General features: G+C 48.7%; 44 protein-coding genes (2 of these 44 running past the window's edge). 16 read left to right on the forward strand and 28 right to left on the reverse strand.

The window, feature by feature from the left end:
• From TBC1_RS05740 to clpP, 8 genes are all read right to left on the reverse strand, one after another.
• On the reverse strand, positions 1-759 hold the 5' portion of the coding sequence (locus TBC1_RS05740; protein WP_062039674.1) for a flavin reductase family protein. It extends 138 nt beyond the left edge of the window; the window shows 759 of its 897 coding nt (coding positions 1-759); its start codon is at positions 757-759; its stop codon lies off the left edge, out of view.
• A 56-nt stretch (positions 760-815) separates the two neighbouring features.
• Positions 816-2078: a fumarylacetoacetase gene (gene fahA / locus TBC1_RS05745; protein ID WP_062042818.1), complete on the reverse strand. Its 1263-nt coding sequence runs from the start codon at positions 2076-2078 to the stop codon at positions 816-818.
• A gap of 105 nt (positions 2079-2183) precedes the next feature.
• Positions 2184-3302 carry a 4-hydroxyphenylpyruvate dioxygenase gene (hppD, locus tag TBC1_RS05750; RefSeq protein ID WP_201781633.1) on the reverse strand — a complete coding sequence of 373 codons (1119 nt, stop codon included), beginning with the start codon at positions 3300-3302 and terminating at the stop codon, positions 2184-2186.
• A 29-nt stretch (positions 3303-3331) separates the two neighbouring features.
• Positions 3332-4489 (reverse strand): homogentisate 1,2-dioxygenase, encoded by a 1158-nt coding sequence (locus tag TBC1_RS05755; RefSeq protein WP_062039678.1) that lies wholly within the window; start codon positions 4487-4489, stop codon positions 3332-3334.
• A gap of 243 nt (positions 4490-4732) precedes the next feature.
• The gene (locus tag TBC1_RS05760) at positions 4733-8647 is read right to left on the reverse strand and encodes an InlB B-repeat-containing protein (protein WP_062039680.1); all 3915 of its coding nucleotides are present in this window, start codon (positions 8645-8647) and stop codon (positions 4733-4735) included.
• 186 nt (positions 8648-8833) lie between these two features.
• Positions 8834-9415, reverse strand: coding sequence for a DUF4294 domain-containing protein (locus tag TBC1_RS05765; protein ID WP_062039682.1), 582 nt, complete (start codon positions 9413-9415; stop codon positions 8834-8836).
• 171 nt (positions 9416-9586) lie between these two features.
• Complete coding sequence (gene clpX, locus TBC1_RS05770; RefSeq protein WP_062039684.1) at positions 9587-10816, reverse strand: ATP-dependent Clp protease ATP-binding subunit ClpX; 1230 nt, start codon at positions 10814-10816, stop codon at positions 9587-9589.
• Between the two features lie 240 nt (positions 10817-11056).
• Positions 11057-11728: an ATP-dependent Clp endopeptidase proteolytic subunit ClpP gene (gene clpP, locus TBC1_RS05775; RefSeq protein WP_062039686.1), complete on the reverse strand. Its 672-nt coding sequence runs from the start codon at positions 11726-11728 to the stop codon at positions 11057-11059.
• A 436-nt stretch (positions 11729-12164) separates the two neighbouring features.
• Between clpP and TBC1_RS17945 the strand changes: the two genes are divergently transcribed.
• A complete protein-coding gene (locus tag TBC1_RS17945) occupies positions 12165-12335 on the forward strand; it encodes a hypothetical protein (protein ID WP_154669513.1) in 171 nt (56 codons plus the stop codon).
• Between the two features lie 199 nt (positions 12336-12534).
• On the opposite strand, the gene tig is transcribed toward TBC1_RS17945, so the two are convergent.
• Both tig and TBC1_RS05785 read right to left on the reverse strand, forming a co-directional pair.
• Complete coding sequence (gene tig, locus TBC1_RS05780) at positions 12535-13878, reverse strand: trigger factor (RefSeq protein WP_062039688.1); 1344 nt, start codon at positions 13876-13878, stop codon at positions 12535-12537.
• Positions 13879-14145: 267 nt separating this feature from the next.
• A complete protein-coding gene (locus tag TBC1_RS05785; RefSeq protein WP_062039690.1) occupies positions 14146-14385 on the reverse strand; it encodes a DUF4342 domain-containing protein in 240 nt (79 codons plus the stop codon).
• Between the two features lie 300 nt (positions 14386-14685).
• On the opposite strand from TBC1_RS05785, the gene TBC1_RS05790 reads away from it, so the two are divergent.
• On the forward strand, positions 14686-17769 hold the full coding sequence (locus TBC1_RS05790) for a thiol protease/hemagglutinin PrtT (protein ID WP_082189497.1): 3084 nt from the start codon (positions 14686-14688) through the stop codon (positions 17767-17769).
• A gap of 176 nt (positions 17770-17945) precedes the next feature.
• Here the strand turns inward: TBC1_RS05790 and TBC1_RS05795 are convergent, their stop codons facing one another.
• From TBC1_RS05795 to TBC1_RS05825, 7 genes are all read right to left on the reverse strand, one after another.
• A complete protein-coding gene (locus TBC1_RS05795; RefSeq protein ID WP_062039695.1) occupies positions 17946-18392 on the reverse strand; it encodes an ATP synthase subunit K in 447 nt (148 codons plus the stop codon).
• Positions 18393-18420: 28 nt separating this feature from the next.
• A complete protein-coding gene (locus tag TBC1_RS05800; RefSeq protein WP_172668840.1) occupies positions 18421-20220 on the reverse strand; it encodes a V-type ATP synthase subunit I in 1800 nt (599 codons plus the stop codon).
• Positions 20221-20228: 8 nt separating this feature from the next.
• Entirely contained in the window at positions 20229-20831 is a 603-nt protein-coding gene (locus tag TBC1_RS05805) for a V-type ATP synthase subunit D (protein WP_062039699.1), read from the reverse strand.
• 97 nt (positions 20832-20928) lie between these two features.
• Complete coding sequence (locus TBC1_RS05810; protein WP_062039701.1) at positions 20929-22248, reverse strand: V-type ATP synthase subunit B; 1320 nt, start codon at positions 22246-22248, stop codon at positions 20929-20931.
• Entirely contained in the window at positions 22248-24017 is a 1770-nt protein-coding gene (locus TBC1_RS05815) for a V-type ATP synthase subunit A (RefSeq protein WP_062039704.1), read from the reverse strand. Before TBC1_RS05815 ends, TBC1_RS05810 begins: the two co-directional genes overlap by 1 nt.
• Positions 24004-24846 (reverse strand): DUF2764 family protein, encoded by an 843-nt coding sequence (locus tag TBC1_RS05820; protein ID WP_062039705.1) that lies wholly within the window; start codon positions 24844-24846, stop codon positions 24004-24006. The genes TBC1_RS05815 and TBC1_RS05820 overlap by 14 nt, the downstream gene beginning before the upstream one ends.
• A complete protein-coding gene (locus TBC1_RS05825) occupies positions 24846-25445 on the reverse strand; it encodes a hypothetical protein (protein WP_062039707.1) in 600 nt (199 codons plus the stop codon). Before TBC1_RS05825 ends, TBC1_RS05820 begins: the two co-directional genes overlap by 1 nt.
• Positions 25446-25803: 358 nt before the next feature.
• Here TBC1_RS05825 and TBC1_RS05830 point away from each other — a divergent pair, with 358 nt between their 5' ends.
• Genes TBC1_RS05830 through TBC1_RS05840 form a run of 3 tightly spaced genes read left to right on the forward strand, consistent with a single transcriptional unit; the run spans position 25804 to position 28287 of the window.
• On the forward strand, positions 25804-26691 hold the full coding sequence (locus TBC1_RS05830; protein WP_137305469.1) for a metal ABC transporter solute-binding protein, Zn/Mn family: 888 nt from the start codon (positions 25804-25806) through the stop codon (positions 26689-26691).
• Between the two features lie 5 nt (positions 26692-26696).
• Entirely contained in the window at positions 26697-27452 is a 756-nt protein-coding gene (locus TBC1_RS05835) for a metal ABC transporter ATP-binding protein (protein ID WP_062039712.1), read from the forward strand.
• Between the two features lie 7 nt (positions 27453-27459).
• Positions 27460-28287, forward strand: coding sequence for a metal ABC transporter permease (locus TBC1_RS05840; protein ID WP_062042821.1), 828 nt, complete (start codon positions 27460-27462; stop codon positions 28285-28287).
• A gap of 24 nt (positions 28288-28311) precedes the next feature.
• Here the strand turns inward: TBC1_RS05840 and TBC1_RS05845 are convergent, their stop codons facing one another.
• The 3 genes from TBC1_RS05845 to TBC1_RS05855 form a co-directional block, all read right to left on the reverse strand.
• On the reverse strand, positions 28312-30375 hold the full coding sequence (locus TBC1_RS05845; protein ID WP_062039714.1) for a LysM peptidoglycan-binding domain-containing protein: 2064 nt from the start codon (positions 30373-30375) through the stop codon (positions 28312-28314).
• Between the two features lie 25 nt (positions 30376-30400).
• Positions 30401-31930: a glutamine-hydrolyzing GMP synthase gene (gene guaA, locus TBC1_RS05850; RefSeq protein WP_062039716.1), complete on the reverse strand. Its 1530-nt coding sequence runs from the start codon at positions 31928-31930 to the stop codon at positions 30401-30403.
• A gap of 141 nt (positions 31931-32071) precedes the next feature.
• A complete protein-coding gene (locus TBC1_RS05855; protein WP_062042824.1) occupies positions 32072-33232 on the reverse strand; it encodes a galactokinase in 1161 nt (386 codons plus the stop codon).
• 212 nt (positions 33233-33444) lie between these two features.
• Here TBC1_RS05855 and TBC1_RS05860 point away from each other — a divergent pair, with 212 nt between their 5' ends.
• Positions 33445-34500: an aldose epimerase family protein gene (locus tag TBC1_RS05860; RefSeq protein ID WP_062039718.1), complete on the forward strand. Its 1056-nt coding sequence runs from the start codon at positions 33445-33447 to the stop codon at positions 34498-34500.
• Between the two features lie 16 nt (positions 34501-34516).
• Here TBC1_RS05860 and TBC1_RS05865 read toward each other — a convergent pair whose 3' ends face one another.
• The 3 genes from TBC1_RS05865 to TBC1_RS05875 all read right to left on the reverse strand — a co-directional run bounded on the left by TBC1_RS05865 (position 34517) and on the right by TBC1_RS05875 (position 40021).
• The gene (locus tag TBC1_RS05865; RefSeq protein ID WP_062039720.1) at positions 34517-36556 is read right to left on the reverse strand and encodes a transketolase family protein; all 2040 of its coding nucleotides are present in this window, start codon (positions 36554-36556) and stop codon (positions 34517-34519) included.
• Positions 36557-36718: 162 nt separating this feature from the next.
• Positions 36719-38689 (reverse strand): glycoside hydrolase family 97 protein, encoded by a 1971-nt coding sequence (locus TBC1_RS05870; protein ID WP_062039721.1) that lies wholly within the window; start codon positions 38687-38689, stop codon positions 36719-36721.
• 195 nt (positions 38690-38884) lie between these two features.
• Positions 38885-40021 carry a TolB-like translocation protein gene (locus TBC1_RS05875; protein WP_201781634.1) on the reverse strand — a complete coding sequence of 379 codons (1137 nt, stop codon included), beginning with the start codon at positions 40019-40021 and terminating at the stop codon, positions 38885-38887.
• Between the two features lie 220 nt (positions 40022-40241).
• On the opposite strand from TBC1_RS05875, the gene TBC1_RS05880 reads away from it, so the two are divergent.
• From TBC1_RS05880 to TBC1_RS05900, 5 genes are all read left to right on the forward strand, one after another.
• The gene (locus TBC1_RS05880; RefSeq protein ID WP_062039723.1) at positions 40242-40835 is read left to right on the forward strand and encodes a YdeI/OmpD-associated family protein; all 594 of its coding nucleotides are present in this window, start codon (positions 40242-40244) and stop codon (positions 40833-40835) included.
• Between the two features lie 13 nt (positions 40836-40848).
• A complete protein-coding gene (locus TBC1_RS05885) occupies positions 40849-42420 on the forward strand; it encodes a T9SS type A sorting domain-containing protein (protein ID WP_062039725.1) in 1572 nt (523 codons plus the stop codon).
• A 43-nt stretch (positions 42421-42463) separates the two neighbouring features.
• Positions 42464-43174, forward strand: a complete 711-nt coding sequence (locus TBC1_RS05890; RefSeq protein ID WP_062039727.1) for an MBL fold metallo-hydrolase — start codon at positions 42464-42466, stop codon at positions 43172-43174.
• 230 nt (positions 43175-43404) lie between these two features.
• Positions 43405-44277, forward strand: coding sequence for a Cbp1 family collagen-binding glycoprotein adhesin (locus TBC1_RS05895; RefSeq protein WP_062039729.1), 873 nt, complete (start codon positions 43405-43407; stop codon positions 44275-44277).
• Positions 44278-44655: 378 nt separating this feature from the next.
• Positions 44656-47208: an ATP-binding protein gene (locus tag TBC1_RS05900; protein WP_062039731.1), complete on the forward strand. Its 2553-nt coding sequence runs from the start codon at positions 44656-44658 to the stop codon at positions 47206-47208.
• Here the strand turns inward: TBC1_RS05900 and TBC1_RS05905 are convergent.
• Positions 47202-48587, reverse strand: a complete 1386-nt coding sequence (locus tag TBC1_RS05905; protein WP_062039733.1) for a sigma-54-dependent transcriptional regulator — start codon at positions 48585-48587, stop codon at positions 47202-47204. The genes TBC1_RS05900 and TBC1_RS05905 overlap by 7 nt on opposite strands.
• A gap of 98 nt (positions 48588-48685) precedes the next feature.
• On the opposite strand from TBC1_RS05905, the gene TBC1_RS05910 reads away from it, so the two are divergent.
• Positions 48686-49912: a BaiN/RdsA family NAD(P)/FAD-dependent oxidoreductase gene (locus tag TBC1_RS05910; protein WP_062039735.1), complete on the forward strand. Its 1227-nt coding sequence runs from the start codon at positions 48686-48688 to the stop codon at positions 49910-49912.
• Positions 49913-50044: 132 nt separating this feature from the next.
• On the opposite strand, the gene TBC1_RS05915 is transcribed toward TBC1_RS05910, so the two are convergent.
• Both TBC1_RS05915 and TBC1_RS05920 read right to left on the reverse strand, forming a co-directional pair.
• Positions 50045-51031: a dihydroorotate dehydrogenase-like protein gene (locus TBC1_RS05915; protein WP_062039736.1), complete on the reverse strand. Its 987-nt coding sequence runs from the start codon at positions 51029-51031 to the stop codon at positions 50045-50047.
• Between the two features lie 172 nt (positions 51032-51203).
• Positions 51204-52823: a S41 family peptidase gene (locus tag TBC1_RS05920; protein ID WP_062039738.1), complete on the reverse strand. Its 1620-nt coding sequence runs from the start codon at positions 52821-52823 to the stop codon at positions 51204-51206.
• 182 nt (positions 52824-53005) lie between these two features.
• On the opposite strand from TBC1_RS05920, the gene TBC1_RS05925 reads away from it, so the two are divergent.
• The 4 genes from TBC1_RS05925 to TBC1_RS05940 are packed head-to-tail and all read left to right on the forward strand — an operon-like array spanning position 53006 to position 55814.
• Complete coding sequence (locus tag TBC1_RS05925; protein ID WP_062039740.1) at positions 53006-53719, forward strand: c-type cytochrome domain-containing protein; 714 nt, start codon at positions 53006-53008, stop codon at positions 53717-53719.
• A complete protein-coding gene (locus TBC1_RS05930) occupies positions 53700-54104 on the forward strand; it encodes a c-type cytochrome (protein ID WP_062039742.1) in 405 nt (134 codons plus the stop codon). Before TBC1_RS05925 ends, TBC1_RS05930 begins: the two co-directional genes overlap by 20 nt.
• Positions 54105-54122: 18 nt before the next feature.
• Positions 54123-55025 carry a DUF5777 family beta-barrel protein gene (locus tag TBC1_RS05935; RefSeq protein WP_062039744.1) on the forward strand — a complete coding sequence of 301 codons (903 nt, stop codon included), beginning with the start codon at positions 54123-54125 and terminating at the stop codon, positions 55023-55025.
• A 48-nt stretch (positions 55026-55073) separates the two neighbouring features.
• The gene (locus TBC1_RS05940; RefSeq protein ID WP_062039746.1) at positions 55074-55814 is read left to right on the forward strand and encodes a rhomboid family intramembrane serine protease; all 741 of its coding nucleotides are present in this window, start codon (positions 55074-55076) and stop codon (positions 55812-55814) included.
• Between the two features lie 106 nt (positions 55815-55920).
• On the opposite strand, the gene TBC1_RS05945 is transcribed toward TBC1_RS05940, so the two are convergent.
• Both TBC1_RS05945 and TBC1_RS05950 read right to left on the reverse strand, forming a co-directional pair.
• Positions 55921-57303 carry a tetratricopeptide repeat protein gene (locus TBC1_RS05945; RefSeq protein ID WP_062039748.1) on the reverse strand — a complete coding sequence of 461 codons (1383 nt, stop codon included), beginning with the start codon at positions 57301-57303 and terminating at the stop codon, positions 55921-55923.
• Between the two features lie 5 nt (positions 57304-57308).
• Positions 57309-57671: the 3' portion of a ComEA family DNA-binding protein gene (locus TBC1_RS05950; protein ID WP_062039750.1), read on the reverse strand. It continues 561 nt past the right edge of the window; the window shows 363 of its 924 coding nt (coding positions 562-924); its start codon lies off the right edge, out of view — the gene reads right to left on this strand; it ends in the stop codon at positions 57309-57311.

Here is a 57671-nt window from a genome sequence, read left to right on the forward strand (position 1 = left end):
CAGGTTCGCGGCGGCGCTGATCTCTTCTTCTGTGGGCGCATGTTCCACCGATCCCAGGCGGCCCAGCTCATTGCCGGTCAGCAGGGGACTGTTGCGGAGGGTAAAAGGCAGGCTGTCGATGCCGATGGCGGGTTTTGTCAGCGGCTTTTCCACTTCGAACAGGGCCTCTCCGTGTGCCCTCACGTAAAAATCGCCTCCCATACGGCCCACCAGATCGATGGCCCTGGTATTGATCAATCCGTTTGGCAGCAGCAAACCCTCGTTCACATGCACCAGCAGCACATCGCAGATCACCAGGTTGGCTGCTCCGCCTCCCTTGCCGGTTTCAATGATATTGCGCACCCGGCATTCCCACTGTACGGGAGATTCCGCCACCCGGAAAGGCTTCACTTTTTCGGAAGGCAGCGGGGTAAATCCCGCCTTTTCAAATTCATTGACCCCTTTCGGGAATTCGGTACTCGCCAGGCTTACCTGCTCCACCATGCTGTAAGTCACGGCATTGATCACCACTTCGGGCACCTCCTTCAGGTTGTTGAAGGTATCTTTGGTGGTGTTGTCGCGTCCCCTGCGCGAAGGGCTGAACACCAGAGTTGCCGGGTTCACCCCGAAGGCATTGAAGAAACTGAAGGGGGCGAGGTTGGGGACACCGGCGGCATCCACGGTGCTGGCAAAAGCAATGGGCCGGGGAGCGATGGCCCCCAGCATCAGCCGGTGCAGTTCCGGAGGCGCTGTTTCTGCCGGATTGATGGTCTTATACATAGTTTATGCTTAAAATGTCCCGGACTGCCGAACCGGCAGCCACTGAATAACAAATATCAGGTCAGCGCAGGGAGTATTTTCGTCGTACACTCGCCAAAGCCGATCCTGAGGCCGTCTCTTTCGGCATAGCCACGCATGATCACCGTATCGTGATCGTTCACAAATTTCCTTTCCGTGCCGTCGCTGAGCCGGATGGGATGAGTCCCCCTCCAGGTAAGTTCGAGCATGGAGCCGTAAGAACCCGGGTCGGGACCGCTGATGGTGCCCGAAGCATACAGGTCGCCGGTGTTGATGTTGCAGCCGTTCACCGTATGGTGGGCCAACTGCTGACAGATGTTCCAGTACATATGCCTGAAATTCGAGCGGCAGATGACATTTTCATCACCATTTTCCGGCCTGATCAGTACTTCCAGGTTGATGTCGAAGTTGCGTAAACCTTCCGTTTTCAGGTAAGGCAGCACGCCGGGCTCCTGCTCCGGGCCCTTTACGCGGAAAGGTTCAAGCGCCTCCAGGGTAACAATCCAGGGAGAAACGACAGAGCCGAAGTTCTTTGAAAGGAAGGGACCCAAAGGAACATACTCCCACGATTGAATATCCCTGGCCGAAAGGTCGTTGAACAGCAGAAAGCCAAAAATATAATCTTCGGCACCGGCTGCAGCGACCGGTTCGCCCAGGCTGGTGCTTTTACCGACCACGAAGGCCATTTCGAGTTCGAAATCAAGCATTTTGCTGGGTCCGAAAACCGGAGCGTCAGCGCCGGCCGGCATGGTCTGCCCCTGCGGGCGGCGGATATCCGTTCCCGAAATCACTATGGAAGATGCCCTGCCATGATAGCCGACCGGCAGGTGGCGCCAGTTGGGAAGCAGAGCATTGGCAGGATCGCGGAACATTTTCCCTACATTGGTGGCATGTTCGATGCTGGAGTAGAAGTCGGTATAATCGGTAACTTTCACAGGCATCAGCATCTCAACCGAAGCGGCCGGGAACAGTACCTTTTCTGTCAAGGATTTTATCAGCGTGGCATCCGGCTTATTGCCGGCGGCGAAAAACGCCTGAAGGGCTTTTCTGAGCGCGCGGTGTGCCGCTTTGCCCATCGCGATAAAATCGTTGAGCACAGGCTGGCGGAAAGCGGCGGAATAGTCAAAAGCCATTCCTGTAAAAACAGCTGACGCGTCCAATGCCGCCAGGTTAACGGCGGTATCGCCGATGCGGGTATAGGCAGCAATCTCACCTTCCCTGCTTCGTCCTATGCCAAAAGGCAGATTTTCAAGCGGAAAGTCACTGCCTGCAGGTATTTCAATCCAGGATTTTAAATTCATCAGTAAGTCTTGTAAGATCATTGTACCGGAAAAAAATCTTCATTGTCGTCGCCTTCAGGGCAGCAGGATCCGGTTTTTTGCAAACCCCGGCCGTTCAGATTTTATCTAAAGTGTGCCTCTTCTCCCCTGCTCAAGCTCAATGGCCTCAAACAATGCTTTGAAGTTGCCTTTACCAAAGGATTTCGCCCCTTTGCGCTGAATGATCTCATAAAACACGGTGGGCCTGTCTTCAACGGGTTTGGTAAAAATCTGGAGCAGGTACCCTTCGTCGTCGCGGTCGACCAGGATGCCCAGCTCTTTCAGGGCCAGTATTTCCTCGTCAATCTTTCCCACGCGGTTCAGCACGGTGTCATAATAAGACCCCGGAACAGTGAGGAACTCAATTCCCCTGTTGCGCAGCTCTCTGACTGTGTGTAATATATTGTCGGTAGCCATGGCTACATGCTGCACCCCGCTGGTTCCGTAGAAATCGAGGTATTCCTCCACCTGCGACCGCTTTTTACCTTCGGCCGGCTCATTGATGGGAAATTTGATGCGGCCGTTGCCGTTGCTCATCACCTTGCTCATCAGGGCGGTGTATTCGGTGGAAATATCCTTATCGTCGAACGACACCAGCTGGCTGAAACCCATTACGCGGGCGTAAAAGTCCACCCACTGGTTCATCTGGCCCCAGCCGACATTTCCCACCATATGGTCCACGTAACGCAGCCCCACATCTGTGGAGCGGTATTCAGGATTCCAGGCAACAAATCCGGGCAAAAAAGGCCCTTTGTAGTTTTTACGCTCCACAAAGATGTGCACGGTTTCGCCATAGGTGTGTATGCCTGAAAGCACAACTTCACCGTTATTATCTTTTTCAACCCTGGGCTCAAAGTATGAAACAGCACCCCGGGCAGTGGTTTCCTCCCAAGATTTGCGGGCATCATCCACCCAAAGGGCCACCACTTTCACCCCGTCGCCGTGTTTCATGGCATGCACGCCGATTTCACTGTCAGGCACCAGGGAACTGGTAAACACAAAACGGATTTTATCCTGCACCAGCACATAGGAAGTGCGGTCTTTCAGCCCTGTTTCCAGTCCGGCGTAAGCCAGCGGCTGAAAACCGAAAGCCGTCTGATAGTAAAAGGCTGCCTGTTTGGCATTGCCTACATAAAATTCCACATAATCGGTACCGTTGATCGGCAGAAAGTCCTGAGGTGTATTCATGGTATTTTGTTTTTCCATTGTTATCGGTTTCATGAGGGCTGCATGGATTATTCTATCCATGATTTATGATAATCCGGGTCTTCTATTTCCATGGCTTGCCTGGTGAGCCACAACGGCCTAAAGGTATCCACCATCACGGCCAGTTCGCGGGTCTCCTTCGCACCCAGGCTTTTCTCCACCGTGCCCGGATGGGGTCCGTGCGGAATGCCGATGGGATGCAGGGTGATCTGCCCGCGATCCACATGTTTGCGGCTCATAAAGTCACCGTCGACATAATAAAGCACCTCATCGGAATCCACATTGCTGTGGTTGTAAGGTACAGGTATGGACAGCGGGTGGTAATCATAAAGCCGCGGCACAAAGGCGCACATCACGTAATTGTGGGCTTCGAAGGTCTGATGCACGGGAGGCGGCTGATGAATGCGGCCGGTAATCGGCTCAAAATCATGGATGGAAAGGGCATACGGATAATGATAACCGTCCCAGCCGACCACATCAAAAGGATGACTGGCATAATGATACGGAAAAAGCTGGTGATCCTTTTTGATCATCACCGGAAAATCCCCTTTCCTGTCATGGGTTATCAGCCGTGACGGTTTGCGGATGTCCCTTTCACAAAAAGGGGCATGCTCTTCCAGCTGACCGAGCTTATTGACATATTTTTTCGGGAAACGGATGGGGCTGTATGATTCCACAATAAACAAACGGTTGTCAGGCGTATCGAAATGCATCTGGTAGATGATTCCGCGGGGGATAATCAGATGGTCGCCATATCCGAAGGGAAGTTCCCCATACATGGTTTTCAGCGTGCCGGAACCTTCATGTACAAAGATCATCTCCGAAGCCTGGGAATTCTTGAAGAAATAGTCTTCCATCGATTTGCGCGGGGCCGACAGGATGATGCTCAGGTCGTTGTTGGTCATCACCGTAACCCTGCTTTTCAGGTAATCATCGGCGGGTTTTACCCTGAAACCCTGAAAACTGCGGTGCTGCATATTGTTCTGAACGGCAATCTCGGGTTTCACGTCAATGGGCTGATCCACCCTGAGCACCATGGTAGGCGGGTAAACATGATAGGTCAGTGAATAGGCGTCAGAGAACCCTTCGGTTGACACCAGCTGCTCCGAATAGAGCGACCCGTCGGGTTTGCGGAACTGGGTATGGCGTTTGGGCGGTATCTGCCCCAGCGAATGGTAATGCGGCATGTTAAAAGTGATTTATGTATAACAGGGATGTATATTTCATTGAAATAACCCTACAAATAACACTTTTAGCCCGCCATTGTTCAATTTCAGACGTACAAAACCTAAACAATCGAATAGTCGGATCCTGCGTAAGTTCTTATTGCGCAGACTGAAACAGTGAAGTGCCATTTATGTAATAAATCACATGGCCAAAAAAAGCAGGATGATTCACCCTGCTTTCTGAAAATTTATTGCATCAAAAATTTATCTCCTGATGATAATCCTGGCACTGCAGGGCGGCTGGTTGACCATGATCAGCTTGAGGATATAAACGCCTTCGGGTAGTCCGGAGAGGTCGAGCTTCAGGTAACTGACCAGGCCACTCTCCTGCCCTTTCAGCAGCTCCCGGCCTGTCAGGCTGTATACCGCGTACGATCCGATCTGGCCATCTGCGGTAACATCTACCGGTCCCGACGACGGATTCGGATACAGCCGGAATGATCCGGTTTTTTGGTTACTTACATCGACACTCAGTTGAAAATTGGCTATCAGGTTATGGTTCGCATTTACCTGGAAAGCAAATTCAGGTTCGCTGGAAACCACATTGCCTCCTTCACTCCAGTTTACAAAATGATAACCGGAATTAGGAATGGCCATCAGCACAGCCATGGAATTTTCAAGATACAGCCCACTACCATCGGTTTGCCCGCCTTCAGCCGGAAATGCAGTAGCCGAGATCATAAACTGCCTGACAAAAACCGCTTCAAGACTGAGGTCCGATGAGACGGTAAATGTGTACAACGGGTCAGTGGATAAAAGAGCACCGTCGAGCGCCCAGTATTCAAAAGCAAACCCATCGGCCGGAAATGCCTGCACGGTAATACTTGTTCCGGCCGTATATGTACCGGCTCCTTCAACCGTCCCGCCCTCAGCCGGAACAGCCACCAGACTGATCGTATAAGTAAGCGGAAATTCCGCGAATGAAGCCGTCAGCATGCGATCCGAGGAAGCAACGAATGTATAAACCGCAGATTGTGAAACCATTACTCCGTTTTCCATCCAGGCCACAAATTCCCATCCGTCAGCAGGGATGGCTGATACCGTTGCCTGACTGCCCTGGCTGTACTGACCATCACCTGTGGTGGTTCCGCCTTCGGAGGGATCCGCTTCAGTAACAACTGTAAACATAACAACCTGCGGAAAAAAATTGGCCACAAACGTCCTGTTTTGGGTTATGGTAAACGTATATGATGGATCGGGGGATACAACATTCCCGTTTTCGGTCCAGTTTACAAAAGTCCACCCCGCTGCAGCCGTTGCCGAAACGGTCACTCCGGTGCCATGGGTATAAGTGCCGCTGCCACTTACCGTTCCGCCTTCTGCCGGCATCGATGAGAGCATCACCTGGTACTCCGTAGGTGAAAAAACAGCCTGAAGCGCCCTGTTGTCCGAAACATTGAATGAATAGGACGCTTCCGTTGAAACAATATTACCGTTTTCCATCCAGTGATCAAAGTCATATCCTGTATTCGGCGAAGCAGTTACAGTGGCTGCAGCACCATAGGGATAACTGCCTGCACCGGTGCAGGACCCGCCCTCAGTTGGAACGGACGCCGTCGAAATGGTGTACTGTATCAGGCTGAAATTCGCCTGAAGGTCCCGGTCGCCGGTTACGGTGAAGCTGTAAGTTGCATCGGTAGATACCACAGTCCCGTTTTCGGTCCAGTTGGTGAAAGTATAACCCGTGTTTGGCACCGCCGAGAGCACAGCCTGTGAAGCATAGTTATAAGTGCCGGCCCCGCTCACAGTCCCTCCGGCCTCCGGTACTGCGGAAGCGGAAATATTATAACTCAGATAACCGGATATACTTACATCGACATCATCAATAAACCAGTAGTCATACTGATAGAGATTTCCGTCAACGGTAAAGGCTATGTAAGTAGTGGCGCTGTTTAGATTATTCAGTATGGTGGTATTGATCACTGCCGGGCCAATCACATTGTTGCCGGCGGTTGCCAGCGACCAGGACTCATTGGTCCAGTTTATCCCGTCGCTGCTCGACTGCACCCGCATTACCGCACCAGGCCCGTAATCGTCGAGCAGATGCCGGAACGAAAGGCTGAGTGCCGCAGCACCGGTTGTATTGACAGGCGGCATCACCAACCGGCTTACCCCGGGATTCCGGTTCTGATAGGTTGACTGCATTTCGTTGGCTGAACCGCCTGCGTAAAATGTTGAGGAGACCTCCCAGCTGTTTGCCACATTTGTCCCCTCCACCTGCTGGCTCCAGCAGGCCGGGAAATTCAGGTCATCGAAAGCAGCAGCATAGGGAAGTGCGGTTTGACCACATAATGTCGAAGCACTGGCTGCCAACCCGCCCGAATATTGCAGGGCAGCATCGGCTGACCAGACTCTGTAATAATAAACGGCGCCGGCTGTCAAACCGGTATGATTAAACACCTGCGCGTTTCCTGAGTAAAGCACTGTTCCTCCTCCTTCTATAGCAGAGCCTGCAGTATAGGCAGTACTGTTTACCGGTGTCCCAAACGACGGGCTGGTGTTCCAGGCAAGCAAAACATTATCGCCTGAAGTATTCAGGAGCCATGAAAGATCAATCTGTGTTTCACTCACTCCCGAAGCGGTAAACGAGGAGGGATTGGCTACTCCGCTCATCCCGACCGTAAATGAGATGGTGCTTCCGGATGCTGTTACATTGTAGATATTCAGACCTCCGGCACTGCCATTCTGCAAAAAGGGAGAAGGATTGGTGCCGTCATTGATGGCGGTCCTTCCCGACTGCTGCGAAAAGTATGCGCTGTTAGGGCTGCCGTTGGTGGTGGTTGTTCCGTTGGGGCGGTAAATATAGACCTCATCCGGCGGCCCGTCGGCATTGCCGTTCAGCGCCGGGTCGATGCGGTAAACAAGCAGCCCGCTGCCGGGAAGATTGCCTTCAAAAGTCCCGGTTGCCTGCCGGTACTCCACCACATAATACTCTGAGGTGGAATTCGGTGATGCAATTTTGTAGCAGTTGTTTGTTGAAGAAGCCAGGGGATTCAGGGTATATGTGCCTGAGGTGGTAATTTCCGGAATGGCGTTGATCCATACATTCTCCGAGTACTTCCATTTCATATACGCGCCCATATGCCCGCCCCCCGATTCCATCAGGTCCCAGTTACCGGCCGGATCAATATTGAGTCCGCCGTCGTCGTAATGATAGAGGTCCGGTGCACCGAGTGCATGAAAAAGTTCATGACACAAAGTTCTCACATTTACCTGCGTTTCCGGCTGGAATGTATAATCCCACACCTGTTTCCCGTTGATGAACACATTGTAGGAATAGAGCACCCAGCGGTGGGCCCAGAGGAGGCTGGCCCAGGCGCCGTTCCCGCCCCTCACCACAAAACACACATTGTCAACCAGACCGTCATTATCACCGTCAATATTCAAAGAGCCCGGAACCGGCGAATTGGCATTGATCCAATTAACCGCATCCCGCAGCAGGGCATGCTCTCTGAGCCTTCGCTGGGTCTCCCCGTTGTATCCGTTAGGATTTGTCGTGGCATTGTAGGGTTCAAAATAGCTGCGTTGATGGGTATCAGTGTATGACAGATTGGTGGTCATCGCGCAGTCAGGGTAATGCGACGAACTGATGGTCAGCTGGTTATAGGATACTTCCGTATAGTAGGATTTTACAGAATTACCGGTTGGCAGGTTAAAAAGATCGTCATAAGTCTGTCGCACAGTCGTAAACTCCGTGTCATCAGAAAATTTAATATAGATTACCAGATTGTTCATGGTCCCTTGATGCGGTGCCCGCGATGAACGACTGTTGCCAACCTCCATCGCTTCCTTCCGCTGCAGGTATTCTTCCCGGCTGATCTTCGCCCACTTCTCCAGACCAAGGCTTGCAGGATCTGCCTGACCCGCCTTGTATGGCGAAGGCCGGAGAACACCTTTATCAGAAATTGCATAGTAATAATAACCATCCGGAGCCTGCACAATGGTATAACCTTCGGGGTCGTGCAGCCAGTTGAAAAATTCATCACCGGAAACAAAGCAGTTGATGACAGCACCATCCGGCTGGTTTACCTGGTATGGCTGGTTTTTTACATGATCGGCCTGGACCCGGAGCCCTGAGAAAAGGGCAATGGTCAGAAGTAACAGTAACGATTTTCTCATGCGTCTGTATAGGTTTGGAAAGTTAAATATTCAGGAACACATTGATTAATCTATACAAACACGAAAAGTAACAGGAAATTGACAGAAAAATAATTCAGATTAGAATAAACATAATACACTTACTATCTGTCCCTTACAAATGAGGAGAGCGAAATGAAAATTAATCGCAGGATCAGGGAAGAAAGATCAGATCAGGCCGTTTTCGATCATGTTTACAATGGTCTCAATGTCGCGGTCCTTGCCCTCGGGGTCATACTTTTCCTTCAGGTTATAACCAAAGAGCCTGCTGAGGTTCTGCCAGAAAAAGGCGACAAAGCTGCCGCGCAGTTCCTTGACGATATGGTAGGTGGGATTGCCGGTTTCGCGGTCGACAAGTTTAAGTAAAATTTTGCCCTGGGTAAAATTCAGCGCCTTCAACTCATCTCCGAATTCTGCCTTTAATTCATCCTCAGCCCTTTTGAGGAGTTTTCGCTGTTCCTTTCCCGTAAGTCCGGCCATCATGGCTTCGTATTCATTCAGCTTGATGCCGGCAAGTTTTGCGTATGGATAAACCTTCTTCACGTTCCGCACCAGCCTGTCGAATCTGCGCTGATCGGCGGGGCTTCTGAAAATAATGTAACCGCGGATATTGACTTCGGGCAGATAGATCTGCGGAAGGGTGTCTCCATTGACCACCCTGGCTTTAAGCACAATCACGTCGACGCTTTGCGCATGCAATGCGCCGGAAAACAGGGCAAACAGGATTGCGATTAAAAACAGGCGTTTCATGCCCGGAAAGATTTAAGTTGTTTTTGCCGGCTTTTTTAACAGCAAATTAAATGCCGTACAATCGTCAAACGGACAATGGATAAAATTATTTCACTATCCGCTTGATCAACAATGTATTAAAATAAGTAAAAAAGGACAAACATTACTCATCATCTCCTGATAAGCACAAACTCAGGCAACCTTCAGTCTTGAAACATTGGCCTTGCCAAGTTTCTCTTCGGCATAGGCACGTGTTATTTTAAGCTCCTTAACGGCCTGATCGGAAGGCATTTCGAACATTGCATCCATCAGTATCGCTTCCATGATCGACCTTAACCCGCGGGCGCCGAGTTTGAATTCAATGGCTTTATCCACGATAAAGTCAAATACCTGCTCATTAAAAACCAGTTTGATGCCATCCATTTCGAACAGCTTGGTGAACTGTTTCACCAGGGAGTTTTTAGGTTCGGTAAGGATCAGCCGCAACACATCACGGTCAAGGGGACTAAGGTAGGTAACCACAGGAAGCCGTCCGACCAGTTCGGGGATCAGTCCGAAACTCTTGAGGTCCTGAGGGGCGATATATTGCAACAGGTTATTGCGGTCAATTACCTCCTGCTCCTTACCTGCAGCATAGCCGATCATATTGGTCTGCATACGGGAGGCAATTTTCTTCTCTATGCCATCAAAAGCGCCACCGGCTACAAAAAGGATATTCTGGGTATTGATCTGTATCATCCTTTGTTCCGGATGCTTGCGCCCGCCCTGCGGCGGCACATTGACCACCGTACCTTCGAGCAGCTTCAGCATGGCCTGCTGCACGCCTTCGCCGGAAACATCACGGGTAATGGAAGGGTTGTCGCTTTTACGGGCAATCTTATCAATCTCGTCAATAAATACAATACCCTTTTCTGCTGCGGCAACATCATAATCAGCAGCCTGCAGCAAGCGCGAAAGGATACTCTCCACATCTTCACCCACATAACCGGCCTCGGTGAGCACTGTGGCATCGGCAATACAGAAAGGCACATGCAACAGCCTGGCAATGGTGCGGGCCAGCAGCGTTTTTCCTGTCCCTGTTTCACCCACCAGGATGATATTTGATTTTTCAATCTCCACTTCATCCTTCGATACCGGTTGTCCGATTCGCTTGTAATGATTATACACTGCGACGGCAAGCACACGCTTGGCATCATCCTGACCGATCACATACTGATCAAGGTACTGTTTGATTTCAGAAGGTTTGTGGAGTTTGACCTTAGAGAAATCGCGCGTCTTTGACGAACTCAGTTCTTCGCGCAGAATATCCTGGGCCTGCTCAACGCAATAGTCACAAATGTGCGCGTCAAGCCCGGCAATCAGCATATTGGTTTCGCTGCGCGGACGACCGCAAAACGAACACCTTTCTTCTTTTTTAGGCATATTGAGTTTGAATCGGTTTATGATTGATTGCCATTACGGGTAAAAAGTCAGTCGTATAGTGAAAAATTAGCCTGAAATTGTAATGATTGTTCAGGCAGCAAGACCAATCTTCTTCCAGTTGCAAAATTACAAAAAAACCATGCACCATATCCACAGAAAGCTGTTCACAAGGAAGGTCCTCAAAAAATGACAGGGGCAGCAATAACCTGCGCCCCTGTTAAAAATATTCTGATTCGGATACTATTTATTTCCCCTGACCAGCACCTCGTCGATCATACCGTATTCTTTGGCCTCATCAGCGGTCATCCAGTAGTCGCGGTCTGAGTCTTTCTCTATCTTCTTGAACGGCTGATTGGAATGCTGGGCGATAATCTCGTACAGTTCCTTTTTCAGCTTCAGAATTTCACGCGTGGTGATTTCAATATCCGATGCCTGCCCCTGGGCTCCACCCATAGGCTGGTGGATAAGTATACGGGAGTGCTTGAGCGCCGTACGCTTGCCGGCAGCCCCTGCACAAAGCAGCACGGCACCCATGGACGCTGCCATACCAGTACAGATCGTGGCCACATCCGGGGCAATGTACTGCATGGTATCATAAATTCCCAATCCCGCGTAAACCGAACCGCCCGGCGTATTCAGGTAGATCTGAATGTCTTTTTTCGGATCAACCGATTCAAGAAACAGCAACTGCGCCTGGATAATGTTGGCAACATAATCATCAATGGGCACGCCCAGGAATATGATCCTGTCCATCATCAGACGGGAGAACACGTCCATGGTGGCAATGTTCAGCTGGCGCTCCTCAATAATGGTCGGGCTGATGTACCCGCTAACCTGTGAAGTGAAGCGATCGAGGGTGAGGCTGCTGATGCCGTGATGCTTCGTTGCGTATTTTCTGAATTCGTTTTGCATAGAATTATTTTTTAGTTACTGTCAAAATTACAGTTTTTCACCGAGAACAATTCAATAATTGACCGGATTTTCAATGTTCTTTCTTTGTCGAATATCATGCCAGCATGAATGAGCCGACCAAAAACATCGTCATAAAATTCAGCGTCAGTTAACAAGCAAGGTTTTTAAGAACCAGAATCTGGTTTATATTACATTGACAAACAATTTATTATAAACAAAGTCAACTTCCTTATTATTCATGCGTTGCAGAATTTCACAGGTTTTCCGCTTCCGGGGAATTCCTGACAGGGAAAGAATTTGTTCATTTTTTGTTAATCCGGGTGCAGAAAGCGCCATTCTCTGTCACAAGGGTGTAATCAACAATATCCGCAACTGCCGGGAACGGGCAGAAGTCATACCGCCACATCACTTATTGCACAAAATTAAAACCTGAATTATGCGTGCACATAATTTTTTTCTCCCGGTCATTATGGTATTGACATTTGCCATCCGCATCTCCCATGCCCAGGGGCTTATGATTTCCAATGATACAAATGCACCCGAGCCCGCAGCGCTTCTGCATGTTAACGGGCAGGAAAATGACGGTGGAGATAACGTCCTTTTTTAGAGGAGAGGGAGGGTAATTCAAATATTCTTAACTGCGGTATAACCTCCCTGCCAAATGTTAACAGATCCGGTTTGTTTAGTATCCTGCACTGGGCGAACTCCGGCAAGGCAGTCAACTGTAAACTGAAAGCACAAAAAGCCGAAATAATAAACGCCCGGATCGTTGCCGGGCGTTTATTATTAAAGATCAGGTTTAAGGCTTACTGCAATTTTGCAAAATCCTCATAAGAGATCGTTTGTTCCTTCGGCTGAATCTTCTCTTTCAGGAAAGCAAGAATTTTCTGCTCGAACAGCTGATCATTGATCCTGCGTACATCTTCCTTGTTTTTCATAAAGGAATCCACGATGCCGTCGATGCGCTTTTTCATATCCTCATCCATTTCGGCGCTGCCCGGACGCTGGAAATAACTTCTGAATACATCGCGGATTTCCTCTTCCGAAACCTGGATATTATGTTCCCTGATCATGCGGTTTTCAATCAGCTGCCAACGCATGGACCGGGCATAATCCTCGTAATTTTTTTCAACTTCTTCGGCGGTGAGTTTATCCTGGTTAACATCTACCAGCCAGCGTTTCAGAAACTCGTCGGGCAGCTCAATGGCGGAACTTTCAATAAGGTATTTGATGGCATCGTTGAAGAACTTCTTATCGCTTTCGCCGACAAATGAACCGGCGGCATCTTTTTTAATCTGCTCAAGCAAGGCTGCTTCATCCGCAATTTCAACTCCGGGATAGATCTTTTCGAAGAATTCAGCATTCATTTCGGCAGGAATCATCCGGCTGATCCCGGTAACCGTGTAATTAAACTCAGCATTCAGCGTTTCGGCCTGTTCCTTGCTGATTCCGAGCATGGCGGCAACATCGGTGGCATTGCCTGAAGCCTGCATAGGGTTGAATTTCACCACATCTCCGTTCTTCACACCGGTAAATAATGCCTGAATGGCTTCATCTTTAAAGAGTTCAGGATTCACGGAACCATTGCTTGTAATTCCCTCCGGTTTTACAGTTCCATCAGTATCCAGTTCGGCGAAATCACCCTTCAGCATGTCCCCCTTTTCAGAAACCTCAACATCTGTAAGGGTTCCGTTGCGGCGGCGCAGGTCGTCCATGTATTTGCGGGCAATCTCATCTGAAACTTCTATCCTGTGATATATCACACCGCTTTTGCCATCCAGCTTCAGTTCAAACTGCGGACTCAGGCCCAGGTCAAAATAGAAACTCATTTCAGCAGGCTCGGTGAAATCAATCTGCGGCGTTTTCTCAGTATTTGCAAGCGGATTGCCCAAAAGGTCGAGGTTCTGTTCCCTGATGAAACTATCCAGAGACTCGCCGAGCAGTTTGTTGATTTCATCGGCGGTTACAGCCTGACCGTACATTTTCTTTGTCAGTCCGAAAGGGACTTTACCGGGGCGGAAGCCGGGCATCTGGGCTTTACGCTGATAATCCTTCAGCACTTTAAGTACTTTTTCCTCATAGTCGGCTGGCGACAGGTCTATTTTAACCGTTGCTGTCAGTTCACCGGTCTTCTGTAATTCGATGTTCATTTCCTGGAATTATAATTTTGTTGTGGCTAATTCATTTTCAATCCGGTAACTTCCATGAACATGGCTCCGGAATGAGGCCGCAAAGGTAGAAGTTTTTTTCGGATTTCTGAAGAGCAGTGAACAAGAATAATCGGATAGCGCGATGCCCATTACCTGACTTAATGAGCATCACCTGCAGTCACATACATCACAGCCCCCGCTTTACAAGGGCCGGTCACGTTATTACCGGAAGGAGGCAGGAAAAAACAATCTTAAAGATCTTGTTTATCAGTCCTTTCGCACCACTTCGATGGTAAAATTGGCTGCCAGGGCTGCCAGGGCGCCCACCGCGGCCAGCACCGGCACCACCAGCGCACCGATTACGCCAACAGTTACAGGAATCTCAAGGTATATTTTTCCTTCCTCATTTTTAACAATGATGCGGGTTACATTCCCCTGATGGATGAGTTCCTTTATTTTGGAGAGCAGTTCTTCCCCTTTGACTTTAAATTCACTTTTAGTTTCCATAATATCTTGTTTTCTCAAGTGATTAAACGCAAAAAAACACTGCCGGTTACAATTTTTCGTTAATGCGGTCCAAAGAAACCTATTTCATCGAAGGATGTCTGACCGCAGAATATTCAACAAGAAACATCCAAAATGTTGTGTTCTCAATGACCCGTAAAAAGGCAAAGAGGAGCACTGAAGTCGGGTTTAAAATAGCCGCCGGCAGTTAAATTCCGGAACGACAGACCGATTATATTCATTAAACATCAGCAACTTATCAATTTTTTTATTATATTTAGCTGATTCCAACAAACAGGTAAAATGAGCACAATTAAAACGTTGATGCTCACGATACTCTTTTCGTGGGCCGTTATCCAGGTAACAGCAAAGCCGGTCTCACCTGAAACCGCCACTCAGGTAGCCGTGAATTTCCTGAAAGAAAAAATAAGTCAGGGCTCTTTCCCTGCCGGGACTCAGGCGAATTTCAGCATGATTATTCTATCGGGCAAACATCAGCAGGCATCCATGTATGTATTTAACCTCATGGATAATGCTGGTTTTATCATTGTTTCAGGCAATGATGCCACCTACCCTGTGCTGTGCTATGCAAACCATGGTTGTTTCTCAATGCAGGAAAAGGAAAGACCCGGAGGATTCAGCTATATGCTGGATGAATATTCGCGGCTGCTGGATGCTGTAGAGGAAGGGGGCATTCCCAGGGATGAAAAGACAAGCGCCGAATGGGCGCATTACCTCCATGCCCCTGCTGAGCCCTCACGGGCAATTTCCGGTGTCGGACCCTTACTTACTACCACCTGGGGGCAGGATTGCTGGTACAATGCATATTGTCCGCCCGATATATCCGGCGACTGCGGTCATGCGCTTACCGGATGCGTAGCGACAGCTATGGGACAGCTGATGCGCTATTACAGTTACCCGGAGACCGGAACAGGTTCCTGTACTTACACCCACCCTGTTTATGGTACACTTACGGCCGATTTTTCCGCCACGGATTACCGCTGGAACGAAATGGGAACTACAGCGACCGGAACCAGCCATGATGCCATTGCCGAACTCCTTTTTCACTGTGGTGTCGCTGCGCTTATGAACTACGGAACTTCAGGCTCAGGCGCCTTTGAGGTCAATATGCAGAATGCGCTTATTGAGCATTTCGGTTATTCTCCGGCGTCAAGCCTTGTATTCAGCGCAAACTACACCGCAGAACACTGGAATTCAATTCTGAAAAACGAGCTTGACTTAGCCAGGCCGGTTTTTATGACCGGCGTGGATACAACCGAAGATCAAGGCCATGCATTTATTTGCGATGGCTATTCAGACGACAATTATTACCATATTGACTGGGGATGGGAAAATCAATACAACGGCTATTTCATGATCAACAACCTGTGCCCCGGGAACAATAACTTCAATGCAATTCTCCGGGCCATCACCGGCCTGATTCCGGATACGCTCCGGTGCACCCCCCCGCGTAACCTCCATGCCACTGCCGACTGCAATGACGTTCTCCTCTCATGGTCACCACCTGACCCTGAGCCACAAAATGAATGGATCCATTATGACGGACCATATACTGGCGGCAATACAGGCTTCTCAAATGCTGTCAGTTTTCAGGTAGCCATCCGTTTCGATACGGCTCAGTTGTCAGCATACCATGGATTGATACTCGACAAGATTCGTTTCATTCTCGGAAATAAAAAAGCTGAATATCGTATTAACATCTGGAAGGGTTCAGACGCATCAGACATTATGGTTGATGAGCCACTTCCAGGCCAGATTCACATGTATTGGGATGATATATGCGGAAACCACGGACAATACTGGAATACGATTATCCTTCAGGAGCCACTGATCATAGATGCCACGGAAGAGTTATGGATCGGGTATACCTGCATCAATCTGCCCGGTGAAAATGCACGGGCCGGGCACGATAACAACCCTTCCGTTCCGGGTTACAGTGATTTACTCCGCATTAATAACGGCAATTGGGTTTCAACCCACGAAAACTATCCCAGCTGGGATTACAACTGGAGCATTCAGGCCTTTGTAACCGATATCAATGGGAACAACCATCCACTGGCGTCCGGAACATTCAACATACATCAAAAGGCACAACAGGCAAAGCCGGGTGAATTAAATCCATCCTGCAGGGAGGAAGTCCCCTCCATGATCGGATATAACCTTTTCAGAAACGGGTATCAGGTCAATACAGAACCTTTGACGGAACTCACTTATACTGATTATGACCTTCCGGCGGGCGATTACACTTATACCCTCTGTACCTTGTATGAGGAGGGCAGTTCCATCCCCTGCGGTCCTTCCACAGTCAGTGTAGATGAACTGGTACTCAATCCCCCCTATCAGCTCACTGCCACCACCTCCGGGAATGATGTACAACTTGCCTGGCACGAACCCCTTCCTCCCCCCATAGAGCAATGGCTGTATTATGACAACGGGGAAAACCATACTGCCGTTGGGATGACCAACGGCGGCACACACAGTGTGGCGATACGGTTTCTGCCCGATCAGTTATCAGGTTTTGACGGGATGTTCATTTCAGAAGTAAGCCTGTTTCCATGCGCCAATAACGCCGGCTATGAGTTATTTATTGCCCGCGGTCCGAATGCAAACGAACGGCTGCTCACCTTGCCATTGGACGGACTGACTATTGATGAATGGAATACCATCACCCTCAGCAATCCCGTTTCACTTGACATCACCAAAGAACTGTGGATCGGCTACAAGGTAATCAACCATCCTGCAAATGACAAGGGTGCCGGTGCTGACAGCGGGCCGGCCATTGCAGGATTCGGCGATATGATATGTATCGATGGCAGCAATTTCGTTTCACTGATATCATTGAATCCCGATCTGAGTTATAACTGGAATCTGCGGGCATTTATCACAAACCAGTTCGCTGTAAAACACATCCTGGCAACAAAAAGTCCGACGGACCTGCAATTACTCGGGTATGACGTCTTCAGAAATAATGAAAGAATCAATAATGAGCTGCTTTCTTCAACCAGTTTTTCCGATACAGAGCTACCGGCCGGTACATACCAGTACTTCGTAAAGTCGATATATAACCAGGGAGCCTCACTTCCATCCAATATCGCGGAAGTAACTATAACACTTTCTGTTGAAGAAGCCGGCACCCGGGAACCTGTTTCCATATATACAGATCCCGGCGGGGATTTTATCCTTATTGATGCAGGAACTCAAAACTTTGTGGCAGAGTTATATAATGCATGCGGCAGCAAGGTTTACCATTATAATATTTCCGTTCCCCGGCTAACAATTCCCACGCTTAATCTGAAGCCAGGAATTTACATATTAAGGCTTGGAATAAAAGAGTATGCTTTCAGTGTTAAGATACTGATCCGCTGAGAAACAAACAGCAAAAGTGATGGTAAAAAGAATCCCGGACGTGAATTTACTGAATCAGACTTACAACCATAAAACACTCAGTAACAGAAAAAAATCCTAACTGTTAAATCCCAAAAAGGCACTGCCGGTTACACACCGGCAATGCTTTTTTCAATTCTCAGGTTCCCGCAGTGCGGTTACAAACTGGCGCTGATCAGGAAGGTGGCGGCAAACGCGATGATGGCGTATAGCTCGGGAAATACCGCGAGGATCAGCGTGTTTCCAAACACATTGTGTCCGGCACCGATGGCAGCAATACCGTTGGCGCATACCTGACCCTGTTTGATGGCTGACAACAATGCCACAAAGCCAAGTGCAAGTCCGGCACCAAATACGGCGGCAGCCTGGGCCAGGCTGATCTCCGGGGTAAGGAAACCCTGAAGGATAAAGTATCCCATAAATCCATAGAGCCCCTGGGTTCCGGGCAATGCACTCAGTACAAGAAAGTTACCGAAGGCATCCGGAGTTTTCTTCAGCGCGCCGAGGGAGGCATTGCCCCCGATGGTTACACCAATTGCACTGCCGATGCCGGCCAGTCCAATCATCAGTCCAACGCCAATGTAAGCTAAAATAATCGGTTCCATAGTTAAATGATTAAGGTATTGATTTGACTTAGGTTAATTTTCTGAAAGGTTGATATTTACGGCCGCCACCCGAGAATCCCGCGTTCTTGTAAAACTCCACAAAGGTCAGACGCATGGGATGCACAAAGGAACCAAGCCCGGCCATAAAAATGTTGATGCTGTGACCAATCACCAGGATGATGACCATAAAAATTATTCCGATAATGCTGGTCCCTACGGACAATGCCAGACTGTTGAACACAAAGCCCAGGATGGCACTTGAAATACCCAGAGCGAACAAGCGGATATATGACAGCAGGTCTCCCAGCACGCCGGTTACCATATTGTAGCTGTTCCACAAACCGATTCCGAAATTCATCAACAGGTTCTTTCCGGGCGTATTCATAAACAATACAAGAATTCCGCCGGCGGCAAGCACCGCATACATCGCCGGTTTAAGGGTCTCCATAGGAATACCGGCATATTTACTGAGACCGAAAACGGCAGCCAGGCCCACCAGGAGAATGATCCAGCCGATGGTGCCCAGGGCATACCTGAATCCAAACTGAACTGTTTCATTGGCAGCCTTCAGCCCCATTCCGAAAACAATCTGAATCCCGCCCAGAATCAGTGAGAGGGTAAAGAGCAGACTGTTGATATCCGTTCCCTTTTCGGTAAAAAGATGCTGCAACTGCCGGTAGCCCGGCAGACTTGTTTCGTAAAGATTGATCCCGAAGGCCGTTCCGCTGATCAGACCGAAAACAATGGTCGAAATCCCAAGGTATGAGACCAGGGATGCTATAGGTTTCAATTGTTTACCAACCCTGGCCCTGGCAATCAGGGCGGCAATGGTAATCAGCACACCGTAACCGGCATCGCCCAGGCAGAATCCGAAGAAAATGGTATAAAAAGGTGCAAAAAACGGGGTAAGGTCAATCTCTTTGTAACCCGGTAGTGCATAAAGCTCACCCAACATCTCAAATTTGCTGGCAAAGCCTTTGTTTTTCAGCAGGATAGGAACTGAGTCTCCGGGCACCGGCGATTCACTCAGGTAGAAAACGCCTTCCTGATCAAGGAAGCGGTTGAGTACATCAGCGGTTTCAGCGGGGATCCAGCCTTCAAGAATCCGGAGCTTATCGCCTGCCTCCGAAGTAGTGGTTGAGAAAGCTTTTTCCAGCTCCGCATCCTGCATCAACTGTTGCCTGTAGGCTTTCAGCGCGTCAAGATTGCCGGTTGCAATTTCATCCAGGCGGGCGTTCAGCCCGGCCTCTTCCTCAACAATCTCCTGTTTCAGCTTATGAAGCTCCGTTAACGAATGCGCCGGCAGCCTCACCTCATCTGCATCAATGGCAGGAAAAGGCAGACCGGTATCCACCCAGGCAAAATAGATCATGCCTGCCGAGCGGCTGATTTCAAATATATCTGCATCATCGGTCAGTTCCGGATCCCATGATCTGATGGGAGCAATGAACAACCTGACCCTGATGGATTTAGCTCCCAGCTTATGGATGATATCAGTGGAAAAATCACCCCAGGGTTCCGTTTCGGCCATCTCCTTTCTCAATTGGGCCTGACGCTGTACCAAAGCGGACTGCTTATTCAGTATGCCGTTGATCTCATCATGTAAAACCGTAACATCTTCTACAGCAGTTGCTGGCCCGGCTATTACCCCACGGTTTTCGAGCGATCTGATCAGCTTGTCGAGTTGCTCCGCCTGTTGTAACTGCTCCCTGATTTCATCTGGCAGCGTGCCCTCTTTCTCAATGATGTGCACCATCCCCATATCGCGGAGTTTAAGCAGAAACTCCTCATACTCCCGGTGAAACACCAGGAAGGAATATTTTTTCATCGGGGCTATCATACTGCCTCCTCCATCTTTTGCTGACGGTCTTTCACAATCTTCTGGGCCGACTTGGAAAGGTTCTCCTCATCTTCCATAAACCGCTTTATCTTCAATATCGCGTCTTCATATCCCGGGATCTGTACCTTTTCGTAAAGATTCACCTTCTGTGTCGTTTTTCGCCGGGCATGATCAAGCAAGGCCATTTTGCGGTTAAAGAACTCACTTTCAATGCCAATGGAAGCCAGCTGCTTTACGATGGCAATGCCATCGGCAGTCCACGACGGGCTGTTGAACATGCTGTATTCACCCAGGCTGAACTTAACCGAATCAAGCACCGGAATGCGCACTCCGGCAATTTTCCGGATGCTGAGTTCCACATCGTCCACCTTTATAAGACTTACATCAAATTCTCCCCAAAGCCTTACCATACTCCGGTAGCCTTCCACCGCTTCATCCAGTTTCTGACTAAGCGCCTGCGCTTTGTCTTTGGCTTTTTTCACTTCCATCCGCAAGGCTGATTCCTTGTTCTTGATGGTCGGCAAAGCCCGCACGCGCACCTTCAGCTGCTTGTTAAGCTCCTGCAGTGAAGTTTTATTATATTGAAATTTTATCGCCATCTTTTCTGTAATCGGGTATTTTCAGATCACTCTATAGCTGAAAACTCAGCTTTACCTGAAATTCGACCGGATTCAGCCGGTTCTGATTCGCAATGTCCTATTTTGGCCAGTAGAGATCTACAAATTCCTGTCTGATGCTCACCTCTGCTTTGGTGAAATGCCTGCCAAACAACTCCCACGCTTTATCAAGCATAAAAGTGGTATCAACGTTCACATCTATAGCAAGTAGTTCGTTGGAATACTCTTTGGCAAAGCGCATGGTACGCTCATCGTAGTCGGTAAGATCGAAACCGTTTTCAAGCTTGGTCTTTGCGTTGGCGGCATCGGCATACAGGCGCACCGCGGCATTCATCACCTGAGGATGATCCTTGCGGGTTTGCTTGCCGATTACCAGCTGCTTCAGCCTCGAAAGCGAACGGAATGGATCCACGATCACTTTACCGATATCCGAATCGCGACGCAGGAAGAGCTGTCCTTCGGTAATGTAACCGGTATTATCGGGAATCGCGTGGGTAATATCACCACTCGAAAGTGTAGTTACCGCAATGATGGTAATGGAACCGCCTTCAGGAAACTGAACAGCCTTTTCATAAATTTTAGCAAGATCGCTGTATAGCGAACCGGGCATACTGTCCTTAGAAGGGATCTGATCCATACGGTTCGACACAATGCTCAGCGCATCGGCATATAGGGTCATATCGGTGAGCAGCACCAGCACGGTTTCCTTTTTATCGAAAGCAAAATACTCAGCCGCGGTGAGCGCCATATCGGGAACCAACAGCCGCTCAACCGGCGGATTCTCGGTGGTGTTCACAAAGCTGATGATGCGGTCGAGGGCACCGGCATTGTCGAAGACGTTTTTATAATAAAGATAATCGTCGTTGGTCAGTCCCATGCCCCCCAGAATAATCTTGTCGGCTTTTGCCCTGAGGGCCACCTGCGCCATTACCTGATTGTAAGGCTGGTCGGGATCGGCGAAGAAAGGAATCTTCTGTCCGGTAACCAGGGTATTGTTCAGGTCAATACCGGCAATACCGGTAGCAATCAGTTCTGAAGGCTGCTTGCGGCGAACCGGGTTCACCGAAGGACCGCCGATTTCGCGCTCCTCACCTTCCACGGCAGGTCCACCGTCAATAGGATCACCGTATGCATTAAAAAACCTTCCGGCAAGTTCATCACCTACTTTCAGGACTGGTGGTCTGCCCAGAAAAACCACTTCAGCATCCGTAGGAATGCCTTCGGTACCGGAAAACACCTGAAGGGTGACGTTATCGCCGTTGAGTTTCACCACCTGGGCCAACCGACCGTTTACCGTGGCCATTTCCTCATAACCGATTCCGGTAGCCTGCAGGGAGCAGGTCGCTTTGGTAATTTGCGTAATTTTGGTATATATCTTCTGAAATGCTTTTGTTTCCATCAGGCAGCTTTCCTTTCATTAATAATTTCTTCCAGCTCTGCTTCGTATTTTTTAAAGTCTTCACTCTCGAAAAGTGAATAGTTCATCTGTTTGAACACATTGATGATGCGTTTGAAGTAAGGATTGACCTCTTCAAAGCCTTCGAAACTGAAGCCAGTGTTACAAACTCCGAGCACCTTGCCAAGCATGTATTTCTGTCGTTTAATAGGAGTTGAAGCATCGGTTTTGTCAAAGGCATCCTGCTGAAGAATCACAAAGTCAATAACTTCTGATTTCCAGTAGCGAAGGTGGTAATCGATGGGTACCCCGTCGTCACCCAGGATGTTGATCTGCTCGTAGGCTTCCTTGCCCCTCAGCAGGATATTTTTAGCCTCCAGCACATTGCCGAGCCAGTCTTCAGAGATATTCTCCGCGAGGTATTCCTGGAGTTCGGGATATTCAAGGTATTTTGAGTAACTGTCGATGGGATCCACTGCCGGGTAGCGTTTGCTGTCGGCACGCTGCTGCGAAAGCGCAAAGAAACAGCGTGCAGCCTTTTTGGTAGATTCGGTAACCGGCTCTTTGAGGTTACCTCCTGCAGGGGACACGGTTCCGATAAAGGTGATGGAACCTGTACTTCCATTGTTCAGGTAAACATAACCTGCACGGGCATAAAAACTTGAAATAATCGCCGGGAGGTCCATAGGGAATGCGTCGGGGCCGGGGAGTTCTTCCATTCGGTTCGACATTTCGCGCAACGCCTGCGCCCATCGTGAAGTAGAATCGGCAAGCAGCAGCACTTTCAGCCCCATGGTACGGTAATATTCGCCCAGGGTCATGGCGGTGTAGACCGAAGCCTCGCGTGCGGCTACCGGCATGTTGGAAGTGTTGGCAATGATGGTGGTCCTTTCCATCAGCTTGCGGCCGGTACGGGGGTCGTCAAGTTCAGGAAATTCCGTAAAAATCTCAACTACCTCATTGGCGCGCTCACCACAGGCGGCCACAATGATAAGGTCGGCTTCTGCCTGTTTTGAAAGGGCATGCTGCAACACGGTCTTCCCTGATCCGAAAGGCCCGGGGATAAATCCTGTTCCCCCTTCCACAATCGGATTCATGGTATCGATGATGCGGACGCCGGTTTCCATCAGCCTGAAAGGCCTGGGCTTATCCGTGTAAGCTTTGACCGGAATTTTTACAGGCCATTTCTGTACCATGCTTACCTCGTAATCGCGGTCATCAGGACCGGTAAGCACGGCAATGGCAGATGAAGCCTTATAAGTACCCGCTGGCTGCACCTGCTTTACGGTGTACTTGCCTTCAAACTTAAAGGGTACCATGATTTTATGGGCAATCCAGTTCTCCTTTACTTCGCCCAGCCAGCTTCCGGCAACAACGGTATCACCAGGCTTTGCCAGCGGAATAAAGTCCCAGGCCTGATCCGTGTCGATGGGAGCTGTGTATTCGCCCCGGCGAAGGAAAGTACCTTCCATTTTATCAAGATCATTCTGCAGGCCGTCAAAATTGCGCGACAAAATACCGGGGCCAAGGGTTACTTCAAGCATATGCCCCATAAATTCCACGCTTTCGCCAATCTTCAGACCACGCGTGCTTTCGAACACCTGAACGTAAGCTTTATTTCCCAGCACCTTGATCACCTCGGCCATCAGACGGGTTCCGCGCAGATTGATATAACAGATCTCGTTCTGGGAAACCGGCCCGCTGATTTCCACAATTACCAGGTTGGCAATAATACCGGATACGATTCCGGTTGTCTTTTTATTTTCTTCCATCTTTTATATTAAACTCATTTGGAAATTCGTAACTGTTTTGAAGTGACCCGAGCAGATTTCTGAATAACTCTTCGCCGGTAGCCGGATCAAGCTGAAGCCACCTTTCAATGATGCCCAGTTTGATGTAGAATGCTACCAGCACTTCAACCGTGAAGTAGTTAAATGTATTCATCTCATCAAGGAAGGTCCACCGCAGTTGATCTATGGCTTTTTCGCGCGCCAGCAGATCCTGGATATCCACAATCTGCAACACCCTGTCGATCCATGGCCATTCCGAGGTCAGCCCCAGATCGCGGGCGCTGCTCCGGCGTATGGATTCAGCTAACACATTGGCAGCGATCACCTGGTTTTCATACGGCAGACCGTTTTTTTTGGCTGAAAGCACCAGCAATACATTCCGCAGGTTCAGCTCAAATCCGAACCACGACCGCATAAAGTCGTTCTTCACTTCCAGCATTTCTTTGTAATACAGAAGTGTCAGTTCATTCTGTAGTGAGAGGTTGGGATACAACCGGTTCTCGGCAGTGAAACTCCCGATAAACAACTGCATGTAATTCATCAGCGCTTTGGGCTCCCTGATTTCTGCAGCGAGCATTTCAGGCTGGTAAATACCCTTCGCGGAGAGCGGCCGGTCTTCTTTCAGCAGCAGGCTGAGCAGGTTGGAATTATCTTCTGAAAGAAACAGCATTTCAAACAGGCGAAAATCCGCGGGGCTGAGGCCATGCATCAATTCTTCGCGCAACTGCTCCGTACCGAACTGCAGCTTTCCCTGCTCCAGCGCGATTTCGGGCAGTCCGGCAACCAGGTAGTAATAATTATTCCTGATCATTATTCGCCCCCGAATAAGAGGTTAATGGTTCGCGGACGCATAAAAGACCTGAAAAAGGCCTGAAAATCCTCGTCGGTGAAACTGATAAGATAGCTGTTGTCCTTGGGTCCGATTTTAAAACCGCCTTTGATGCGGTCGTCAAACTTCACCTCAACGCCTCCGGACAACACCTGGTTAAGACGGGTTCCAAAATATTTCTCCAGCGACTGCTGATCTGCTGCCGGCAGGATCAGGGCTGCATCCTGGTTGAAGTGCTCCAGTGCTTTACGGATGATGTCGCCTATAAAGGATTTGTCGCTTATCACATCTTTCACCGGCGATTCTACCACTTTTGCGGTGATCAGCCCGGCTATCTGTTGCCTGATGGCACTAATGGCCTGTTTCGACGACATGCGGACCTCCGATTGCGCATTGCGCAGCATCTCATCAGCATTCGCCCTTGCCTGTTTCACAATTTCTTCTGCCTCAGTCCTGGCCTTTGCCGTTAATGCAGCGGCTTCCTTACGGGCATTGTCAAGAATAACTGCGGCTTCCTGCTCCGCCTTCTCCACGCCTTCGTTGTATATCTTCCGGGTGAGTTCCTGAAGTTTATTTTCCATAAACAACTATTTATCAATTTGTGGCAAAATTAGGGCTATTTTTTGAATTGAAAAACTAAAACCGGCTTCAAGGCAAACGGTTTTCAAAATTTAGGAATTTTTAAGAATCTATTTATTAATTACTTACCTAAGGCTGATATTGTTAGTAGAATAACAATCATTCATCGATCCCCGGTTTCGAAAAAATGATGAAGACTTAAAAATGATCAGGGTTCATATTCTGACACCAGCTGCAGGTTCAAACTTACCCGCCCCTACTTACAAACATTCGGCACAGGGGATTGTTTAGCTCTCCCGATTTGTTGTAGTTTTGTATCCGGAAATCAAACAACCGGAAAATATTTTGCAATTTCTCATCATGAAACGTTATTTTACCGCCGCTATTCTCTTTGCTGCCTTGATTTCAGGCTCATGCCGGAATCAATCAATAACATCCGAAGGTGAGAAAATCATCACTGTAAGTACATTACCACAAAAAACCATTATTACGAAAATTTCAGGGGATAAGTTTTCCGTTAATGTGCTGATACCTGAGGAAGGCAATCATGAGACTTATGAGCCCACCTCCAGACAGATGGCAGAGACAGGTAAATCAATGGCATATTTCAAACTTGGCCACCTGGATTTTGAAATCAACTGGCTGGGTAAGTTAGCACAGAATTACCCCGGAATGAAGATATATGATACTTCCAAAGATCTTGATCTGATCAGGGGCGCAGAAGTGCAACATGGCGACCATGTGCATCCCGGCGGCGTGGACCCGCATATCTGGCTTTCGGTTTCGGCCGTAAAAATCCAGGCTGGAAACATGCTGAAAGGACTTATTGAACTGGATCCCGGGAACGCAGCATACTTTACTGCCAATTACAACCGCTTTATGGTGGAGCTTGATTCCCTTGACGCGCAGATCAGGCAGACAATCCAGGCCTCCGGGGTCAGAGAATTCATGATTTATCATCCGTCACTGGGCTATTTTGCCCGGGATTACAACCTTGAGCAGATCGCCATTGAGCAGGAAGGCAAGGAGCCAAGCCCGCGATATATGAGTAAACTTATCACGATCGCCCGCGAAAAGCAGATCAGGGCAATATTTGTATCCAGCCAGTTCAGCAAGCAAAGCGCCCTTTCTCTGGCTTCTCAGTTGAATGCAAGGGTTGAAGAGTTCAACCCTGTTGACGCCGACTGGATGGAAAACATGCTGGATATTGCCGGCAAAATAGCAGCTTCGAACCGCCAGATGCCCTAACACCCATGCAGGAAATCGTTGAGATACGCAATGCAAGTGCAGGTTACAGCAATGAAGTGGTACTGCACAATGTCAGTCTGAGCATTCAGGAGAAAGATTATATCGGGGTGATCGGCCCCAACGGAGGTGGCAAAACCACCCTGGTGAAACTGATTCTCAGGCTGATTCCACCCATGCAGGGAGAAGTGATCTATTACGGTGCAGATCAGCGTAACCTGATCGGATACCTTCCTCAGGTCAGTAAGACCGACCGGAGTTTCCCGATTTCGGTAAATGAGGTTGTACTCTCCGGACTGATGTCGGCAAATTCGGGGCTGAGGCGGTTTACCCGCAGCGATAAATCCCGGGCACTGGAAATACTTGAGATGATGGGTATCGCGCACCTCCGGAAGAAAAGCATCGGAGAACTCTCCGGCGGACAGATGCAACGCGCTTTTCTGGGACGTGCCATCATTTCGGAACCCCGCCTGCTGATTCTTGATGAGCCTAACACCTTTGTGGACAATAAGTTTGAGCATGATCTCTATGAACTGCTGAGCCATCTGAATGAAAGAATGGCCATTATGATGGTGTCGCACGACGTGGGCACCATTACAACCTATGTGAAAACCATCGCCTGTGTAAACCGTAACCTTCATTACCACCGCTCAAACATCATCACCCAGAGTCAGCTTGCGGCCTACAACTGCCCGATACAACTGATCACTCACGGCGAGGTGCCCCACACCGTGCTTGGCAAACATCACCATAACCATGACTGAGAGTATGTTGCATCTCTTCGAATACGAGTTCTTCCGGAATGCAGTCTGGGCAGCATTGTTGGCCAGCGTAACCTGCGGAATTGTAGGCAGTTACATCGTTGCCCGGCGTATGGTTTTTATCAGCGGAGGCATCACCCATGCTTCATTCGGCGGCATCGGCATTGCTTATTATCTGGGATTAAATCCCGTAACCGGAGCAGCGGTTTTCAGTGTTCTCTCCGCTTTGGGTATTGAATATGTTTCGGGTAAAACCAACGTGCGTGAGGATTCTGCCATCGGGATTCTATGGTCGCTGGGAATGGCGCTGGGGATTATATTTGTGTTTATGACCCCGGGATATGCGCCCAACCTGATGTCGTACCTTTTCGGAAGCATCCTGACAGTCGGAAAAACCGACCTCAGGCTGATGCTTGGGCTGAGCGCGATCATCGCACTCTTTTTTATCCGGTTTTATCACATCATCCTTTTTATTGCTTTCGATGAGGAATATGCCCGTGCCCACCGGGTATCCGTCAGCCTTTTCAAATATATCCTGATCAGCCTGGTAGCGCTGACCATCGTGATGAATATCCGGATTGTCGGGATTATCCTGGTTATTTCATTCCTGACCATTCCCCAGTCGACTGCAAACCTGTTTACCAAAAACCTCAGACTAATGATGATCTACTCAGTAATAATAGGGATTATTGGTTCATTGTCAGGCATTTATACATCTTATTACCTGGATATTCCGTCAGGAGCTACCATTATTTTCGCTTTCATAATCATATTTGGGATAGCAAAAGCCATTCAGGCTGCAAGAACCAGTGCCGGTATCAGGCGGCAGATCGGTTAACTTTACAAATTAAGGACTTAATCCCTATTTAACGGTTTCTTTCCGGAAGTCAGTAAGGCGGTATACCGTTATGCTGGTATTCTCATATCCGCCGCCATCCTGTTGCTGAAACCTGAAATTACTGCTCAGGCCTTTTTTAGTAAAATCAGGAATGCATTTTAAAAAACCGGGACCAAAGGAATAGAGCGCATCCAGGAAATAGGCTGTAAGATCGTAACCCAGGTATGCGTAGCGGAACAATTCCGGTTCCCCGATATAGCGTTCCCTGAAACTGCTGATAAAACGGATCACGTCGGGATCGGAATAATCGACAAACCAGGGGGTAAAGAAATGGGCATTCAGCTGATGCAGGTAATTGATGTCCATTTCCATCTCTTCCCATTCAGGCAGGCCTACCACCACGATCTGATACTTGTCGCGCAGATCATTCAGCCGCCTGAGCAGTGCAGGGATCAGCGCCTTATCAGCTGTGAGCATCAATACAACATTGGTTTTGCCCGGAACCATACTTTGTATCAATCCGGCATCGTGGCCCTTGCTGTAAATAACTTCCTTAACCCCGGCGGGATCATCGATAAGCTTCCGGAGTGTACCCGTAAAAACCCCTGCCATCGAGGCATTTTCGGTATCATTGAGGCGCATTACCACAAAGTTGGCATCACCGAACCGCCCGGCAAGCACCTGAGCTGTGCCATTATATCTGCTCCAACCCGAAGGCTGTGATTTTACTACATAGGAATTACCGGCAATTATCTCGCTCCTTTGTGAGAGTGGATTGATCACTGGAATTTCATGCTTTGCGGCAAAGGAAGCCACCAACTCAAAACTTCGGGCAAACAGGGGCCCGATGATCAGATCCATATTTTCCATTTCAGGATTGCTAAGTATCCTTCTGGTTTTTATTATACCCTCTCCGGCATCGGCATCGTAAACATGCAGCCTGACATCCATTCCATGGGCAGCCAGGTCATCAACCGCAATCAGTGCACCTTCGTAAAACTGTATAAAATCGAGAGAACGGTATTCCGAAGGCAGTTTCAGCGACATGGGATCACCGGTGTAAACACTGTCAGCATGTTCGAGGGCAAAGGGAACCATGAGCGCCAGGTTGAAAGTCCTTTTTACCGGATGAGAGGGAGTGCAGTTCATCGCCGGCAATTCAGGCAGCGCTTCGGCATGCACTGCCCTGCCCAGAACCACAGAATCCTGCTTTACTTTCACGTTTCCCGCGGGTGCAGAACCGGGCAATGGGATAAGTAATACTTCATTTTTCTTCAGCGATCCGCCAAGACCGGGATTAGCATTGATAATGGCCGACATCTCCACGCCATAGCGTCTAGAAATACTATAGAGTGTCTCCTTTCGTTCAACCCTGTGTTCCAGGTATCCATCCTTCCTGCTCCGGGATTGTTCTGCCGGCCTCTGCACCACCGGTTGCCTGTCAGGGACATATATCACCTGCCCGGTCTGCAGTCCGTTGCTCAAAACCGGATTAAGACCCACCAGTTCATCCACTGTGATTCCGAATGCCCTTGAAATTCCGTAAAGGGTTTCCTGTGCACTCACTGTATAGAGTTTCAGACCCGGGCGCGCTTCAGGTTGCGCCGGTTCAGGGATAATTACCTTCATGCCTATCCGCAGGGTATCTATCCCGGGATTGGCGGCAATGACATCCTTAACGGCAAGGTTATATTGCCTTGCCAAAGCATACCAGGTTTCTTTGGGTGCAACGATGTGGGATCTCTGCCCATCAACAATGTCGCGGACCGGCAAATCTGCGGGAGTTTCAGTTTTACTGACAGGTTCGGGCGCTGCCTGAAGTTCTTTAACTGGTATCATCAGCATCTGATCATCTCGGAGCACTTCAGTGAGATCGGGATTTGCCTTTCTGATATCGTCTACCGTTATCTGATAAGCCTGTGAAATGGCATGAAGGGTCTGCCCCTGTTCAACAAAATGAATATAGTACTGCTTTCCCCTGTAGGTTTCCACAACCTGTGACCGGCGAACGCCTGTTTCCTGGGCACTGAGACCGGAGATAAAACAAAAAAGGAATAAAAGCCGGATGAAGGTTCTTTTCAAGACCATAGTTCACTGTGTTTACGAACGGGGATCATTCCCATTCAATGGTAGCCGGGGGCTTTGAACTGATGTCATATACCACCCGGTTGACCCCTTTTACTTTATTGATGATGTCGTTTGACACTTTTGCCAGAAAATCATACGGAAGGTGCGACCAGTCGGCGGTCATGCCATCGGTGCTGCCAACGGCCCTGAGCGCCACCACATATTCATAGGTACGTTCATCTCCCATCACACCGACTGATTTCACAGGCAACAATATAACGGCCGCCTGCCACACTTCCTTGTATAGTCCTGAAGATTTCAGGCCGTCAATGAAAATGGCGTCGGCCTCCTGCAGAATACGGATTTTTTCGCGGGTAATTTCCCCGAGGATGCGTATGCCTAAACCCGGCCCCGGAAATGGATGACGGTTCAGAATATCGGGATCAATGCCCAGGGTGGTACCCACGCGCCTTACCTCATCTTTAAAAAGGCTTTTCAACGGCTCAACCACCTTAAGTTTCATATAATCGGGCAGCCCGCCCACATTGTGGTGCGATTTGATGGTGGCCGAAGGTCCATTAACCGAAACGGATTCGATGACATCCGGATAAATCGTGCCCTGTGCCAGCCATTTTACATCACTGATCAGGTGGGCTTCATGGTCAAATACATCAATAAAGGTTTTTCCGATGGCCTTTCTTTTCTGCTCGGGTTCGCTGATACCATGCAGCGCTTCGAGGAAGCGTTCCGCAGCATCCACGCCCTTCACGTTGAGCCCCATGTGCTGATAGGAATCCAGCACCCTGGCAAACTCATCTTTGCGCAACAACCCGTTATCCACAAATATACAATGCAGGTTACGGCCAATAGCTTTGTGCAGCAATACGGCAGCCACCGAGGAGTCAACACCGCCCGAAAGCCCGAGCAGCACCTGGTCGTTGCCCAGCTGAGCCTTCAATTCTGCAACCGTTGATTCTATAAAAGAAGCCGGAGTCCAGTCCTGATGACAACCACAGATGCCCACAATAAAATTCTTCAGCAACACTGCGCCTTCGGTTGAGTGATAGACTTCTGGATGGAACTGAATGCCCCAGGTAGGCTCGCCCTCAACCTGAAAGCCTGCAATATCCACATCAGCGGTACTGGCGATTACCTTAAAATGATCAGGTTTGTGCAAAATGGTATCGCCGTGTGACATCCACACCTGACTACCCTGGCTTAAGCCCTTCATCAGCAGATTGGTGATGTCGATAAAGCCAAGGTTAGCCCGGCCGTATTCCCTGATTTTTGAAGGCATAACTTCGCCCCCCGACGTCTGGGCCAGGTATTGAGCGCCATAGCACACGGCAAGCAAGGGTACTTTGGACCGGATCTGTGAAAGATCAGGATAAGGTGCATTCTTATCGCGCACCGAAAAAGGGCTGCCCGAAAGGATTACTCCCTTGATCCACGGAGTAATCTCAGGGATTTTATTGAAGGGATGAATTTCACAATATACATTTAACTCCCTGACCCTGCGTGCGATGAGCTGAGTGTACTGGGAGCCGAAATCGAGAATAAGAATGGTTTCCTGCATGCCGCAAAGATAGAAAAAAGCACTCAGACAATCCTTCGGACATCAGGTTGAATATTCTCTGCTGACGGGCGCCGCCTTAACTGATTATTCCTTATGTCTTTCAGACCGGTATAAGTCAACCCGGTCAAACTGCACAACCAATCAGCAGATGCGTTTACCGCCATCGCTGGTTTCAGCCACATAAAACGCGGGGGTCAGACCGGTTTTTTCCTTGTATCCGGCACCTGCACGGCTGATAAATTCTTCTATTGCCTCATCTTTCACCAGGCTTACCGTGCACCCTCCAAAACCGCCGCCGGTCATGCGTGAGCCAAGCACTCCTTCAATGCCAAGAGATGATTCCACCATGGCATCAAGCTCCGGTCCGGTAACCTCGTAATCATCGCGCAGGGAATCATGAGAAGCAATCATCAGTTTCCCAAAAGCCTGAATATTTCCGGCTTTCAGAAATTCAACAGCCGCGCGGGTACGCTCAATTTCAGAAACCACGTGCCGTGCACGCCGCATCACGGTGGAATCCTGAATATGAACACTCAATCCTGAAAATTCTTCAACACTGATATCGGCGAGCTGGCGGATCGCTTTGTAAGGCTGAAGCGCGGCAACTGCAGCGCGGCATTCTCCGACCCGTTCATTATACTTTCCCGAATCCAGCTTATGCGGGCTGTTGGTATTGGCAATCACGATCTTCACGCCTTCCAGCGTTAAGGGCACCAACTCATATTCAAGGGTATCGCAATTCAGATAAACCGCATGCCCTTCCTTTCCCATGGCGGAGGCAAACTGATCCATGATACCACACATGACCCCGGCAAATTCATGCTCGGCTTTTTGCGCCATCTTTACCAGATCGATTTCTGAATAACCGGTTCCGTAAACATTGTTTATGGCCACAGCAGTAACCACTTCGATGGCAGCCGAGGAGGATAGGCCAGCCCCTGCCGGTACATCTCCGTAAAAAAGCAGATCGGCCCCCTGTGCAAAACGTACCCCCTTCTTAAGAAACTGGGCAAAAACACCTACCGGATAATTTACCCATTCCCTGCCCACCGGTTTGTCAAGGTCCTCAACGCTGACTTCGGTTTCAAATTTCATATTCAGGGAGGAAAACCGCACATACGGCCGGTCCGTCCTGCGGATCAGGCAGTAATTGCCAAAACTTAGCGCACAGGGCAGCACAAAGCCCCCGTTATAATCGGTGTGTTCACCAATCAGATTGACCCGGCCGGGCGCAAAAAATCCCTGAACGGATCCCGGTCCGTATTTTTCCAGAAACCTTGCTTTTAAAACATCGATGTCCATGATACAATATTTGTTCAAAATAATCAGATAGCTGATTTCCAGCCACAAATTTCTTAAATCTTACGAATCCTTCCTCAGCTGAAGAAATGATTTTGCTGTCGTAAAAGTAAGTCATATCAGCCAGACATTTTTTATCCGGCAAAGAAGGCTCAGAATTTTCCGGAACTTTAGTGATTAAAATCAACCGCTTATCTTTGCTGAAAAACCACATTATGAAACAAGTGTTCAGGCCATGGGGGCGCGACAGAGAAGGCAGAGACCTTGTGCTGTACACCCTGGATGACGGGAAAGGCACGGTAGTCAGCATCAGCAATTATGGCGGAATCATCACTTCAATACGTACGCCGGACCGGTACGGACAATCCGGCGAGGTTGTGCTGGGCTTTGATTCAGCAGATGCCTATCTGGATGAACGCTATCTTACCGACTGCCCCTATTTCGGGTGTATTACCGGCAGGTACGCGGGGCGGATCGCTTGCGGGGAATTCAGCATCGACGGGGAAAGAGTCCGTTTGCCGGTTAACAACGGAGGCAATACCCTGCACGGAGGATTCAGGGGATTTGACAAGCGAACCTGGAATCATCAGCTGATAATGGCGGAAGATAAATACGGACTAGAACTCAGTTATCTCAGCCCCCACCTCGAGGAAGGATTCCCGGGAAACCTTCAGGTAAAGGTCACCTATTTCATGTCATCTCCCGGCACGCTCACCTTAAAATATCAGGCAACCACCGACAGACCGACCGTGGTCAACCTGACCAATCACACCTATTTTAACCTGAATATGCGCCAACCTGATATCCTTGATCACCGGCTCAGGATACTCAGCAAAAAAAATATAGAAAGCAACAACCTGATCCCCACAGGGCAGATTATTGATATTACGGGCACCGCCTTTGATTTTTCGGAGCCCAAAACCATTGGCCGCGACATAGGTCAGCTGCCTGACGGATACGACCACGGTTACGCGCTTGACAACGATAAAGGAGGTCTTATTCCGGCGGCAGTGCTTTCGGAACCGGTTTCCGGCCGGCAGGTGGAGATATTCACCGACCAGCCGTCCGTACATATCTATACAGGCTATTATATACCTGCCCTGACCGGGCACGAAGGGGTGCAATATGGGCCATACAAGGGCGTAGCCATCGAAACGCAGCATTATCCCGATTCGCCGAACCATCCCGGTTTCCCGTGCACCCTGCTGAGGCCGGGCGAGGTTTTCGAAAGTATAACGAGTTACCGCTTCAGCGCCGGAGCCAGTATGTAAAAGGCAGAAGCGCCGGCTATAATCCCAGGTATTCTTTTACCTGTAAGGCTACATTTTCAGGGGTAAATCCGAACTTTTCATCCAGCACTTTTGCCGGAGCAGAATAACCGAAGTGATCGAGGCCCCATGCCCTGCCTTTTTCACCAACCAGCCCCGAAAGGGTTACCGGTAATCCGGCGGTCAGTCCGAATACGCGGACCCCGGGCAGTATAACTTGCTGCTGATAAGCCTGATCCTGCTGACGGAACAAGCCTTCAGATATCACCGAAACAATCCTGATTTTCAGATTCTTTTCAGCCTTCAGCAATGCTGCACCTGCAACCAGGGTTGAAACTTCGGATCCGCTGGCCAGCAGGATAACGTCGGGAGTTCCTTCGCAATCCTGAACAACATAGGCTCCTTTTGCAGCACGAAGCGCCGAATTGTATGGCGTTATCCCCTCTGCTACAGGCAGATCGCTGATATTTTGCCGTGAAAGAATCAGCGCGGTGGGCGTTGAGGTATTCTCCATGGCAAGTTTCCAGGCCACCGAGGTTTCTGCGGCATCGGCCGGGCGCAGGGCCAGCAGGCTCATGGCGCCGTGGTGATTTTTCATCTGTTCCAGCAAACGGATCTGGGCTTCCTGCTCAACAGGCTGATGCGTGGGGCCGTCCTCTCCCACCCTGAAAGCATCGTGCGTCCAGATAAATTTAACAGGCAATCCCATCAGTGCCGAAAGCCTGACGGCTGGTTTCATATAATCGCTGAACACGAAGAAAGTGCCGCAGGCGGCCCACACCCCGCCATGCAGGGCAATGCCGTTACAGATGGCCGCCATGGTCAGTTCACTGACGCCCGCCTGGAGAAATGCTCCGCTAAAATCGCCTTTTGCCAGGGCTTTGGTTTGCTTCAGGAACCCGTCGGTTTTGTCGCTGTTGGCAAGGTCGGCGGATGAAACAATCATATTCCCTATGTGCTGAGCCAGGTATGAAAGTATTGCCGAAGAAGCGGCACGGGTAGCAATTCCCTGTTTCTGGTTTACGCTGCCGAAGTCGAGTTCAGGCAGTTTTCCTGAGAGATATTGTAAAAGTTTTGCGGCAAGTTCAGGATGTTCGTTTTCCCATTGCTGTTGCAAAGCTTTCCTTTGGGCGGCCGAAGCAATCTTTTCAGTCCGCTTCAGGGCATACCATCCGGCAACTTCCGGAAAAACGGCAAACGGATCTTCAGGATTCCCTCCGAGATTGGCGACGGATTTCTCAAAAGAAGCGCCCGATTCGCCCAGGGGCATACCGTGCGTGGCACATTTGCGCTCGAAACTCTCTCCATCTGCCGTGAGCGCCCCTTTGCCCATTACGGTTTTCCCGATGATCAGGGTAGGCCGCTCCTGCTCAAGCAGGGCAGCATCCAGTGCCGCCCGGATGGCTGAATGATCATTTCCGTCAATGGTCATTACTTTCCAACCCCAGGCTTCATACTTCATCGCGGTATTTTCGCTGGTAACCACATGGGTATCGGTCGACAGCTGAATGTCGTTGCTGTCGAAAAACATAATAAGGTTGCTCAGCCCGAGGTGACCGGCAATCCTGCCGGCTGACTGCGAAATTTCTTCCTGAATCCCGCCATCCGAGATGTAAGCATAAGTCTTATGCGACATCCATTCGCCGAAGCGGGCGCATAAAAAACGCTCGGCGATGGCAGCGCCGATGGCCATGGCATGTCCCTGACCCAGCGGGCCGGATGTATTCTCCACTCCACGGGCCTGATCCACCTCAGGATGGCCGGGCGTAACGCTGCCCCATTGCCTGAAACTTTTCAGATCATCAATGCTGTAGTTCCCCGAAAGGGCCAGCACCGAATAGAGCATGGGTGACATATGCCCGGGATCGAGAAAGAAACGGTCGCGCATGTGCCACGTCATATCCGAAGGATCATACCTGAGATATTCCGTGTAAAGGATATGAATAAAATCGGCTCCGCCCATCGCGCCACCGGGATGCCCCGACCTGGCCTTCTCAACCATTGCTGCAGAAAGGATGCGGATGTTATCGGCAGCCAGAGTGGTAAGATTCTTGCTCATGAATTGCTGTTATAGAGGTTATTATCAAAAGAATATACATGCCATTTTCGACAGGCAAACTTAAGGCATTCAAAGGGAAATATAAAATGAATGCGAAAAATCCATCCGGCAAACGTTTTCCTGAAGGTATTCTCAGCCAGGTTAAAACTTTCAGACAAGCATTTATAAACCAATCACCGGACTCATTATGACGGTAAACCCTCCGCCTGGTGCAAGGGTAATTTTCAGCTTGTCCTTTGCAGTGACATGTTGCTGATCAATAGAAAAATCCGCAGCGTTTTTATCCGCATTGGGCCCATCCTTAAAAATGGTCGCCTGATAGACTCCCTCCCCGAGAAAAGACAGACCGGTTTCCAGATTCCGTGACGACCAGTCGGTCATGGCGGCCAGATACCAGGTGTCCCCGCTTCGCCGGGCAATCAGAATGTAATCACCAACCTCCCCCTGCAACACCCGGGTTTCATCCCACACAACCGGTATACTGCTGATAAACTCCGGAACTTCCGGCTCGCGGAGGTAAAGCGAGGGAGCATCGCACAGCATCTGCAGCGGGCTTTCATAAACCACATACATGGCCACCTGATGCGCGCGCGTACCCAGGCTTGAAGGATTGTCGAAGTTAATGCAGAAGCCGTCCTTCTGTGCATTCCGCATGGCTCCGGGGGTGTAATCCATAGGGCCGGCCACCATCCGGATAAACGGCAGGGTGACGTTATGCTCCGGGTTGGCGTAAGTGCTCCATTTGTTGTTTTCGTTGCCCATCACACCTTCGAACGACAGCACATTCGGATAAGCCCTGTTCAGTCCGGCAGGCTTGTAAGCCCCGTGAAAATCGACCAATAAATGGTTGGCCGCCGCCACCGCGGCAATTTTTTCATACGAACTGACCATTCCCTGATCGGCGCGCTGCATGAAATCGACCTTCACCCCCTTAACACCCCAATCCCTGTATGTTGAAAGGATTTTCTCCTCATTTCCGTTGAGCGGATGCCACAATAACCACAGAATAATCCCCACCGGCTTCGACGCTGCATATTCAATCAGCTCCGGCAAATCAATTTCAGGATTAGTTTCCAGCACATTTGATGTGGTTTTCGACCAGCCTTCATCCAGAATTACATATTCAAGTCCGTAAGCAGCCGCAAAATCAATGTAATACCTGTAGGTTTCCGTATTGATGCCCGATCTGAAATCCACACCGGTGATATTGCTGGCATTGTACCAGTCCCAGGCAACCTTGCCGGGACGGATCCATTCCGTATCTTTAAGCTCCGAAGGTCGCGACAGCCGGTAAACCAGATCGTTTCCGGCAAGGGATGCATCATTCTGTGAAACTGCAAATACCCTCCAGGGAAAACTCCGGTCGCCCTGTATCTCAGCGATATAACCGGCCTGTTCCGCAATATCCTCCGAACGGTCAGAGGTTCCGCCAAGCGGAAGGGCTTTAAGCACAACCTCAGGAAACACAGCATGAAAGCCATTGTCATTATCTTTCTTCAGAAATGCATTCGGGTAATCAAACAGATCGGCTTCCGTAAAGAGCACCCGGATTCTTCCGGGGGCTGTAAATAAAACCGGCAGGGAGCAAAAATCATCAGGGGCGATGCTGTCAAGGGGCTGATGCAGGTAAGGCCGCTCGTAATGCGAATACATGCTGTTTTCGCGGGGAAAATACGCATCTGAACCTTCCGGAAAGTTCAGCCTCATCCCTTCGTTCTTTACTTTAAGCACGCCTTTACGCGAAGTGATAAACCTGTATGCCACTCCGTCATTATAAACCCTGAATTCAATGGATGATCCGCTGCGGTACTTCAGCTGCAGGCGGTTGAAAGGATAGGATGCCTGCCGGTACTTTACCGGGACCACTGCCTGATACTCAGTTAATCCGCTACTCCGGGAGATTGCGGGCTTTGTGCCGGGTGCCGGCAGCTCTTCCCCTGATTCCAGTTCCAGACCCAGCCCCGATACAGTAAAAGTTTCCTTACCTTCCATAAAAACGGTAAAACCAGTGTTGCCGGCATCGTTAACCTGTAAGGCAAGCTTTCCGTCGGGGGATATAACCCTGGGCTGGCCCACTACAGAAATAACCACCATCAAATTGAACGCGGTTATAATAGCAGAGAATCGGTTCATATTTATTGATCTGTATGGAAACTATCCGGCATATCCCGGAAAAGACTAACTTCAGTCAGTGACAAGAAATTATCACTTACCAAAGTTAAGAAAAACAACAAACGGATGCACAGCCCGGAAAACGGAAAATCCCTGTGAAAACAGGTTGGCTGCTGCAAGGTCAGACGGTGAGGATGTCAGACACCAAATTATCTGCTACTCAACCCAGTCAGCGATAAACAGATTGGTATCGCGGGTTCCGCCGTTATTCCGGTTAGAGGAAAAGATAAGTTTCCTGCCGTCGTATGAAAACATCGGGAATGCGTCAAATACCGGATCCCAGGTGATGCGCTCAAGACCGGAGCCATCGAGGTTGATCATATACAGATTAAACTCGAAGCCTCTCGCTCCTGCGTGATTTGAGCTGAACAGGATTTTCTCTCCCGAAGGGTGAAAAAAGGGCGCCCAGTTTGCTTTGCCCAGGCTGGTAATCTGCCTGAGGTCACTGCCATCCACATTGCAGACATATATTTCCATATTGGTAGGGGCAACAAGTCCTTCCTTAAGCAAATCCTTGTATTCTTTGATCTCTTCAGGCGTTTTCGGACGCGATGACCTGAACACCAGCTTTGTTCCGTCGGGAGAAAAGAAAGCGCCCCCATCGTAGCCAAGGTCGAAAGTAATCTGTTTTACATCACTTCCATCGATTTTACAGGTATACAGCTCCAGGTCACCTGAGCGGTCGGATGTAAATACGATCAGGTCACCTTTGGGTGAAACCGTTGCTTCGGCATCGTAACCGGGCGATTTCACAAGGGTATCGATCAGCTGACCTTTCAGATTTGCCACATAAATATCAAAATCGGGATAAATCGGCCATAAGTACTTGCCGTCGGCCCTTCTTTCAGGTTCAGGAGGACATTCACTGCCACCGGAGCGGGTGGATGCATAAAGGATGCTGGTATCCCCCGGCATAAAGAATGAACAGGTGGTCCGGCCCAGGCCCTCGCTGATAAGCCCGGGAATGTGATTCTTCATATCTCCGTCCTTGAAAGGGAAATAATAAATGTGGTCGCATTTTGTTCCCCATTTCGCGCTTTTTGCCTGAAAAGCGATCATGGAATCATCGAAACTAAAATAGGCTTCGGCAAAATCGCCACCATTGGTGAGTTGCCGGATATTTTTCAGATGTTTCTCCTGAGGATAGTGAATGGTGGTATCCGGTTGCGAAGACACCGGAGCAGGCACATCATGACCACAGAGCTTACAGGGTTCAGCGGGATTTTCCGCTGAGACAGCCGCAGCGGCAATAATCATCGAAAATGTGTAAACGTTAATTAAAAACCTCATCATGTAACAATTAATTTTAGTTTTATCAGATTTGTTTTCCTGCAAAGACTCTCAAAGCAAGGGCACTTGTTATAAACCTCTTTTCGCCTGAATGGTTCAACTTCCCGGGCTGCTTTCGGGTATCAGTCATAAAATCTGCATAAAACGTGACGGAGACCTGTTTAAATCATAAATTAGCAAAAGCATTTTCAGCATAAATCATACCGCTTCAACCATGGAAGTCATGTATTTTCGTGAAAGCAGTGAATTCAGGGAGTGGCTCGAAGAAAACCACAGCCATGTAAAGGAAATCTGGCTGGGATTTTTAAAGAAACGCAAAGGGGTTATACATGGATTTTATTACCCGGAAGCGGTTGAGATCGCCCTTTGTTATGGCTGGATCGACGGGCTTACCCGGAGCGTGGATGAGTCGCGGTACAAAGTCAGGTTTACCCCCAGAAAAACCAAAAGCGTCTGGAGCAGTATCAACATCAAACGGGTTGAAACGCTGAAGGAAGCCGGACTAATGCATCCGGCAGGGCTTGCGGTTTATGAAGCCCGCAATAAAAAGCGAACGGATTCCGCAAATTTTTTGCGCGAAAATGGCCGCTTAACTCCGGAAATGGAACAGGAATTTATGAAGCACCCCAATGCTTACGCATGGTTTTGCAATACATCTGCTTCATATCGTAAAACCTGCATTTACTGGATCCTCAATGCCAGGCAGGAAGTGACCCGGGCAAAAAGACTCGGGATTTTAATAGAATGTTCCGGCCAACAGGTCAGAATTCCTTTACTGAGGACAGATCCGGGGCATCGAAAACCTCGCGAAAGCTAATATCCGACATGCTATGAAAAAAATCCTTATAATAGGAATCATAAGCCTTCTGGGCAATGTAACCCTGGCACAGAATTCAAACCTTTCCGGTGGGGTTGTTTTCGACGGGGAGCCATTTTTAGCGGTAAATCCTCAAAATCCGCGGCACATGGTGGTTGCCTGGATGGGTTATGTTTTTCTCAACCGGATAATGATCCGCACCAGGGTCAGCACCGATGGCGGAATAAACTGGAGCGCTGCAGCCAATGTACCTCATGTACAAAACGGTCATACTTCAGCCGACCCTTCCCTGGCATTTGACATCCAGGGAAACGTATTTCTCTCCTGTATTGATTATGATCCGTATTTTACGTCCGGCGCCGTCTATGTAAGGAAATCGACTGACGGGGGGCTTACCTGGGAGCAGGCCGCTGAAGTAATTGCTTTTGATGATGATCCCGGGCGATTCCCGATCGACCGCCCCTGGATTACCATTGACCGTTCGGGAGGCGCATTCAGCGGTAACATTTACATCACCACCATGAATGCCAGCCCTGCAGGTGCACCGCCATATCATCCTTACTTTACCAGGTCAGTGGATCAGGGCCAGTCTTTTCAGGCATGGCGTTATGCCGATACAACAGGATGGCTGTCGGGCCCCTTTATCGCTAAACCGATGCCAACTCCGGCCACCAGTTCAACAGGCATTTTCCATTGTATCTATCCCAGCCTGGTCTTCTCACAGAACCTGCTTCCACAGTTTATCCTTGCATCTTCTGCCGATGCAGGAATCAGCTTTACGCATCGCAGTGTGATTGCTGCACCTTCTACAATCGCCGTCAGCGATACATCCGCGAAAAAAGGCTACCTGCTCCGCGTGAATCCTTCCGATCCACTGCATCTTGCATTCATCCATCTGCGCAATGAATCCGGCGACGCTGACGTCTTTCTGATGGAATCAGTTGACGGAGGCGAAACCTGGAACGAAGGGATAAGGATTAATGATGATCCCGCCGGAAATGGCCGGATGCAGGACCTTGTCTGGGCTGCTTTCGATACCGACGGGGACCTTGCTATTGCCTGGCGCGATCGCCGGAATGCTGCAGACACGGGATATGCCGCGGCATATGAGATTTATGCCGCCGTCAGGCTGAAAAACGAACCGGATTTCTCTCCCAATTTCAGGCTGAGCAGCGAAGCAATCCCTTTCGACGAAATCCTTTTTCAGAATGGCAATGATTTTATGTGCCTGGAATTATTCAACGACACCCTCAGTGCCGTATGGGGCGACACCCGGAACGGGGCGCTGAATATCTGGTTTCAGCGATCGCACCTGAACGGAACACTGCTATCTCTTACCAGACTGACAGACGAAAAACTTCCGCCACTTAAGGTTACAAAAATCAATCATGAACAGGTCCTGATCGAGGGTGATGAAATTACAGGGATCGCGTTCTTCAGCATCAAGGGCGCTGAAGTGCTCAGGGTAAAGAATCTCCCGGGAAATTCCCATGAAATTATCAGCCTTCGAAACTTCCCTCCCGGAACCTACCTCATCCGTGTCCAGACTGCCCATGGAAGTATCACAGCCAAAATGATACGTTAATCATCAAATTTAGTATTTATCGAAAAATCCATTCATTAAAGATATGAAGAAGGTAACCAGCAGTCAGGGAACCAAGATTTTCAGCATAGCCAGCGGTCGCAGCAATGTATTTCTGGTTCTTTCGGGTAACAATAAAATTCTTGTTGATACCGGTCCTGCATTTATGCAGAAAATCATTTTCAGACGTCTGAGGAAACTCAGCATCCGGACCATCGATTATCTTGTGCTGACACACACCCATTTTGATCATGCAGCCAACGCCCGGGCTATCAAAGACTTCTTTAATACCAGGGTAATTGTGCATGCATCTGAGGAGGAGTATCTGAGGTCGGGCGACAGTCCGGTTCCCGCCGGCACCAACCTGTTTACCGGATGGCTCACCGGAACTTTCGGTAAAATGGCCAACCAAATGGTGAAATATCAGGGCTGCGAGGCAGATATAACCATTGATCATCAATTAAATCTTTCAGAAGACCTTAAAAATATTCAGATCATTCACACCCCGGGGCATTCTGCAGGTTCTGTATGTGTGATTATTGACAATGAAATTGCACTTGCCGGCGATACCCTGTTCGGCACCTATCCCGGAAGTTGCTTTCCTCCCTTTGCCGATGACCGGAAATTGTTGTTCAAAAGCTGGGAACTGCTGCTGAAAACCGGATGCAGCATTTTCTTTCCATCACATGGTAGCGTCAGGACCCGTGAACAGGTCAGCCGGGAACTGAATAAAAGAAAACGAAGTCTTTCCGCTTAAACAACACCTTAAATGCACCATTCAGCCTATTCCCGAACCGGGTAATCCGTTCAACAATTACCCTGATTTCCGGTAAATGTGGTTTTGGTTTTTCCCGGACTGTGGAGTTAATTACCCAATACGTATCAGCAACCTTTCTATTATTTAATTGATATACAAGTATTTAATAAATCAGCTCTTTTTTGGTTTGTATTTTGAATGAACATGGCAAAACCAAAACCCAATAAAACATGAAAAACTTTTTGCTTATTCTGCTCGCGCTTCCATTGCTTTTCGCTTCCTGTGAAAACAAAAAGCAAACTGAACAGATTAATCTGCTTATCCAGGAAAAGAACAAGATGCTGAACGATGCCGCTGTGAAAGATTCCCTTGTCAACGACTTTCTTATGACGATCAATGAAATAGAAACCAACCTTGCAGAGATCAAAAGCCGCGAAAAACTGATCAGCTCCCAGACCGCGCAGGGTCAGGAACTCAGCAAACCAATCCGCGACCGCATCAATGAGGATATCCGCATGATTAATGAACTCATGCAGTCAAATAAAAATAAAATTGCTGCGCTCAACCGTAAAATCAAAGATTCTGATTTAAAAATCAAGGAGTTTGATAATATGATTGCGCTTGCCAATCAGCAGCTTGCCGAACGGGATAACGAAATACTGGCGCTGAAGGAAGAGCTTGCCGGGCTCAATTTCTCGATTGCTATCCTTAATGACACCATTTCAGTGATTAAAGATAAGAACAGGGCGCTGACCGGCGTAATCAATGATAAAACCAACGAGTTGAATACAGCCTATTTCATTGTTGGAGAACGTAAGGCATTAATTGAGAAAAAAATACTCAATAAAGAAGGTGGTTTTCTGGGTCTGGGCAAATCACAGAAGATTGCCGCTGATGTAGATCTGAATGAATTCACAAGAATAGATATCCGCAACCTGAAATCAATTCCGCTGGGTGTAAAAAAGGCCACCTTAATGTCGGTTCATCCGGCAGGCTCTTACGAATTGATTATGACAGAAAAGAAAGTTGAAGAAATTGTGATAAAGAATCCGGCATTATTCTGGGAAAAGTCACGCATGCTGGTGATCTCAACCGAAGTATAAGCAATCATTTAATTAACAACCAGCTTCAATTAACGGACAGGAAACTGTTATGAAGCACAGCCCCCGCAACCACAAAGCGGGGGCTTTCTGTTTTTTCTGAAGCTGACTTATTCAGTTATTCCGGAAAAACAACGGAGAAAAAATGATGAACAATACCAAATTAAATCACTGTTGTCCGGTTAAATTATGAGATTCTTCTCCCGCAAAATGCGGGATAGTGAAGTGAAAAACCGATCCTCCAGGGGTGGAGAGCTCACCGAAGGTAATCTCATAACTCTTTCCAAAGGTTTACCGGACAATAATGAATCTAAATAGCTACTTTACAGATTATTTGAACTCATCTAACAACATACCGCATTAGACCTTATTTTTGCAGGAATGAACAGAAAAAATAACCCGGAGGGGGTAAAAGGGAAAGTGGTCACGGGATTCCTGTTGATTCTTTTTTTGGCACTGGCTGCAGTTTTTGCCATGATTCATCTCGCTGCCCAACTCACGCCGCCTGACACCGGGATTTCACAATCCGTTACGAAGCTCACCCTGGTGAGCAATATGCTCTCCAAGCTGATAGATGCCGACGGACAGGCACGGGCGTATATTACAACAGGTCAGCGTCGCTACCTTAAAAAGTACCGCGACGATGAAAAAGAAATCAGGTCCATCGCCGACTCACTCAAGTATACCAGTGTGATGCATACCGATCAGTATCTGAGGATGTTGGTTGTTGACAGTCTGCTTGATCTGAAAAAGGCAACACTGGAGAATTTCTTCAGGCAGGGCAAAACGGCAGGATCACCCATTCTGAGTACAGAAAGGCTGAATCAGGTGCTTCAGCGCTTCAATGATACTGTTGCATTCTCAACAAAAACCATTGCACATCCGGTAACGCCCCCCCTAACAAAACCCCGTGAATCGGAACCTGCAAAGAAAGAGAATATTTTTAAGCGCTTATGGTCGGGTTTAACCGGCAGAAGCCCTTCCACTGACAGCATCCCGGTGATTCAGCATTCAGTCGGTCAGATGCCTGACACCATCCAGACCTTTACCCGGCTGCATGATTCTACCATTGCCCAGGTGCGGACACAGCTTGAGCAGATGGGCGAAGAGGAACGCATAGAGCGGCAGATGGCCATCGAACGCGAATTGCTGCTGCTCAGGACTGACCAGGTAATCCTCGATGAAATCCGCAATGTGCTGATCCTTTTCGAGAAAGAGGAGATCAACCGGGCAATTGAAGGTTCGGAAAAAGCCAATTTGCTTGTAAAGAAATTGTGGAACACCGCATTAATCCTTGCCACAGTGGGCCTGCTCACCATGTTGGTTTTTATCGTACTTATCTGGAAGGACCTGGCCCGTAGCGCATTTTACCGGCGGCAGCTGGAAAAAGCCAGACTGCTGGCAGAAAAACTGTTAAAAGTCAAGGAACTGTTTCTGGCCAATATGAGCCATGAAATCAGAACACCGATTACCAGTATCATCGGATTTTCAGAAAGGCTGTCCAATACGCAACTTTCAAGTGAGCAACAGGATTACCTGAAATACATCAATACTTCTTCAGAACATCTGCTCGGCCTGATCGACGACCTGCTCGACTACTCCAGAATAGGCAGCGGGAAACTCAGTCTTGAATCACAACCACTTGTCCCTAAAGAACTTCTCGGTGAAGTTTATGAAACCCTGAGGCCAAAAGCCGGGAAAAAAGGCATAGAAATGCTTTATACTGTAACCGGCGATACCGGGAAAGCGGTAAAAGGGGATCCTCTCAGAATCAGGCAAATAATTTATAACCTGCTGAATAACAGCCTTAAATTTACCGAACAGGGCACCATAAAACTGGAACTCGATTCCAGGCAGGTCAATGAAATGACAACGTTACACATCAGGGTGTCCGACACCGGAATTGGCATTCCGGAAGAGAAACAGCAGGAGATTTTTGAGGAATTTACGCAGGTGGATGAAGGAATTACCCGCAAATACGGCGGTTCAGGTCTCGGACTGGCCATTTGCCGCAAACTCACCGAAATGATGAACGGCACCATCAGCCTGCAAAGTACACCCGGTGAAGGTACCACGGTGGAAATTACGCTGCAGTTGCCCGGATACAGCGGTGATATCAGCAATCCTGAAAATGAGCGCTTTACCGGCATACCCCGGCTGGAAGGGAAAAAGATATTGCTGGCAGAAGATGATGAAACAACCAGGCTTTTGCTCATCAGTCTGCTCCAGGAAACCGGGGCAAAGGTAGATGCCGTGCCCGACGGAGATAAAGCGTGGCAGCTGTATGCAGAGCATGCAGAAGATTATGACCTGATTATCACAGATATTCAGATGCCCCTGCTGAGTGGCCCGGACCTGATCGAAAAAATCAACGGTTTTATCCGGGAAAAGGGCTGCAAAGCCCCTATGGCAATCGGGCTTACTGCCCATGCAACTCCCGATGACTTTGAACTTTACCGGCGCAAAGGATTGGATCGTTTCCTGATTAAGCCATTCAGACAATCCGCACTTTATCAGGAGCTTAATATTATCCTGGGCTTCAATTACAGGCATAAGGATCCGCAGCACGAAGAAATTTCCACACCAGGCAAAGAACTGAATCTGGAAATCTTCAAAGATTTTTCAGGCAACGACCCTGAAGCCTTGAAAAAAATCCTTGAGTCGCTGGTAAACAACATCAGCACGACGGTCCTTTCGATGAAAGAAACTTTTAGCAACGGGGATTACAGGCAACTCTCACTGCTGGCCCACCGTATGCTTCCCAATATCAGAAATCTCGGAGCCTCAACCGAATCGGAACTGCTGAAACAGATTGAAATGGCCGGCAGGCTGGATTCACCTGACCGGGAAATAATTAAAGCATTGCTTGAAAAGGCCGTAGACGGACTGCTTGCCATTGCAAAAGCCCTGAAAGATGAATTAATGAATTACTGAAGCGGAATCCCGTATTGCTTCATTTTGTTGTAGAGGGTTTTCCTGTCCACATTCAGCAATTTGGCGGCTTTCGATTTATTGAACCGCACTTTTTCGAGGGTGGTAATAATCAACTCTCTTTCACTCCGGCGGGAGGTTTCCCTGAGGTCAATATCTTCGGCCGGTTTTTCATCAACAGGCCCTTTTTCGACCGGCTGGACAATTGCGCTTGCATCAGCCTCTGCAGTCAGTTCGTCGGGTAGTGTTCCGGCTGTAATCACAGGCCCTTTTGACAAAAGCACGGCCCGTTTGATGATATTCCTGAGTTCACGCAGGTTGCCCGGCCAGGAATAACGCTTGAATATCTGCATTACATCCGGTGCAAAACCATCCACATCGCGCAAAAGTTCTTTATTTGCCTGAGCAAGAAAATGCCTGGCAAACATGAGCATATCCTCAGGTCTGTCTCTGAGCGGTGCAACCTGAATGGCAAATTCATTGATGCGGTGATAAAGGTCTTCCCTGAAATCGCCGCGTAAAACAGCCTGTTTCAGGTCTTCGTTGGTAGCTGTAATAATTCTGACATCCACCTGTATTTCCACCGTGGAACCAACCCTTCTGATTTTACGTTCCTGAATGGCCCGGAGCAATTGAATCTGTATATCATAGCTAAGGTTACCGATCTCATCCAGAAAAATGGTTCCCCCGTTGGCAACTTCAAACTGCCCTTGTTTATCGGCAATGGCGCCGGTAAACGCGCCTTTCATATGCCCGAACAACTCGCTGCCAGCAAGATCGCGCGGCAGGGCGCCGCAATCAATGGCCACAAAAGGCTTGTCGCTTCGCTGACTGAGGGCATGAATCCTCCGGGCAACAAACTCCTTCCCTGTTCCGCTCTCGCCCATGATCAGCACCGACATCCCCGTGGGAGCCACCAGGGTGGTATGTTCCAGAATTTTCAACGAGGCATCACTAACCCCTTCAATATATGACTCTTCACTTACCTGCAGGTTAACCTCTGTGGAAGCCTTGTTGCGCGAGTTCACCGCCCTTTGGACTGTCGACAGGATTTCGTCAGGGTTCACGGGCTTGGTAACGTAATCGAAGGCGCCCATTTTCATGGCCCGTACTGCAGTCCGGATATCGCCGTAGCTTGTCATCAGAATAACCGGGACTTCAGGCACATCGCGCTTCACCAGCTGAAGTATCTCCAGCCCGTCGTGATCAGGCAACCTCAGATCAGTAAGGACAATATCAGGATTAAAATCGGCTAATTTCTTTCGGCCATCGGCATAGGTATACGAATGTGCCACCTCATAATCATGCTTCCGAAGGAGGGTTTCCAGCATCATGCAGAATGTAACATCATCGTCAACGACCAGGATTTTGCTTACTGACATTTACTTACGAATTGCATCAGCAAAGATAAAAAGATATCATTTCCGGCATACTTTTCTGTGTAATCAACCGAAATTGTAAATTGCTATTTTTGCTGACCATGGATAAAGTGCCTGAATACGATACCATCATCACCGGAGCAGGACCGGCCGGACTGTTTGCTGCTGCAAATATTGTAAAAGGCAGGACATTAATTTTAGAAAAGAAAGAACTTCCGGGCCGCAAACTGATGATTTCAGGCACAGGGCAGTGCAATTTCACCCATAACGGCCCGCTGAACGATTTTTTCACGCATTACGGAGATAATTACAGCTTTGTGAAACCCGCCCTGAAAGTATTCACTAACCAGGACGCCATTGCCTGGTTCGGGAAGAGGGGCGTTGAAACCGTTACCGATAAAAACGGGAAGGTATTCCCCCGAAGCCTCAGGGCAGGTGAAATTCTGAACGCTTTATTAACGGCCATCGGAGAAAGACAGACCTTGATCAGGACCGGAACTCAGGTTGCAGACATTTCATTGAAAAACGGCTTCTTTTCAATAAAAACCGCTCACCGGACTTACACATGCAAAAACCTGATACTTGCCACCGGCGGTTTATCCTACCCTTCAACCGGCTCAAGCGGAGATGGATATGCATTTGCCGAAAAGATGGGGCATACCCTTGTTGAACCCAGGCCAGCCCTGAGTCCTGTTTTTGTCAAGGACTATCAATTTGCATCTCTTGCCGGCGTATCGCTCGACAATGTCCTGATCAGGCTTTTCAGGGAAAACCGGGAAATCAGAAACCACAGGGGTGATACCGGATTTACCCATAAAGGGCTAAGCGGTCCGGGCATTCTGGATTTCTCGCGCTATTTCAGAATCGGAGACACCCTGAAGATCAACCTGTGCAATCTTGAAGAGGCAGCGTTTGAAAAACAATTTACCATTCATGCCAGTTTAAACGGAAAACTGCCGGTGCTTTCTTTCTTCAAAAATTCCTCTATGCCCCGCAACCTTGCCAGGGCCATCATAGGAATATCGGGAATTTCCCCGGAGAAACCCATGGCTGAAATCTCAAAAAAGAGCCGCAAGACCCTCACAGAACTGTGTTGCAGCCATCCGTTTGTTATTGATAAAATTGCGGGGTTCAGCACAGCCATGGCAACCAGCGGCGGCATTTCACTAGATGAAGTCGATCCGTTAACCATGGAATCCAGGTTAGTTAAAAACCTGTTTTTTGCCGGCGAAGTGTTGGATATTGACGGGGATACCGGCGGATACAACATCCAGGCGGCGTTCTCAACGGCCTGGATGGCCGCACAGGCAATTAACAAAAACGGTTAAAGCATTTGCCAATGCTTAATCAGGGGTACTTTCATAAAGCCAGCAGATCGGCCATACCAGACTTTCCAGTAACTATCCGGAATAAAAAAAGCCACTCCCGAATGGAAGCGGCAATACCTTAAAAATACCCGATTATTCTATTCCGGCAAAATGTTTCATAAACTGGACCCTTTCGTAGGCTCCCGGATTTTCCACCTTTTTAAAGCTCATTTTACCGATGAAATCTTCTGTTTTTTCAAATCCATGTTTCTCCATCCAGGCCTTTAAACCGGCATTCATTTCATCAATGCGGCCGAACCCGTTTTTGTAAAGGGTTGAGGCGATCTGAACCGCTTTGGCACCTGCCAGCAACTGCTTGATCATGCCTTCACTGTCGTGGATTCCGGTGGATGCACAAACATCGCAATACAACCTGTCGCTGAGCATGGCCACCCAGCGGAGGGAAGTTGAGATTTCTTCCGGAGAACTGAAGACATTGGTAGCAACCACTTTCATGGTATCAATGTTTATATCCGGAGAATAAAACCGGTTAAACAACACAATGCCCTTGGCACCGGCCCATGAAAGCTTAAGGGCCATCTTGGCGAGTCCCGAGAAGTAATAACTGATTTTCAGTGCAACGGGAATGCGAACCTGTTTTTTCACTTCATCCAGGATGGTAAAATAAAGCTTCTCATTCTGTTCGGCCCCATGGGTAGGGTCACTGGGCATAACAAATATGTTCAGCTCCAGGGCATCCGCACCTGCATCTTCGATTTTCCGGGCAAATGTTGTCCATTCGTCTGAACTGATGCAGTTTATGCTGGCAATAATGGGGATCTGAACGGCATGCTTGGCATCCCTGATCAGCGTAAGATACTCTTCGAGCCGGTGGTTACGGCTGTAGTTCGAAATATAATCCAGCGCTTCGGGATAGATGTTTGAAGTGGTATCATGGGAGGATGTATGCGCGATTTCATGCATAATCTGTTCCTCGAAAAGCGATTTGAGCACCACCGCCCCCGCTCCCCTGCCGGCGAACTCTCTGATGTTTGCCAGTGAACTGGTTAGTCCTGAACTTCCAATAATTACAGGGCTGCTTAGTGTGAGGCCCATGTATTTGGTTTCGATATTTGCCATAATACCCTGATTTAAATTCCAGTTATGCTGAAGGCTTCCCTTTCCGGATTTGTGTTAACAAATTTAGTGATAGAATTCAAAACTCCTAACAAGCCTTGATATTTCTATGTAAAAAGTTATATAAATCCTGCTTTTCAGAAGCTTCAACAAGGACCCTGAATTCGCCGGAGCCTTACATTGCTATGCTCAACTTCCTGAAAAGCATTTCGTTGTTCATTGCCTCGACAGCCTGCATCAGCTCATGATCAATGGGGCTGATCACTTCGAAATAAGCGCTTACATCGAAAAGATTTCTCGCGATCAGGCCTTTAAGAATGTGCCTGATCTCATTACCGGAGCGCACCAGTCCTTCCTCATCGGCTGGCACCCCTTTCTCCGCTGCAAAATCAACAAATTGCTGTAAAAATGCATCATCAACCAAAAAACCTGTTTTAAAGGAAGCGATATCGGGATAAATAGCCTGAAGCTGTCCCCTGCGGCTATCCAGATAATCAATCACGTATTCGTTGAGCAGGCCTTTTCGCCATAAATCAGTATAATATCTCGAAGAGGTCGTTGTATCAAGCGGAATAAATACATCGGGCATAATACCGCCACCGCCATAAACAACGCGTTTCGAAGGGGTAAAATATTTTATGGAGTCAGGAAATCTGATGCTGTCGGCCGATACAAACTCTCCATGCCTGAACCTTTTGGTAAGGTCTGCGTAATAATCCTCCACTCCGTCCTCATATGGCTTCTGGATAGAACGACCCGAAGGAGTGTAATAGCGGGCAGTTGTCAGCCTCACCACAGAACTGTCGGGCAGATTGAACGGACGCTGCACCAGCCCTTTGCCGAAAGACCTGCGGCCGAGAACGATTCCACGGTCCCAGTCCTGCACTGCCCCTGCCACAATCTCACTGGCTGAAGCGCTGCTTTCATTCACCATAACGATCAGTCTGCCCTTTTCAAAACCACCCCTTGAAGTGGCCTTGAAATCCATTCGGGGACTGCGCAAACCCTCTGTATAAACGATCAGTTTATCCGTTGGAAGGAATTCATCCGAAAGGTCAATGGCAATATCCAGAAATCCGCCCGAATTGTTGCGCAGGTCGAGTATAAGGTTCTTCATCCCCTGTTTTTTCAGGGCCATAATCGATTCCTTCACTTCCTGGAGGGATGTGCGGGCAAAGCGGGTAAGCTTGATGTAACCGATATCGGCATTAAGCATGAAAGTGGCGTCAACGCTGTTGAGGGGAATTTTATCGCGGGTAATGACATATTCGATCAGTTCTTTCCGGCCTTTCCTTTTAATACCCACCGTTACCTTGGTGCCTTTGGGCCCGCGGAGGCGTTCCATCACGTAGTTATTGGTCACTTTCTTGCCGAAAGCATCCTCTCCGTTAATGGTGATGATTTTATCACCGGCCAGAATCCCGAGTTTATCGGAAGGCCCTCCGGGAACCGCGGCAACAACAAGTATGGTATCATGAAACAACTGAAACTGAATGCCTACCCCGTCAAAGTTTCCCTGCAAAGGTTCATTGGCTCTTTTTACCTCTTCCTTGGAGAGATAGACCGAATGAGGATCCAGCTCTTTCAGCATGGCCTCAATGGCACTCTCGGTAAGCTTCGCTGAATTGGCGGTGTCAACATAGTAATAACTGATTATCTGCAGCAAAGAAGAGAACTTCTGGGAGGTTGACCGGGAATCAATCCGCTGCTGGGCATGGAGGGATTCAGCAGGTAAACCGGCAACAAACAGGAAAATAATGAAAAGTGCGGAAAATCCGGAACGTTGAACAGACATCTTGGGTAGTTTTTAAAGTTCTTTTTCAGGAAAAGAGTGACAAAAATAAGCATAAAATCAGGTCACATCATAAACAATTGGCAATCATATGGGTTTAATAGAGTTAAATAAATATAAAATCCGGCCGGACAGACCAGACCTGACCTGACACACTCAGTTTACAATCCTTAACCACATCGGGCGTGAAAAGAAGTTTTCTTTCTGCTATAACGCTGCTTATATTTTCAGCTTTTGTTATTCTGTCGTGTAAACATGAACCGGAAGTTATCCCTGAACAACCGGATCCGACAGATACCATCGCTGCAGGCATTCCCTGCAGTCCTGACACAGCCTATTTTGTCAATGATGTGCTTCCCATTCTCGTTTCAGGTTGTGCCATGTCAGGTTGCCACGATGCCGCTTCGGCGAGCGACGGCGTGGTGCTTACCTCCTATAACAGTGTAATGAATACTGCAGATATCCGGCCGGGCAACCCGGACGACAGCGACCTGTACGAACGGATTACCGATAACGACCTTGATGACCGTATGCCCCCGCCTCCCATGGCTGCGCTTTCACCGGAGCAGATACAGACCATCAGGCGCTGGATTACCCAGGGTGCCAAAAACAATTACTGTGACAACAGCTGCGATACTACAGCATTTACTTTCAATGCCATCATTCTTCCGCTGATAAACAACAACTGCAAAGGTTGTCACAGCGGAGCCCAGCCTTCCGGAAATATCAGGCTTGAGGATTATGCGACCATCCGGCAGGCTGCGGTAAACGGATCACTTTATGGTGCGGTCAGTCATCAGCCCGGGTTTTCGCCCATGCCTCAGAATGCCGCAAAACTGCCCGATTGCAACATCACCCAAATCAGAAAATGGATAGAAAATGGAACGCCGAATAATTAATTCCGGGCATCGTGTTTTTGCGAAGATAATCCCGCTTGCATTCCTCCTGATATTTGTCAGTTCCTGTTATTACGATAACGAAGAATATCTCTATCCCGGTTTACCCGGAAGTGAATGCGACACTACCGGAGTTACTTATTCCGGCACAGTGGCACCATTGATGGCTTCAAACTGCAACGCCTGTCACAGCCCTGTTGCTCCTTCGGGCAATGTAGTTACCAGCACCTTTGACGGATTAAAGACCGCAGTAAACAGCGGGATATTCTGGAAAGCCATCAATCATGAAGCAGGCGCTTCTCCCATGCCCCAGGGGGGCAATAAACTGCCCGCCTGCGACCTGAAAAAGATAAAAGCCTGGATCGATGCCGGTGCACCACAGAACTAACCCTATAAATAGCCAGCAATGAGCAGAACGAATGCTATTTTCATCCTGATTCTTTTGCTTCTCACAGGTAAATTTTCGTCACTGCGCGCGCAGGAGCTTATGGATCTGTTCGGAGAAGAGGAGCCGGTGACCGAATATACCTATGCAACTTTCAAAACAACCCGGGTCGTCAGCGGACATTCAGTTGAAAATCCGGCCAACGGAGTATTGTTGTTTATGATCTCGCACCGTTTTGGCAAACTCAACTCAGGCGCTTATGATCTTTTCGGGCTAGACCAGGCAACCATCAGGCTCGGTTTCGAATACGGCATCAACGAATGGCTGAGTGCAGGATTCGGCCGGAGTTCATATCAGAAAACCTACGACGGGTTTCTCAAGGCAAAAGTATTAAGACAAAGCAGCGGAAAGAAAAGCATGCCGCTAAGCCTGACATATTTTACTTCCATGGATCTGTTTTCGCTGAAGTGGCAGGATAAAGAGCGAAAAAATTACTTCACCTCCCGCATGACTTTTGTGCATCAGATATTGCTTGCGCGCAAGTTTAACGACAACCTTTCATTACAGTTCACTCCGACATTTATTCACAAAAACCTGGTTGCAGGCACCAACGATGACAATGACACCTTTGCCATGGGGCTGGGCGGCCGGATTAAGCTAACCCGAAGGACCAGCCTGAATGCAGAATATTTTTACCTCATGCCCGGCAGCACTGCAGATAATTTCGTCAACCCGTTGTCACTGGGATTCGATATTGAAACCGGAGGCCATGTATTTCAGCTGCATTTTACCAACGCCCAGCCTATGTTTGAGCGGGGACTCATTACAGAAACCAGAGGTAAATGGACAAACGGGGATATCTATTTCGGATTTAACATCAGCAGGGTCTTTACACTGAAAAAGCCCGCTGAATTCAGGGAATAATTTTTGATACATTCGCAGAAGTATCTTATTCACATTAAAACAACTATTTTGGTACTTCAGGATGAAAAACGCAGGCTGGTAACCGGTGTAGTCACTTTTGCCATTATAACCGCCGTTCTGTGGCTTGTGAAAGGCGTAGAACTGGCGGGTGGCTTTTCTTTCGGTACGCTGGGTATCTTACCGCTCCAGGCCAGGGGATTGCCGGGAATTATCTTTTCGCCCCTGATTCATGCCGATTTGGCACATCTGACTGCCAATTCGGCTCCGTTTTTTCTGCTTGGGGCCGCCCTGGTTTATTATTACCCTAAAGAAGCCATGAAGATTTTTATCCAGCTCTGGCTGATAACCGGGCTTTGGGTGTGGCTCTTTGCCAGGGGCAACAGTTTTCATGTGGGCGCCAGCGGGGTGGTTTATGCCCTGGCATCTTTTCATTTCACCAATGGCCTGATCAAGCGCGAACCGCGTCTGATGGCTTTCGGACTGCTGGTCATTTTCCTTTACGGAAGTATGATCTGGGGGTTCTTTCCCGATTTCTTCCCTGAAAAGAACATTTCATGGGAATCGCACCTGATGGGCGCAGTAGCCGGTTTTGTAATGGCTCTTTACTACCGGAAAAGCGGCCCGCAGCCAAAGCAGTATGACTGGGAAGATGAAGAGGAGGATACGGAAACCCCGACCACGGATATCCCTGATGACATTGCACCCGGAGCAACAGACCAAACAGCACCTGCAAAGGAAATACAAATCAGCTACGAATACTCCCCGGATAAAAAACCCAAACCGGAGTGATCCAGGTCAACCGGAGCTGTTGAACAATGCTTATACTAAAGCGGATGAATCAGTACATTTCAGGAAAACACGCTGACATCGTTTACCAATCCGATGGCATCTGCCATTATAACCTGCGTTGCCTGCTGATCAGGTTCATGGCCCGTTTCTGAAAAGCCCTCAACCTTACGAACAGCAGGATCGACATCATCGCGAAAAATGCGAGCAATCCCGCCAGCAGATAATAACCGGCTTTACCACTGATCAGCTGATTTTGACCGGTCTCTTGCTGCGATGCCATGGCTTTTTCTGCATTTATTGCGGCATACCATGACGAATCTGCTGTTGCATTGTAATTTGTCAGATATACCTGGGCACTGTCGAACTCCTGCAGCGCCGCATAGCTCAGCATGGTATTGGCATACATCACCCTGATTTCCTGCCTGAGGGCAAGGTCACGGGCAATGGAGACGGCTTTTGTAAAATATCCGATCGCTCCGTGGAAGTCATGTTTCTTCATCAGCAACTCACCGATTGAATTAAGGCAGATCGCCGTGCTCCGCTTATCTTCAAGCTGCTGGTTGTTTTTCAGTGCCTGAAAAAAGTAACCGAGCGCTTTATCGTATTCGCCGAGCCTTGTGTACATTTTCCCCAGGTTATCAAGGGTGGTAGCCATACCGGCCACATCTCCCAGATCATCACGCAGGGCCAGCGCCTGACTGAAGTAATTGACCGCCTTGGTATCCTGACGGGTATTCTGGTAAACTCCTCCAATATTGTTATAGCAATAAGCCAGGCTGTAATTGTCCATGGTTATCTTCGAAAGGGAAGCCGCCTCCAGTAAAATTTCCAGCGCTTTATCGGGCAACTTATCATTAATATAGACCGTACCCATATTGATTTTCACATCAATAATCCTGGCTGTATCGCGGTTTTCAGATGCAATACGCAGCACATCACCAAAAATCTGAAGAGCTTTACCATTATTACCCATATAACTGTAAATGGTTCCCGTGTTGATCATTCCGCTGGTTGCTCCTGCAGTATCACCCAAATCAAGCTTTAAGCGGACCGACTCATCAAAACAGTCAATTGCACGGGAATAATCGCCCCTCTCCTGATAAATCACCCCGAGGTTATTGAGACTGGCAGCAATTCCCTTGTCGTCTTTGACCTTTTCGTATAAAATAATGGCGGAATCAAACTGCCGGGCTGCAGTTTCCAGATCTCCGGTCATAAAATTCAGCACCCCGGTGAACCTGTATACCCTGGCAATTGAAGGAATATGGTTTACCCTCCGGGCCTCGTTCATCGCCATTGTTGCCAGTTGCATGGCCTGATCCGGGTTGCTGTTACGCAATTCATTTGCCCGGCTGACAAGATTTTCAACACCGGGCAACACCTGCGTAACGCCCCTGAAAGGACTTAAAACAGGCAGCAAAGCAAGCAAGGCAGGCAATAATTTACCGCGGGAAAACTTCAGAAAAATATTTAAAACCCCTTGTTTCATAAGTATCAGTTCACAGTCAGATATGGTCTGAGTTTAATATAAAGGTCCTCGTATATCAGCGGAATTTCGAGCAATTCATCAGGGGAAGCATAACTTCCTTTTCGTATCCGTTTATCTATGATGGCTTTTGCAATGTAATAGTCAATGTATGGATGGGCCCGCAGTTCGTCCATGGTTGCCGTATTGATATTTACTTTTCTGATGAGCGAGGCATCGGCAAAAACGCCTTTGCTGATCTGACTGAACCTTATACTGTCCATGCCATATACTTCGAGCAACTGCCGGGCATCGGAATAACCTCCCAGCTTCTCGCGGTAACGGATGATCCTGCGTGCAAAAGCCGGGCCTATTCCCCTGACCTTTACCAG

The sequence above is a fragment of the Lentimicrobium saccharophilum genome (genome assembly GCF_001192835.1).
GTDB classification, from domain to species: Bacteria; Bacteroidota; Bacteroidia; order Bacteroidales; family Lentimicrobiaceae; genus Lentimicrobium; species Lentimicrobium saccharophilum.

Coding starts and splice junctions, on each gene's coding strand:
- fahA (WP_062042818.1), bottom strand. CDS start 2,078: ATGAATTTAAAATCCTGGATTGAAATACCTGCAGGCAGTGACTTTCCG.
- hppD (WP_201781633.1), bottom strand. CDS start 3,302: ATGGAAAAACAAAATACCATGAATACACCTCAGGACTTTCTGCCGATC.
- TBC1_RS05755 (WP_062039678.1), bottom strand. CDS start 4,489: ATGCCGCATTACCATTCGCTGGGGCAGATACCGCCCAAACGCCATACC.
- TBC1_RS05760 (WP_062039680.1), bottom strand. CDS start 8,647: ATGAGAAAATCGTTACTGTTACTTCTGACCATTGCCCTTTTCTCAGGG.
- TBC1_RS05765 (WP_062039682.1), bottom strand. CDS start 9,415: ATGAAACGCCTGTTTTTAATCGCAATCCTGTTTGCCCTGTTTTCCGGC.
- clpX (WP_062039684.1), bottom strand. CDS start 10,816: ATGCCTAAAAAAGAAGAAAGGTGTTCGTTTTGCGGTCGTCCGCGCAGC.
- clpP (WP_062039686.1), bottom strand. CDS start 11,728: ATGCAAAACGAATTCAGAAAATACGCAACGAAGCATCACGGCATCAGC.
- TBC1_RS17945 (WP_154669513.1), top strand. CDS start 12,165: ATGCGTGCACATAATTTTTTTCTCCCGGTCATTATGGTATTGACATTT.
- tig (WP_062039688.1), bottom strand. CDS start 13,878: ATGAACATCGAATTACAGAAGACCGGTGAACTGACAGCAACGGTTAAA.
- TBC1_RS05785 (WP_062039690.1), bottom strand. CDS start 14,385: ATGGAAACTAAAAGTGAATTTAAAGTCAAAGGGGAAGAACTGCTCTCC.
- TBC1_RS05790 (WP_082189497.1), top strand. CDS start 14,686: ATGAGCACAATTAAAACGTTGATGCTCACGATACTCTTTTCGTGGGCC.
- TBC1_RS05795 (WP_062039695.1), bottom strand. CDS start 18,392: ATGGAACCGATTATTTTAGCTTACATTGGCGTTGGACTGATGATTGGA.
- TBC1_RS05800 (WP_172668840.1), bottom strand. CDS start 20,220: ATGAAAAAATATTCCTTCCTGGTGTTTCACCGGGAGTATGAGGAGTTT.
- TBC1_RS05805 (WP_062039699.1), bottom strand. CDS start 20,831: ATGGCGATAAAATTTCAATATAATAAAACTTCACTGCAGGAGCTTAAC.
- TBC1_RS05810 (WP_062039701.1), bottom strand. CDS start 22,248: ATGGAAACAAAAGCATTTCAGAAGATATATACCAAAATTACGCAAATT.
- TBC1_RS05815 (WP_062039704.1), bottom strand. CDS start 24,017: ATGGAAGAAAATAAAAAGACAACCGGAATCGTATCCGGTATTATTGCC.
- TBC1_RS05820 (WP_062039705.1), bottom strand. CDS start 24,846: ATGATCAGGAATAATTATTACTACCTGGTTGCCGGACTGCCCGAAATC.
- TBC1_RS05825 (WP_062039707.1), bottom strand. CDS start 25,445: ATGGAAAATAAACTTCAGGAACTCACCCGGAAGATATACAACGAAGGC.
- TBC1_RS05830 (WP_137305469.1), top strand. CDS start 25,804: ATGAAACGTTATTTTACCGCCGCTATTCTCTTTGCTGCCTTGATTTCA.
- TBC1_RS05835 (WP_062039712.1), top strand. CDS start 26,697: ATGCAGGAAATCGTTGAGATACGCAATGCAAGTGCAGGTTACAGCAAT.
- TBC1_RS05845 (WP_062039714.1), bottom strand. CDS start 30,375: ATGGTCTTGAAAAGAACCTTCATCCGGCTTTTATTCCTTTTTTGTTTT.
- guaA (WP_062039716.1), bottom strand. CDS start 31,930: ATGCAGGAAACCATTCTTATTCTCGATTTCGGCTCCCAGTACACTCAG.
- TBC1_RS05855 (WP_062042824.1), bottom strand. CDS start 33,232: ATGGACATCGATGTTTTAAAAGCAAGGTTTCTGGAAAAATACGGACCG.
- TBC1_RS05860 (WP_062039718.1), top strand. CDS start 33,445: ATGAAACAAGTGTTCAGGCCATGGGGGCGCGACAGAGAAGGCAGAGAC.
- TBC1_RS05865 (WP_062039720.1), bottom strand. CDS start 36,556: ATGAGCAAGAATCTTACCACTCTGGCTGCCGATAACATCCGCATCCTT.
- TBC1_RS05870 (WP_062039721.1), bottom strand. CDS start 38,689: ATGAACCGATTCTCTGCTATTATAACCGCGTTCAATTTGATGGTGGTT.
- TBC1_RS05875 (WP_201781634.1), bottom strand. CDS start 40,021: ATGATGAGGTTTTTAATTAACGTTTACACATTTTCGATGATTATTGCC.
- TBC1_RS05880 (WP_062039723.1), top strand. CDS start 40,242: ATGTATTTTCGTGAAAGCAGTGAATTCAGGGAGTGGCTCGAAGAAAAC.
- TBC1_RS05885 (WP_062039725.1), top strand. CDS start 40,849: ATGAAAAAAATCCTTATAATAGGAATCATAAGCCTTCTGGGCAATGTA.
- TBC1_RS05890 (WP_062039727.1), top strand. CDS start 42,464: ATGAAGAAGGTAACCAGCAGTCAGGGAACCAAGATTTTCAGCATAGCC.
- TBC1_RS05895 (WP_062039729.1), top strand. CDS start 43,405: ATGAAAAACTTTTTGCTTATTCTGCTCGCGCTTCCATTGCTTTTCGCT.
- TBC1_RS05900 (WP_062039731.1), top strand. CDS start 44,656: ATGAACAGAAAAAATAACCCGGAGGGGGTAAAAGGGAAAGTGGTCACG.
- TBC1_RS05905 (WP_062039733.1), bottom strand. CDS start 48,587: ATGTCAGTAAGCAAAATCCTGGTCGTTGACGATGATGTTACATTCTGC.
- TBC1_RS05910 (WP_062039735.1), top strand. CDS start 48,686: ATGGATAAAGTGCCTGAATACGATACCATCATCACCGGAGCAGGACCG.
- TBC1_RS05915 (WP_062039736.1), bottom strand. CDS start 51,031: ATGGCAAATATCGAAACCAAATACATGGGCCTCACACTAAGCAGCCCT.
- TBC1_RS05920 (WP_062039738.1), bottom strand. CDS start 52,823: ATGTCTGTTCAACGTTCCGGATTTTCCGCACTTTTCATTATTTTCCTG.
- TBC1_RS05930 (WP_062039742.1), top strand. CDS start 53,700: ATGGAACGCCGAATAATTAATTCCGGGCATCGTGTTTTTGCGAAGATA.
- TBC1_RS05935 (WP_062039744.1), top strand. CDS start 54,123: ATGAGCAGAACGAATGCTATTTTCATCCTGATTCTTTTGCTTCTCACA.
- TBC1_RS05945 (WP_062039748.1), bottom strand. CDS start 57,303: ATGAAACAAGGGGTTTTAAATATTTTTCTGAAGTTTTCCCGCGGTAAA.